The sequence below is a fragment of the Mangrovimonas sp. TPBH4 genome (genome assembly GCF_001280505.1).
Classification (GTDB): Bacteria; Bacteroidota; Bacteroidia; order Flavobacteriales; family Flavobacteriaceae; genus Mangrovimonas_A.
On sequence record NZ_LBIO01000050.1, the window covers coordinates 57,672 to 115,342 of the forward strand.

Below are 57,671 nucleotides of genomic sequence, written 5' to 3' on the forward strand. Positions count from 1 at the left end.
TTGTCCTCCAAATCTGGTGCTAGTGGAATTAAGAAAATACCGGCTTCATTGCCTTTTGGGGCTGCTGAAGCATCTGTGATACTAGGGAAACTGGCATAAAATAATGGATTGTCTGGCCATTCCTTTGTATTATAAATGGTTTTGGCGTGGATTTCAAAATCGCTGTCAAAACAAAGTGTATGGTGTGATACGTTCTTCAGTTTTTTGTCGAAACCAACATAAAATAAAAGCGCTGAAGGGGCGAATGTTTTTTTGTTCCAATAGGCTTCAGAATACTGTCTGTATTGTTTTGGAAGCAAAGTTTCAGTGTGGTGGTAATCGGCACCACTTAATAGAATGTCGCAAGCATATTCATTGGAGTCTGTTTTTACAGAGGTCACAGCATTCTTTTCAATGTTTATACTTTCTACGGGGCTATTGGTTTGTATGGTTACCCCTAAACTTTGTGCTAGATCTTTTAGAGCAGTCACCACCATATACATGCCGCCTTTAGGGTGCCAGGTCCCCAATTTAAAATCGGCATAATTCATAAAGTTGTAGAAAGAAGGCGTGTTGCTTGGTTTGGCTCCTAAAAAAAGGACAGGGAATTCCAATATTTGCTGTAGCTTTTCATGTTTTACATAATGGGAAATCTCCTTTTTAATGCTTGTGGTGAACCTATTAAGTTTTGTAATGGTTTTTAGGGTGACAATCTCTGTGACAGATTCACCTGGTTGGTATACTAAATCTTTAATGGCGAGATTGTAATTGTCTTCGGATTTGTTGATGAACTTTTGTAGGGCATCACTACTGTTGGGTTCGATATTTTCAAAAGTACTTTTAATAGTTTCGAAATCCCCTGATATGGTGATCGACTCATTTTTTCCAAAGTATATCTGGTAGGCTGGATCCAATTGTTTTAAACTGTAGTATTTCGAAGGTTCAGTATTGAAATCTTTAAAAAAACGTTCAAAAACATCTGGCATCCAGTAGAAGGTTGGTCCAATATCAAAAGTAAAACCATCACGTTGTAGTTGTCGTGCGCGTCCACCAACCGTGTTGTTTTTCTCTAGTATGGTAACATCAAATCCTGCTTGAGCCAAGTAACAGCTAGCGGAGAGGGATGAAAACCCAGAGCCTATAATGATTATTTTTTTCTTGCCCATCTTACTAAAGTTACAGTTTTTTTGTTACATAGAAAACCGGTAACCTTTTATGGATTACCGGTTTACAACCAACTAACCAATCAACCTAAAAACGTACATCATGAGTACGCCCAATATTAATTAGGCAATAGTACTTTGTCAACAATGTGTATCACACCATTGCTAGCCGTAATATCTGCCGTTGTTACGGAGGCCGAAGCTCCGGTTTCATCTATAATAAATACACCTCCATCCAAATCTACAGTTAACATACCGCCTTGGGCAGTTTCAACCATTTGGCCATCTGCCAAATCTGTAGAATAGACTGCTGCACCAGCAACCACATGATAGGTGAGGACACTGGTTAAAAGTGCTTTTTCTTCTTCCGTATCGAAATCCTCCAGGCTATTGTAATCTGGACCTAATGCATCCAATAAATCAGCAAAGGCATCATTGGTAGGAGCGAAGACCGTAAATGGTCCATCGGTTTGTAAGAGGTCTACCAGTCCTGCGTCCGCTTGAACTAAGGCCGCTACCAACAAGCTTAGATTTTCTTCTCCAGAGGCAATCTCTACAATATTTGGAGTATTCAAACTATTTACAAAATCTATAGCAGCTTGAGGAAGCAAAACTTTATCGATGGTATGGGCAACACCATTGGAAGCGGTTATGTCTACTGCTGTAATGTTGGCATTAACATCAGAAGCGTCCCCTATAACATAGGTGCCCCCTGAAGGAATAATATCTAGTGAGTTGCCTGCAAATGCGGTTTCAACCGTGGTTTCAGATAAATCTGTGGAAAGCACATTGGCTGCTAAAACATGGTATAGTACAATGTTTCTTAAAAGATCAATTTCTTCATCGGTGTCAAAATCGTCCAGGCTATTATAATCGTCTCCAAGCGCCTCCAAAAGGGCCACGAAAGCATCATTGGTAGGAGCGAAAACGGTAAAAGGACCATCACCATTTAGGGTTTCAACCAAATCTACTTTGACGACTACATCCTCCAAGATGGATAGGCTTTCGGTGCCTACTACGATGTCCACCAAAGTTTCTTCATTAATAGCATCGATTATTTCCTGAGGAAGTAAAACTTTATCAACGATATGGATCACACCATTGGTAGCTTCCACATTCGCTAAGGTAACGTTTGCGTCTAAGGAAGTGGCATCACTAATAGAGACGCCTCCATCAATATTCACAGTGATATTTTCCCCTTGAAGTGTAGTAATTGTTTGTCCATCCGATAAATCGGAAGACATGGCGGCTGTACCAGCAATCACATGATATTGTAGGATTGTTCCTAGTAGTGCTCGTTCTTCTTCAGTGTCAAAATCAGACAAGGAATTAAAATTGTCCAACTCTGTTAATAGATTTGAGAAGGCAGCATTGGTAGGAGCGAAAACCGTAAAAGGGCCATCGCCACTCAAGGCTCCAATTAAATCAGAGTCAGCATTTTGGTCGGCCACTGTAAGTGCTGAAACCAAACTGCTCAAATCATCATTGGCAGCTGCGGTTTGAACTATATTTAGTGTGGGTCCCATGGGGATGTCGTTGGAGTCATCATCATCGCTACAGGAGGTATTGAAGACCACTAAGAAAATAAGTGTTGCAAATTGAAATAACTTTTTCATGTCTAACATTAAATTGAATTAACTTATACAAATATATAAAAAAATATTTTAATTGTCCAACTTTAAATATTCATAAGTTTGACAATTTATAAATGTGATTTTTAGGATGTTTCGCTATTTTTCCGTAATTTTTGATTAAGTTTGTTACATAAATTACTTGAAATGGGGAGTTATACTATGGCACAAGTTGTGTCAATTACAGGGATTAAATCGCATACTTTACGAAAATGGGAGAGCAGATATAATTTTTTGACTCCCTTGCGTACCGAGACAAATATTCGCTATTATACCGAAGAACAACTCAAGGCACTTTTGAATATTGGAATTTTAAATCGAAACGGATATAGAATTTCGCAAATAGATAAAATGTCTCAGGAAGCCATCTACGATGCGGTCTCTCAAATTATGGCTTCAGGAGCCAAAGAAGATGAGATCAATGCTTTAATTGTAGCCATGATCAATTTTGATGAATTGGAATTTGATAAAATTTTCAAATCAGAAATTATCAAATCTGGGTTGCTCTCAACCATAACCCAATTAATCTATCCTTTTCTGAGACAGGTTGGGGTTCTTTGGGGAAGCAATAAAGTGATGCCGGCCCAGGAACATTTCATATCAAATTTAATTCGTAGGAAAATCTTCCATTCCATAGAGTTGTTGGCTCCAAGTACCGAAAATGCCCCAAAGGCCGTATTGTTCCTGTCGGAAGGTGAATTTCATGAAATAGCCTTGCTTTTGGCGTATTATATTGCCAAGAGTTCTGGGTGGAATGTGTGCTATTTGGGTCAAAGTGTACCCTATGAAAACCTGAGAAAGGTTATTAAGGCTGTAGAGCCTGAATTGTTGTTGACCATCTATACGTCTAACGATCTTGAGCGAACAGAAAATAGCATTAAAACCATTTTGGATATTAGCGATTTGCCCTTGGTGGTTTCCGGAGGACCGGCCATTACCGAGGTGCAGATTAAAGGTTTAAATGAAAATATCGAATATATGGAAGGGCCTCAGGATTTAATTCCTTTTTTGGAGTCTTTCAAAGTTGAGGCGTAGCTTTTTTTGTATTTCTCAATACATGTACAGAATCCCTTCTCCAGAATTTACAATGTTAAGTCGCACTTGGTCTCCTTGCACTTGAAGCTCCGAGATGTCAAAAGATAGTGTTTTTGAAATGACCGCATCGCATACCTCTAGGTTTTGTAGTGAAAGTCTAAGATTTCGTTGAGGGGGATTGGATTCTAGGATGGCACCGGAATCAACAAGCTTTAGTTCCCATGTATTGCCATCACAGCCGCTTGCACTAAAACTAATGAGCAGACAATCATCGTCAATTTCCATACTATGAATGAACAATGGATCGGCGGGTGCACTTACATACTCTTCAGAGCTGATGACCGCTTCTTGGTCGCAATTTGAAGGTGTTGCAGAATTGTCATCATCATTATTGTCACAGGAAATCATTCCAAATACAAAAACAAAAGAAAATAGGATTATAGAAATGTTGTGTTTCATGATGCTTTTATAATGAGATGTAGAAAGGTTAAAAAGGTTACGCATTTATGGGGCATTTCTGTTTTATCAATTTTATTGAAACCTCCTATCTAAGCCTTATATAGTGATTCTGAGAGAGGCTATTGGTGAATTTTTTAGAGCTTAGGCATTCAAATTGTAATGGCTTGTCAAGATTCGAAAATAAAGGGATGCCTTCTCCCAATAAAATGGGGATGGTGGTAATGATAAGTTCATCGATTAAATCCTCTTTTAAAAAACTTTGGATGAGTTTGCCCCCATCAATGTAAAGACTGTTTATACCCTTTCCATGAAGTTGCTTTAATGCCTCCTTTACTTTGCCTCTTAGCAATTGAACGTGTTCTTGGTAAGGATTGGGAATTGAGTTTAAGGTATTGCTTAATACAAATACAGGTATTTTATAGGGCCAAGGAATGTCAAAACTGCAAACGGTTTCAAAGGTGTTGCGTCCCATAATTATGGCATCTGTCTCGGTCATAAAGGCTTCATAGCCCATATCGTCATTCTCAGGGTTTGGAACATTTTCCAGCCATTCTATTCCTCCGTTCTTATCTGCAATATAGCCATCTAAACTGGTCGCGATATATACACGATTCCTTTTATTCGTATTCATTAAGTTGAATTTTTTCAGTTCCTGAAAGATATAGTTTTTGTTTGAACATAGAGACAAATGTAAAGGGCAATTGTTAACAATTTCCGTTGTAAATGAAAGATTTGTGAGTTTGTGAAACATTTAAAATCAATAACTTTAGGGTTCTTTGTTTGATGGCGTGCGTTATGGGGTTAAAGGGGTTGATTAAAATAGCATTTGTTTTTTTGTGGTTTGGAGAGGTGTTTGGGCAAACAGGTTGCACGGATCCCTTAGCTAATAATTACAATCCTGAAGCCACACAAAATGATGGCAGTTGTACCTATGATACCACTATTGTGAACCCCGCAAGTAGTGTTTCGTTAGATGAGTCCATGAGGGAAACCTCAGGGTTGATATATTGGATGAATTCCTTATGGACCCATAATGACAGCTCAGATTCCAATTTGTATCAAATAAACCCCGCAAACGGCCATCTCTTATCAAGTGTCGCGTTAAATTATGTTGAGAATGTCGATTGGGAAGATATCGCGCAGGATGAAAGTTATGTGTATTTGGGGGATTTTGGTAACAATCTCCATGGAAATCGCACGGACCTTAGAATTATTAGGATAGAAAAAGCTACTATGTTACGAGAGGTTCCTCAATTGGATTTTATTAATTTCTCCTATGTAGACCAAACTGATTTTACCTCGCAAGAAGTTAATAACACCGACTACGATTGCGAGGCCTTAATTGTGTATGGTGATTATCTTTTTTTGTTTACCAAGGAATGGGTGAGTAATAGAACCAAGCTTTATAAATTGCCCAAAACTCCGGGGACCTATGTGGCCCAGTTGGAGGATAGCTACGATGTGGAAGGTATGATAACCGGGGCAGAAATCTATGAGGACATAATTGTGCTTTCAGGTTATACCAATTTGGTCATGCCTTTTCTGTTTTTGTTGTATGATTTTGATGAGGATGACTTTTTTGGAGGGAATAAGCGTAAGTTGGAATTGAGTTTATTTTTACATCAGGTGGAGGGCATCGCAACTTCAAATGGCTTGAATTATTATATCACCAACGAGCAGGTGGCCATTTTGGGAATTGATCCACAGTTACATTCACTGGATCTTACTCCTTACTTAGAAAATTCAACTTTGGGTTTGGAAAGCCCTAATGTGAAAAACAATTTGGAGATTGTGCCTAATCCGGGAACGTCTAAAGTAGAAGTCATGGGGTTGGAAAATAATTACCCCATCACATTTCAAATTGTAGATATGATGGGGCAAGTACTTCAAAAAGGGGAGTTGGAATTACAACAACCTTTTATTGATATTTCCGAATTGAGTGTGGGTGTCTATGTGCTAATGTTTCCTAAATCAAATAAGCAGTCTCAACTTTTGGTCAAGAAATAGTTAATTATATTCTCGAACCAAGTTCCTTCATGGTGTTGACAAATCTAGATGAAATGGCTTCTAAATTGTTATGAATACCTTGTTTTGCAACCCATTTTCCATTGATGATCGTTCCCAAAATATTCGATGCATCAGTCGTGTACACAAAGGTATTGCACAGGTGTTTTGTAGAAGCCGTGGCAACTAATGGTGATTTTACATCCATAACTACCGCATCAAAAGATTGTCCTACTTTAAAAAAGTTGTCTAGATGTTCTCCCATGGCTCTTTTACCAGCTTTCCAAGCCATTTCAATAGCATTAAATCCGCTGTCTCCGGCGTTTGGTTGGAAATAGGTATTGCGTTTATGGGTGGTTAAACGTTGTCCATAGTCTAAAATACGAAGTTCCTCAAAGGGATTCAATCCTACGTGGCTGTCGGTACCAATACTCCATTGACCATTCAAATTTTTAAAATCGTTGAATCGGAAAAGACCATCTCCTAAATTACCTTCTGTGGAAGGGCAAAGCACTACATTGGCTTTTGTTTGGGCAATGCCGGCAACTTCATGATCGTTTAAATGTGTGGCATGTACCAAATGGAAATTTTCGGTCATTGAGCAGTTGTCTAAAAGCCATTCCACAGGACGTTTTCCGTGAAATGCCATGCAATCCTCAATTTCTTTCAACTGTTCAGACACATGGATGTGAAAAGGCAAATCGTTGTTGTAATTCTTGCCAACACTGATAATATCATTTGGGTCTACAGCTCTTAAGGAGTGAATTCCTATTCCTAAGGACGCGTTTTTGTATGTTTTGGTAGCTTGGTTGGAGCTTTCCAAAAGTTTATAATAGTCTTCAATAGTTGGAGAAATAAAGCGTTTTTGTTTGTCTTCAGCAGGGGTTCCAAAGCCACCTTTTTGATAAAACATTGGCACTAAAGTAATGTTGATGCCTGCTCTTTCGGCCGCAGCAATAAGTCGCTCACCATGTTCTGCCAAATTGGAATAGGGCATACCATTGATGTCGTGGTGTAAATAGTGAAATTCTGCAACGGCGGTATACCCATGACGAACCATTTCGGCATACAACATCGCAGCAATATCTTCTAAATGTTGAGGAGACATGCTTAGGGCCAAATTATACATAGCCGTTCTCCAACTCCAAAAATCGTCAGGGACTCCGGTGCCTTCATGGAGCTCGGCCAAACCCGCCATGGCATATTGAAAGGCGTGGGAGTGGGCGTTTTGAAATCCAGGTAGGGCATAACCGTTCACGTTTTCTCCTTCTGCAGTAGCTTCGGAAGAAATGGATTCAATAATTCCTTGGTCATCAACCGTGACAGCTGCATTTTCAAGCCAACCATCATTGGTCAATAATCCTTTAAAAATATATGTGGGCATTAGAGTGTGTTTATAAGATTTTCAAATAATAGTTTTAAGGTTGCTCTTGTGGCATTGGCACGTTCTTCATGATACTTGGTCTCGCTGTTGTCCATGTAGTTGGTCTTGGCCATTTCCAATTGAAGGGCGTGAATGTTATTGGCAGGATCTCCAAAGGAGCGGGTAATATGTCCACCTTTAAATGGGTGGTTGTGCTCCAAATCTTTATTGGCCGTTTTCAAGGCGTTCATGGCAGTTTCTATGATGGTTTTGGAAGCTGAAGTTTCATCATTGTCTCCTAAAATTAAATCTGGAAAAGCCTCTTTTCTAATGCCTGGAACTACTTTCCTTATGGAATGGGCGTCAAAAAACAGGGCTTTACCGAATTTTTGCTTCGTGTCTTCTAATAAATTAGCTATTTTTTGATGATAAGGACGATAGTAATTTTCAATTCTATAGGCGATGTCTTCCTGAGTAGGTAATTCACCTTGATACAAAGGATCTCCATTGAAATTGGTGGTGGTTACCAAACCTGTAATTACACGACCATCATTATAAAGCGGTTTGCTTTCAGGGGTTCTGTTAAGGTCAATGACCCAACGGCTATAGTTTGCCGTAATCATAGTGATACCCATGGAAGGAGCAAAGTCGTATAATTTGTCAATAAACCAATCGGTGTCATCTGGATTATTGGCTTTTTCTGGATATAATTTTGAGGCAATATCTTCTGGGAAAAATGTTCCAGAGTGTGGTGAGCTAATGATGATAGGAACCTGCTCCGCCGTAGGTTCGATAATATTATAAAGTGTCATAAAAATGAGATCGTTGTCATTTGGAGATACAAAAATACAAGTAATGGTGGAATTTGGCGAAATAAACAGTGGAAGGTCGTAACTTTGCCAAATAATTATTACATTGATAAGATGCATAAAGCAGGTTTTGTAAATATCATAGGAAATCCAAATGTGGGGAAGTCTACCCTCATGAATGCCTTTATAGGAGAGAAATTGTCAATTATCACTTCCAAGGCGCAAACTACAAGACACCGTATTTTAGGGATTGTAAATGGGGATGATTTTCAGGTGGTGTTGTCGGACACGCCGGGAATCATTAAACCTGCCTATGAGTTGCAGGAATCCATGATGGATTTTGTGAAGTCCGCTTTCGAAGATGCCGATGTGCTTTTGTATATGGTGGAAATTGGCGAGCGTGAATTGAAAGATGAAGCCTTTTTCAAAAAAATACAATCCTCAAGCATTCCTGTATTGTTATTACTGAACAAAATTGATAAGTCCGATCAAGGGCAATTGGAAGAACAGGTGCAATTGTGGGCCGAAAAGGTGTCAAATGCGGAAATCTATCCTATTTCGGCATTGGAAGGTTTTCAGGTGAAGGAGGTCTTCGATCGTATCATTGAATTGTTACCAGAATCACCACCGTTTTATCCAAAAGATCAGTTGACTGATAAACCGGAACGTTTCTTTGTGAATGAAACCATTCGTGAGAAAATTTTACTTCACTATAAAAAAGAAGTGCCTTATGCGGTTGAAATTGATACGGAAGAATTCTTCGAAGATGAGGATATCATCAGGATGCGTTCTGTAATCATGGTAGAGCGCGATACCCAAAAAGGAATTATCATCGGGCACAAAGGATCGGCACTTAAGCGAGTGGGTATAGAGGCTAGAAAGGATTTGGAGAAGTTTTTCGGGAAACAGGTACATCTGGAACTATATGTGAAAGTGAATAAAAACTGGAGGACTAACCAAAAGCAGCTCAAGCGTTTTGGATATAATCAGAAATAAATAAACAGCACTTTAGGGTGCTTTTTTTTATAGTTTTAAAAACCTACAAAATATCATAGCAAAAACTGTTAATTTAATAGTATCTTTGCAAACTTAAATTTTTACAAATGAGTAATATAGTAGCCATAGTAGGACGTCCAAATGTTGGAAAATCAACGTTTTTTAATCGTCTGATTCAGCGTAGAGAAGCTATTGTTGATGCCGTAAGTGGTGTGACAAGAGATAGGCATTATGGAAAAACGGATTGGAACGGTAGAGAGTTTTCGCTAATCGACACTGGTGGTTACGTTGTAGGGAGTGATGATATTTTTGAGGCTGAAATTGACAGACAGGTAGAATTGGCCATTGATGAGGCTGATGCCATCATTTTCATGGTTGATGTAGAATCTGGAATTACGGGGATGGATGAAGACGTGGCCAATTTGTTGCGTCGTGTGGACAAGCCTGTGTTTTTAGCCGTAAATAAAGTTGATAATAACAAGCGCGCCGAAGATGCTGTTGAGTTTTATGCTCTAGGTTTAGGTGACTATTATACTATTGCCAGTATCAACGGTAGCGGAACTGGTGATTTGTTGGATGCTGTTGTAGCAGCACTTCCTGAAAAAGAAGAAGTGTTAGAGGAAGATGAGTTGCCGCGTTTTGCTGTGGTTGGAAGACCAAATGCGGGAAAGTCGTCGTTTATCAATGCTTTGATAGGCGAGGATCGTTACATCGTAACCGATATTGCAGGAACTACTAGGGATGCCATTGATACCAAATACAACCGTTTTGGTTTTGAATTTAACTTGGTGGATACCGCTGGTATTAGAAGAAAATCCAAGGTTAAGGAAGATTTGGAGTTTTATTCAGTGATGCGAAGTATTCGTGCTATTGAGCATTGCGATGTGTGTTTGTTGGTATTGGATGCTACCAGAGGATTTGACGGTCAGGTGCAAAATATCTTTTGGTTGGCAGAACGCAACCGTAAAGGAATCGTGATCTTGGTTAACAAGTGGGATTTGGTTGAAAAGGACACTAAAACAGTCAAAGAATTTGAGCGTGTTATCAGAAAGGAAATAGAACCTTTTACAGATGTGCCAATTGTGTTCATTTCTGTTTTGAACAAACAACGTATTTTTAAAGCCATTGAAACGGCGGTTGAGGTTTATAACAACCGTTCCAAAAAAATTAAAACAAGTAAGCTGAATGAAGTGTTGTTGCCAATTATAGAGCACACACCACCTCCTGCTTACAAAGGAAAATATGTTAAGATTAAATACATCATGCAGTTGCCAACGCCGCAACCGCAATTTGCATTTTTCTGTAACTTACCGCAATATGTAAAGCCTCCTTACAAACGCTTTTTGGAAAATCAGCTGCGTGAGCATTTCGATTTTCATGGGGTGCCGGTAACGGTTTACATGCGTAAAAAATAACAAGTTTTTAGCGTTATAGATTAATTTACACCGAATTAAGGTGTAAATTATTTTGGACTTAATGTCAATTATATTTTACTTTTTGATAAAAATAATTTACATTTATGATGTAATTTTAAATAATTAAGTCATGGAAGCAAATTATTTATTGCCTCATCGGTTTAAAACCATAGGCTGGATCCTGTTAATTGTCGGCCTTATTATCGGGGGTGTGTTATTGTGGTTTGGATATGAATCAAATCTATTGACGGTCAAAGTACTTTCTATCTACAACGAGGATTCTATTCTTAATGAGACTAAAGGCTTTTTTAAATTGGTTGATAATAGTATTGTCGATGAATTGGCGGCATTAATGATTATTGTCGGAGGCTTGTTTGTGGGCTTTTCAAGAGAAACGATTGAGGATGAATTCATCTATAAATTGCGAAGTGAATCTTTGGTATGGGCTGTTGTTTTTAATTTCGTCATCTTGATTTTTGCCATATTGTTTGTCTACAATTTTACATTCTTTCACGTGCTGGTGTTCAATATGTTTACACCGCTAATCTTTTTTATTGTTCGCTTTAATTTCCTAAAGCATAAATCGGTGGATTATGAAGAATAACATCAAAGTAGAACGAGCAAGACATAACATGACCCAATCCGATTTGGCTAGAGCCATAGGTGTGAGCAGGCAGTCTATTAATGCCATAGAGCAAAGTAAATATGTGCCTTCTGCGGTATTGGCCCTTAAAATTGCAAAACTGTTTAAAGTACCTTTTGAGGAATTGTTCTTTTTGGAAGAAGGTGAATAGTATTTTGATTTGTTAAAAAAATAAGAAAATACATACGAAATTAAGCGGGTATTCGTTTCTTTAACAAATCAACTAATCATCAATCAAAAACCAATCAATGAAACAATTGCTATGTGTCATGGCACTGCTAAGTGCTGTAATTTGCTATTCCCAAAATTCATTACAAATCTCTGGAACAATCGTTTCCCAGGATGATAAAAGTCCTCTGGAAGCTGCTACAGTGTATTTGGAACGTATTCAGGATTCTACCTTGGTAACCTATACGATTTCGGATAAAAATGGACATTTTGAAATTCAGGAAAAAACATATGAAACTCACCTTAATTTGGTGATTTCATATGTTGGACTTCAAGAGCACAAGACTAAAATTGACCTTTCCAAATCTCCAATTAATTTAGGTGAAATTGCCATGGAATCCGCCAATGCTTTGCAAGAGGTGGTTATTACGTCTCGGGCGCCAATCACCATTAAAAAAGATACATTGGAGTTTAATGTCAAGTCCTTTAAAACCAAAAAAGATGCTACCGTAGAGGATTTGCTGAAAGAACTTCCAGGGGTAGAAGTAGATGAAAATGGAAAGATTAAGGTAAATGGAAAAGAAGTAAACAAAATTTTGGTAAATGGAAAGCCTTTCTTTGGGGACGATCCTACCATTACCACCCGGAACTTAACGAAAGAAATCATTGAGAAAATCCAAATTGTAGATACTAAAACCAAATCGGAAGCTTTTGCGGGAGAGGAAGGAGATACAGAAAACAAAACCATTAATTTAACCATCAAAGAAGAAAATAATAAAGGGGTTTTTGGTCGAGTAGCCGCAGGAGGAGGTACTGATAAACGTTATGAATTTGCCGGCATTGTAAATGTCTTTGATAATGACCAACGCATTAGCGTACTTGCAGGAGGGAACAATATCAATTCACCAGGTTTTAGTTTTGGGGAAATCCAAAAAATGTTTGGCGGTGGTAGCTTTTATGGCACCGGCAATGGGTCTTTTGTATTTAATGGCCGAAATTTTGGAGGGGGAGAAGGTATTACGGTGTCCAATAATGTTGGGGTTAATTTTGCGGACGAATTGGCCAAGGGAATCGATGTGTCTGCCGATTATTTTCTGTCGAGTAGTAATTCAGATAATGAAATTGCTACCAAGCGGGAAAATATTCTTCCAGATAGAAGGTACTTTACAGAGTCCTATGTAAATTCCAATTCCAATATTGATAACCATAGTTCAAATTTAGAGTTTGATATTGAGGTTGATTCTACATTTTTAATCAATATTAGGCCTTCTTTTAAGTTGTTGAAATCCGAGACAACCTATGCCAAAGAAGAATCATCTTTTGATGAGTTTGGAGCCTTAACCAATGCTTCCAATTCGTCCTCTTTTGTGGAAACCTTTGGAAGAAATTTCAGTAACGATTTTAATGTGACCAAACGTTTTGGGACTAAAGGGGCGTTTTTGAAATTTGATTTGAATACAGAATTTAATAGTACCGAAACAGATGATTTCGCCAATTCGCAAACTATGTTTGAGGATGATACTCAAAACATTGATAGGGATCAGTATTCTGACGGGAAACAAAATTTGGAAAGCCTTTTTGCTAGAATCACTTATAGATTACCGCTTATTGCCAAAACATTGTTTTTGGATTTTGAATATGGCACCAGAACCGAAACAAGAGAGAGCATAAGAAGTACCTTTGATTTCGACGATGCCGCTCAAGATTACACAAGTTTTAATGAGGACCTAAGTACCAATTTTAATTATACCAATAAACGAAATACACCGTCATTGGGACTATCGTACAAAAAGGAAAAGTTGTCTTTGGGTATGGAAGTAGGATATGTGTTCAGGACTTTGGAAAACCGTGATGAATTGAGACCTGAAATGAGCTTAAAGCAAAACTTTGAGGCCTTAGAATTGAATAGCCATATTAGTCATAGGTTCAGTCCTAAAACTTCAATGTATTCAGGGTATAATTTAAGTAATCAACCGCCACAAATCAGTCAGATGTCTCCATTTCAAGATGTGTCAGACCCCCTGAATATCGTGACGGGAAATCCAAATTTGGAGCCTGCTAACAGGCATTCTTTTTACGGAGGTTTCAACAGTTTTGACTTTCAAAAGAAAACAGGTTTTTGGGGATATGCAAGTGTGAATATTACCGAAAATCAAGTGGTTTCAAGGTCTGTAATCGATGAAGATTTGGTGCGGTATACTACCTATGAAAATGTAAATGGTAATCATAGTATTTATGTAAACGCTAGTTATACTAAAACTATTAAAATGGATAGTTTAAAAACATTGAGACTTAGAGTAGGTACACATACGAGTATTTCAAGAGCGGTTAACTTTAATAATGATCAGCAATACGCTTCAAAAAATAGAGCAATTGGTCCTTATGGAGGAATTGCATTTACATGGACTGACATTATGGAACTAGAGCCCAATTATAGGGTGTCTTTTAACAAGAGCACTTACAATCTTGAGGTTTTCGATGATCAAGAGTTTATCAGGCATGATTTGGGAATTAGAACCGCGACCTTTTTGCCGAAAAAATTTGAATGGCGTAATGATATAAAATACAGTTATAATCCCAATGTGTCTAGCGGATTTCAAAAAAGTGCTTGGTTTTGGAATTCAACGTTGGCCTATTCTGTATTAAAGGATCAAGGAACAATTACTTTAAAAGCCTATGATTTACTCAATCAGAATACCAATGCCCAACGTACGGCAACTGAGAACTATATTCAGGACAAGCAGAGTAGTGTGCTACAGCAATACTTTATGTTGAGTTTTAGTTGGAAGTTTAATAGTCTAGGAAAAAAAGGGGAGATAGATGATTTTGGAGGGTTTTAAGAGAAACAACTTTTATAACAAATAAGCAGCCTTTTGGCTGCTTATTTAATTTATAGTAAAAATGTTTTTATAATTGGAAAACTACCAGCTACCTCCAGCACCACCTCCAGAGAAGCCTCCTCCTCCAAAGCCGCCGCCAAAGCCACCGCCTCCTCCGAAGCCGCCACCGCCAAAACCACCTCCGGATCCAAAGCCGCCACCGCCACGGTAATTGCCACGGCCCATTTGGCTCAAGATAATGGCATCCCAAATATCAAAGCCGCCACGGTTGCCTGGACCACGTCCAGAGCCTCCGCCTCCGCGTCTGTTTTTTGAGATAGCAATCAAGAAAATGATAAAAATGAGAAGCATAAAAAGGATAAAACCGAACGGAATTTCTTCGCCTGTATCCTGCTGTCGGGTGCCTTTAAATTCTCCATTCAAGGCCATGAAAATGGCGTCGCTACCTTTGTCAAGTCCACCGTAGTAATCTCCTTTTTTGAATTCAGGGATAATGATGTTTCTCGTGATTTCTCCAACGACCCCTGCCGTTAGCATAGGCTCCACACCATAACCCGGAGATATGTGTATCCTACGATCATCGCGGGCCAAAAGAATGAATACGCCATTGTCTTCTTTGGCCTGTCCAATACCCCATTCATGTCCCCATCTAGGAGCAAGCAAACCAATGTTTTCACCTTTGGTGGTTGCAATGATAGCGACGACTATTTGGGTAGATGTGGTGTCGGAATATTTAACGAGCTTACGTTCCAGATTGCTTTTTTGATTGGGAGTTAAAAGGTCGACATAATCATACACGCTGGTTTGGAAATCGGGTGTAGGGGGAATATCGAATTGAGCAAACGTGGTTAAAGCACAAAACACACTCAATAATAGGCTAAGGCTGATATGTTTGATTTTGATAAGCTGCACTATCCTCTGGATATTTCGTTAGGTAATTCATCTATATCTCCGTCTTCAACCGGAAAGTGTACTTTCAGTTCGTGGCCGGCTTTTAGGATGCCATCTATAATTCCTTGCTTAAAATTTCCTTCTTTAAATCTCGATTGTATGGCGTCTCTAGTAGTGTCCCAAAAGTTTTCGGGCACTACGGCATCAATGCCTTTATCACCGCAAATAACGAAGTTGTGGTCGTCTACGGCAACATACAAAAGTACTCCATTGCTTAGTTTAGTATTGTCCATTTTAAGAAGGTGGAAGACTTCCTTGGCGCGTTCAAAGGGTGTTTCGTCCTTTGAGCTGCGTTCTATATGCACACGGATTTCGCCAGAGGTATGGTCTTCGGCAGTTCTAATGGCCTCAATTATTTCCTGTTCCTCTTCAGCACTAAGGAAATCTTCAATATTGGACATGGCGATTTATTTAAAGTCGAATTCTACATCCACTGGCTTTTCTGCACCAGGTTCGGAATCAAAGTATGGCTTGTCTTCAAAGTTAAACCAACCTGCCAAGATGGAATTTGGGAATGTTTTGACATGATTGTTATAAGGTCGAATCTTCTCATTATAACGTGTCCTTGCTGTTTGAATGGTGTTTTCAGTACTGGCCAATTCGTCCTGTAGCTTTAGGAAATTTTGGTTGGCTTTCAATTCTGGATAGCGTTCAACCGCTACCAATAAGCGCGAAAGTGCACTGCTCAAGCCGCCTTGTGCCGCATTGAACTGCTCCAGTTGCTCTGGTGTAATGTTGGTGGGGTCAATGGTTGTTGAGGTGGCCTTGGCACGAGCCTCAATAACATCTGTAAGGGTTCCTCGCTCAAAATCGGCAGCCCCCTGAACTGTTTTTACCAAATTGCCAATAAGGTCGTTTCTTCTCTGATAAGAAGTTTGTACATTTCCCCAGGCTTCACTCACCTCTTCGTTAAGTCGTACGGCAGTATTGTTAAATCCAACTGCCCAATTGTACAGACCAAAACCAATTACGGCTATAATAATTACCGGAATAAGCCACTTTTTCATAATAGTGTGTTTTAAAGTTGATTTTTGATTTTTATTAGTTGGGCTTTGATACCCTCTAATTTACTAATTATTTCAAAGGTACTCAGGGATTTTTGGCGTTCTTCTTTCAAATGGGTTTTGGCGCCTTCCAATGTAAAGCCGCGTTCTTTCACCAAATGGTAGATAAACTTGAGGTTATTGATGTCTTCAGGGGTGAATTTTCGGTTGCCCTTGGCATTCTTTTTAGGCTTAATAACATCGAATTCCTTTTCCCAAAATCTAATTAAAGAGGCGTTTACATTGAAAGCTTTGGCGACTTCACCTATACTGTAGTAGCGCTTTTCAGGAAGATTGATATGCATAATATATTAATCTAAAGATTGGTTTTCCAAAGAGGCTTTCTCCAGAAGTTTGTTGTATTCTTCTGCAGACAAGTTACCATAATAGAAGTTGATAGGGTTGATACGGTCATCATCCTTAAATACTTCGTAATGTAGGTGGGGCGCTTCAGACCTTCCGGTACTTCCTACAAATCCAATCAAATCGCCACGTTTTACCTTTTGGTTTTTGCGAACATTGTATTTGTACAGGTGGGCATAAAGGCTTACATAGCCATAGCCGTGGTCTATTCTAATGTGGTTTCCATAACCCGTGGAACGGTTGTCGGCACGAATCACCTTACCATCTCCCGACGCATAAACCGGGGTTCCCCTTGGAGCGGTAAAGTCCATTCCAAAATGGAACTTACGCACTTTGGTAAAAGGATCAGTACGGTATCCATAGCCAGAGGCCATACGGGTTAAATCGGAATTGCTGATTGGTTGAATGGCGGGAATAGAAGCCAGCAATTTTTCTTTATCGGCGGCCAATTCGGCAATTTCATCCAAGGATTTGGACTGTACCACAATGCGCTTTTGAAGCATGTCCATACGCTGACTAGTTTCCTTAATCAACTTTGAATTGTCAAAACCTTCAAGGCCTTTATAACGGTTTACCCCTCCAAAACCAGCTTTGCGCTGTTCTTCTGGGATGGGGTTGGCTTCAAAATACAAACGGTAAATGGTATTGTCGCGCTCTTCAACGTTGGCCAATACCTCTTGGGCTTCGTTCATTTTTTTGTTCAACAGTTGAAACTGTAACTGCATATTTTGCAGCTCGCGTGTTAGCTGACGTTCCTTCGGCGATTGAAAAAATTGGGAGGCAATAAAGTTTGAGATGAATCCAAATAGCCCCGCAGCCAAAAGAAACACAAGGGCATACTTAAAGGTTGTACGTTTTTTGCGCTCTATCTTACGGTACGAAAGGGTTTCTGAATCGTAATAATATTTTACCTTACTCATGTCGCAATTTATAGTATTTTTGCAGTTGAAAAATGCACTTTGAGGGAGCATTTTTATTAAGGAACGAACAAACCTACAAAAATATTTCCATTGTAAAATTATAAAAACAAATGCGAATATTTTCAGACGGTGAGCCTCAGGCCCTTAATTTAACAATATATTTGCAAGTAGTGTCAGGACTATTTTTGAAGTCTTGAACAAGTTTAAGAATTTAGATTAGCAATTTACATACATGAAATCTCAAGATATCCGTTCGAAGTTTTTAAGTTTTTTCGAAAATAAACAGCATGCCATCGTGCCCTCGGCTCCTATGGTTTTAAAGGATGACCCTACCTTGATGTTTGTCAATGCCGGAATGGTGCCTTTCAAGGAATACTTTCTGGGAAATGCCAAAGTGAAGGAATCGCGTATTGCCGATTCGCAAAAATGCTTGCGTGTATCTGGTAAGCACAACGATTTGGAAGAAGTGGGGTATGATACGTACCACCACACCTTGTTTGAAATGTTGGGAAACTGGAGTTTTGGGAATTATTTCAAAAAGGAAGCCATTGCATGGGCTTGGGAATTGCTTACGGAAGAGTTGGGAATTGATAAGGATATCTTATATGTGACCGTTTTTGAAGGAAGCGAGGACGACAATTTGCCGATGGATCAGGAAGCCTATGATTTCTGGAAAGCCATTGTTCCTGAAGACCGCATTTTAATGGGGAACAAGAAGGATAATTTCTGGGAAATGGGAGATCAGGGGCCTTGTGGACCTTGTAGCGAAATCCATGTGGATATTCGTTCTGCAGAAGAAAAAGCAAAAGTTTCCGGGAAAGATTTGGTGAATATGGACCACCCACAAGTAGTGGAAATATGGAACCTTGTATTTATGCAATACAACCGCAAGGCTAACGGAAGCTTGGAAAACTTACCGAACAAACACATCGATACCGGAATGGGCTTTGAGCGCTTGTGTATGGTCCTGCAAAACGTACAGTCCAATTACGATACGGACGTATTCACTCCATTAATTAGAGAGATTGAAACGGTTACGGATAAAGCTTATGGTAAAGATGAAAAGATTGATGTCGCTATTCGTGTGATTGCCGATCACGTAAGAGCTGTGGCCTTTTCCATTGCAGACGGACAGTTGCCAAGCAATACAGGAGCAGGGTATGTAATTAGAAGAATTTTACGTCGTGCTATTCGTTACGGATTCACCTTTTTGGAGCAGAAAGAACCATTTATATATAAATTGGCCGAAACCTTGAGTCATCAAATGGGAGAGGCTTTCCCAGAAATTAAGGCTCAAAAACAGCTGGTTTACAACGTGATTCGGGAGGAAGAACAATCTTTCTTAAGAACTTTGGAGCAAGGATTATTGCTGTTGGATAAGGTTGTAGAAGAAACAAAAGGAGATGTGGTGTCAGGTGCCAAAGCTTTTGAACTATACGATACCTTTGGATTTCCATTGGATTTAACCCAATTGATTGCCCGTGAAAAGGGGTATAGCATTGATGAGGCTGGTTTTGCAACCGAAATGGAGAAACAGAAAAGTCGTTCCAGAGCCGCTTCTACAGTAGAGGCTTCAGATTGGGTGATTTTGTTGGAAGATGAAGCTGAAGAGTTTATAGGATATGATACTCTAAGCGCTGATGTAAGATTGACACGTTATAGAAAAGTTACCACCAAAAAAGATGGTGAGCAATACCAATTGGTGTTCAACATGACGCCTTTTTATCCAGAAGGAGGAGGGCAAGTTGGTGATCAAGGATATATTGAAACTCCTAACGGGGATGTTATTTATGTAACAGATACCAAAAAGGAAAATAACTTGATTATTCATTACGCAAAGACGTTTCCAAAACATTTGGAGGATACTTTTAAAGCAGTTGTTGATGCTGAATTGAGAGGACTAACGGCTTCCAATCACACTGCAACTCACTTGTTGCACCAAGCGTTGCGCACGGTTTTGGGAACCCACGTTGAACAAAAAGGATCTTTGGTAAGTCCAAAATACTTACGATTTGACTTTTCGCATTTTGCAAAGGTAGATAGAGAGCAGTTGGATGCCATTGAAGAATTTGTAAACGCTCGTATTCTGGAAAATCTTCAATTGGAAGAAAAACGCAACATTCCAATGCAGCAAGCTATCGATGAAGGTGCCATTGCGTTGTTTGGAGAAAAGTATGGTGATGCTGTGCGTGCCATTCGTTTTGGAAAATCCATGGAGCTTTGTGGGGGGACTCACGTAGCACAAACAGGCGATATTTGGTATTTCAAGATTAATTCGGAAAGTGCTGTGGCAGCTGGTGTACGTCGTATTGAGGCCATTACCAATGTAGCGGTGAAAAATTATTTTGTGGATGTGGATAAGGACTTTGATGCCTTAAAGCAAACCCTTAAAAATCCGAAATCAACTGTGAAAGCTGTGGAAGGTTTGCTGGAAGAAAATACAGCCCTTAAAAAACAGATAGAACAATTACTTAAAGATAAGGCCAAGAACCTAAAAGGCGATTTGATTAATGAGCTTAAAGAGGTGAATGGTATTCAGTTCCTAGCTAAGGAAGTAGATTTGGATGCAGCCGGAATTAAGGATGTGTCTTTTGAATTAGGTGGCCAGTTTGATAATTTGTTCCTGTTGTTTGCAACAAAACAAAATGGTAAAGCATTGTTGTCTTGCTATATTTCCAAGGAAATTGTGGCGGACAGAGGTTTAAATGCGGGCCAAATTGTTAGAGAACTTGGGAAGCATATTCAAGGAGGCGGTGGTGGACAGCCGTTTTTTGCCACAGCAGGAGGTAAGAATCCTGAAGGTATTGCAGCAGCACTGGAAGCTGCCGCGGAGTACCTGAACTAGATATATGAAACTACAAACAGAAATACCTTTAAACCCCCAGCAGCACAATCTGATAGATTACAATTCTAGATTGATCCTGTTGGGGTCTTGTTTTGTTGAAAATATAGGGGAGAAGTTAGCTTATTTCAAATTTCAGAATACCTTAAATCCTTTTGGAATTCTGTTCCACCCATTGGCCATAGAAAGTTTACTGCTCAATACCCTTAACGACAAAGCATACTCTGAAGAAGATGTGTTTTTTCATAATGAACAATGGCATTGTTATGCAGCCCATTCTAAATTGAGTGCCTCTTCAAAGGACGATTTGTTACAAAATTTAAACCTAGCTATTCAACAAACAAAACAAGCTCTTGAAGCATCCTCTCATATTGTCATTACACTTGGAACCGCTTGGGTATACCGCTTGGTAGAAAATGATGAAGTGGTGGTTAATTGCCATAAAGTGCCACAAAAAAAGTTTAAAAAAGAATTATTATCTGTTGATACTATTGCTGAATCGTTGCAAGCAATGGTGGCCTTGACTAAAAGTGTGAATCCAAAAGTGTCTGTTATATTTACGGTGTCTCCGGTAAGACATTTAAAGGATGGTTTTGTAGAAAACGCCCAAAGTAAGGCCCATTTGATTTCTGCGGTACACCAAGTCGTAGAGCCAAGAAGTCAAACCTACTATTTTCCTTCCTATGAAATTGTCATGGACGAGTTGCGTGATTACCGATTTTATGCTGAAGATATGGTACATCCCAATCCAACAGCTATTAACTATGTTTGGGAGCGGTTTAAAAAGGTATGGCTCCATGATAGTACAGAACCTATGATGAAGATGGTGGATACGGTTCAAAAAGGAATGATGCACAGGCCTTTCAATCCAAATTCAGAAGCGCATCAAGAGTTTTTAAAATTACTTGAAGAAAAAAAGGAAGTGCTTTTAAGGCAATTCCCTTTTATGAAATTTTAAGGATATTAAATAAAAAAAGCCCGAGTCAATCACACCTCGGGCTTTTCCATCAATCAAAATCATTTATCAAACATGTAATCAATCAAGCTTTCTATTTATACAAGGTCAAGTTTTCTGCTCAAGTTCAACCAGCCACCTCCGTTGACAACTTCAATGCCATGGCTTTTTAAAACACTTGCTGCAGATCCAGAGCGCATACCGCTGGCACAACAAGTGATAACTGGTTTGTTGAGTTTTTTGATATCTTTAACCTTGTTTGCTATTTGTGGTAGCGGGATGTTTTTGGAACCGGGAATGGCCCCTCCGTTGTATTCACCAACGCTTCTAACATCTATAATTACCGCTCCATTTTCGTAAAGTGATTTTAATTCATCAGATTTATTTCCGAATAGCATATCTAGTATTCCCATAATCATTTTTTATTTTGAGCAAAGTAACGCAATGTTTTTCATCAAAAAGGTGACTAAGGTTACATTAGTGTCTTGACAATGAAAATGTTATGAGTAAATCATTGAGTTTTAACAAGCTGTAGTTTAGACTTTTATAGGCCTGTTGCAATTTTAATTTTTATGAGAAACGGACTGATTTTATCGGTGAACGACACAGTTGATTTTGTAGGATTACACTTAATCTTCTTTAATTGCTTCTCGTCGAAAAAACTTAAGGTTGAGAGGATTATGTTATATATTAGTCTTGCTATTAATCAATTTTTTAAAAAGGCGTCAGTTATACTTTTTGCGTGGCAAGAATGATCTGATGCTTTTTTTTGTTCCAAATCCAAAACCAACCAGCTAAATTTTTTTGAGTTATAATTGGTTATTTCAGCTTAACGCTGTCTGGGACCAAAACCGTGTAGTCTCCGTGGTTTCTTATCACATCTCTTACAATTGATGAAGAGATAAAGGAGGTTCTCGCCGATGTAAGTAAAAATACCGTTTCTATTCTCGAAAGTTTTCTATTGGTATGGGCAATGGCCTTTTCAAACTCAAAATCGGCTGGGTTACGTAAACCTCTCAAAATAAACTGCGCATCTATCTCTTTTGAAAAATCAATGGTCAATCCTTCGTAAGTAACAACTTTAACTTTTGGTTCGTCTTTAAAAGCTTCCTCAATAAACTGCTTGCGTTCTTCTAGTGAAAACATATAGGCCTTATCGGAATTGATGCCAATGGCCACGACCACTTCATCAAAAAGTTTTACGCCTCGAAGGATGATGTCGTAATGTCCAAGGGTAATTGGGTCAAAGGAACCCGGGAAAATTGCGCGTCTCATTATAGTTGTTAAGGGTTACAAGCTCCAAAGATACTTAATAATTTAAGAGTGTTTTGTTTTAAGGCTTTCTTCTATGGCGTTTTCAAACAGTTCGCCTAAACTTATGCCTGCCGCGGCCGCTTGTTGTGGAAGAATGCTGGCCTTGGTAAGTCCAGGAACCGTATTGACTTCCAATAGGTGAGGTTCACCGTCTTTAAAAATGTACTCACTTCGGCTGAAGCCTTTCATCTTTAAAACTTCGTAGACCTTTTTCGCTAGGGTTCGTACTTTTTCAGCTTGTACTTCCGATAAGCGGGCAGGGGTAATTTCCTGCGATTGGCCAAGGTACTTGGCTTTATAGTCAAAAAAGTCATTGTTGCTCACAATTTCTGTGATAGGGAGCACAGTAATTTCACCTTTATAGGTAATCACGCCTACAGAGACTTCTGTGCCATCCAAAAATGATTCAATGATGACTTCATCATCTTCCTTAAAAGCAACGTCAAGGGCGTTTTGGAATTCTTCTTTTTTGTATACCTTGGTGATACCAAAACTACTTCCGGCCTTATTGGCCTTTACAAAGCAAGGCAACCCTACTTTGGCTATAATCTCCTCTTCATGTATTGGGTCTCCTTGATTAAGATAATAGGAGTTGGCAGTTTTTATGTCATAAGGTTTTAGTGTACTAAGGCAGTCACGCTTGTTAAAGGTAAGGGCAGCTTGGTACATGCCACAACTGGTGTGCGGAATTTTCAACAATTCCAAATACCCTTGCATATAACCGTCTTCACCAGGCGTGCCATGAATGGCATTGAACACACAATCAAACTGGATTTTATTCCCTTCCACCATCACGCTAAAGTCATTTTTATCTACAGGGGTCTCCTCGTTTTTGGCATCTACATACACCCATTTATCCTTAAAAATATGGATGCGGTAAGCAATGTAAAGTTCGGGGTTCAGGGTTTCGTAAACTACCTGACCGCTCTTCAGGGATATTTCATATTCGCTGGAATATCCGCCCATTATAATGGCAATATGTTTCTTCATGACAGTACCCCGAAGGGAAGGAAATTCTTTATAAATAGTCTTTAAACGCTCACAGAACGTATGTAATATTAGGAAAGCTAAATTAGCATATTAAAGGAAAAGAAAAAACCTTTGAGTTTTATATATTTGCCCTAACTTAAAATCATTACATGAGTCTTGTAAAGTTTCTTACCAGTAAAGTTTTTTTAAAACAATTAGCCCTAGCCTTAGCCGTAATTTTTGTGTTGTGTTTTTTGATGCTGCAATGGTTGAAAAGTACCACGAATCACGGTGAATTTGTGGAAGTACCAGAACTAAAAGGAAAAACCTTGGAGACTGTGGAAATTCAATTAAGCGATCGCACTTTGCGTATGGAAATTCAGGATTCAGCCAATTACAATCCTGATTATCCCAAGTATTCGGTTATTGAGCAATATCCACTGGCAGGTACACAGGTAAAGGAAAACCGCAAGATTTATGTAATATTAAACCCGTCTGGTTACCGTAAGGTTGCGGTGCCGGATATTGTAAGACGTACGTTCCGTCAGGCCAAGCCTACTTTGGAAGCTTTAGGATTTGAAGTAGGAAAAATTAGATACGTAGACGATTTGGGTAAAGATGAGGTAATTGATGTAGAATTTGAGGGCCAAGTTATAAAGGCTGGAGATATGTTGCCGTTGACCTCAAAAATTGATTTAGTATTGGGTAACGGAAACAGGGCAGAATAATAGACTATGATAGACCAACACACGCCAATAGACGGGAATGATGATGAGTTGTATGAGCACCATGCGTTTACTGTAAAAACTGGTCAGCAACCCCTTCGAATCGATAAATACTTGATGAATTTTATCGAGAATGCCACTCGTAATAAAATTCAATCTGCCGCCAAAAACGGGAATATTTATGTGAATGACGTTCCTGTAAAAGCTAATTATAAGGTAAAACCTTTGGATAGGATTCGTGTGTTGTTTGAGTATCCTCCCTATGAGGAACTTTTAACACCTGAGAACATTCCTTTGGATATTGTTTATGAAGACGATCAGCTGTTGGTTGTCAATAAACCTGCTGGTTTGGTAGTGCATCCTGGACATGGGAATTATTCAGGGACCTTGATCAATGCCCTTATTTATCATTTTGAAAATTTGCCTAACAATTCCAGTAACCGTCCTGGATTGGTTCACCGCATCGATAAGGACACTAGTGGCTTGTTGGTCGTGGCCAAGACAGAAGAGGCTATGGCGCATTTAACCAAACAGTTTTTTGACAAAACCAGTGAGCGAGAATATGTAGCTTTGGTTTGGGGAAATGTGGAAGAGGATGAAGGTACCGTAGAGGGCAATATTGGTAGACATCCTAAAAACCGTTTACAGAATACCGTGTTTGAAGGTGACGATGAAGACAAGGGAAAACCAGCGGTAACACATTATAAAGTATTGGAGCGTTTTGGATATGTTACCTTAATTTCTTGTAAGTTGGAAACAGGCCGTACACACCAAATTCGTGTACATATGAAGCATATTGGACACACTTTGTTCAATGACGAACGCTATGGAGGTGAACGCATTTTAAAAGGCACTACATTCACCAAATACAAACAGTTTGTAGAAAATTGTTTTAAGGTGCTTCCTAGGCAGGCTTTGCATGCTAAAACGTTGGGTTTTAGTCATCCAACGACTGGGGAATTCATGGATTTCAATGCTGATATTCCGGAAGATATGCTGCAATGTATAGAAAAATGGCGGGTTTACGCCAAACACCAAAATTTGGATATTGAATAAGCTTCTTCGGTAAATTAATAGATCTTTTTTAGTAAATTCATAGGGTAATTCAAACCAATTATCCGTATGAAATTGTATAACCTTGTGCCAATGCTGTATACTGAAGATGTGGAAGCCACTATTCAGTTTTATACAAGTCAATTGGGTTTTGTTTGTGATGCCTTTGATGAGGTCACAAAATGGGCCTCCATACACCGGGACGGTGTAGAATTGATTCTTACCAAACCAAATGATATGGTTCCTTTCAATAAAGCTGAATTTACGGGCTCTTTCTACATAAGGACGGTTAACGTAGATACACTTTGGCAAACGGTTAAAGATCATGTAGAGGTGTGCTATCCCATAGATAATTTCCAGTGCAGCATGCGGGAATTCGCTATTTACGACAACAATGGTTATGTGCTGCAGTTTGGGGAGGAATTGACCCTAAATTAATTCTTATAATTACTTTTGCTTATACTGCCATAGAAAATATAGAATCCCAAAATTGAAAAATAGATACGGTAATTGTAATTTTGGGACAACAAAAAACTAAGCATGAAATTAGTATTATCACCTGCAAAATCCTTAGACCTTGAGAGTCAATTGCCAACCCAACAATCTACAGAAGCCTGTTTTCTGAAACAAGCGGAACGGTTGAACAAGTTATTGAAGAAGAAATCGGCCAAAAGTTTATCACAGCTTATGAAGATTTCTGATAATTTAGGTCAGTTGAACTATGAACGCAACCAAGAATGGCAATTGCCTTTTACGACTGAGAATGCAAGGCCGTCGGTATATGCTTTTAGCGGTGATGTATACAGAGGACTGGATGCTTATACTATTCCGCAGGATAAAATAGAAAAACTTCAAGATACGGTGCGTATCCTTTCTGGTTTGTATGGAATTTTGAAGCCTTTGGATTTAATTCAGCCGTACCGTTTGGAAATGGGGACTAAATTTCCAGTGGGTAAAAATAAAAACCTGTATGAGTTCTGGAAGAAGGAAATCACCCAAGCTTTGAATGATGAATTGGAAGAAGATGAACTGTTTGTGAATCTTGCCAGTAACGAATATTTTAAGGCCATTGATACCAAAGCTCTAAAAGTGCCTGTAATTACTTGTACGTTCAAGGATTTCAAAAATGGCGAATACAAAATGATCATGACCTTTGCAAAATTGGCAAGAGGCTATATGACGCGCTACATTATCGATACGGATGCAAAGACCTTGGATGATTTAAAAGGCTTTAATTATGAAGGCTATGGGTATAGTGAAACCATGTCCTCAGAAACCGATTTGGTATTTACTAGATAGGCTAAACTCTAGATTTATTGTTCACATTGATCTTGTCTTCGGTTTTTTGACGTTTCTTGATTTTAGGACGTAACACACCGTGGGTGCCTCGATGAATTTTACCGCGTTTGGTTTTCTTATCACCTTTTCCCATATTTTTGGATTTTTAAGCTTAATTGATTTTCCTTTCATATTACAATAAAAACACCTAAAAAGCAAATTTGTTCCTGCACCGACATCCATACCCACCGTTCATTTTCGAAGATACTACCAAGCTCATTGTGGGTACGTTGCCGCCACCACGTTTTTCAATGGGTGAGTTGTTGGAAAAGGATGTCGATTTTTGTTACGGCAGTTATTACAACTCTTTGTGGTTCTACATTGATGCTATTCATAATTTGAATTTACGATATGACAATTCAGTTGAAGCAGTGGAAGAACGCAAGCAATTTTTGCGTCAACATAAAATAGGGGTTTGCGATATTGTGGAAAGTGCCCAACGAGAAAAAATAGACGCTTCCGATTTGGGTATGACCAATATCAAATTTAGGGATGTAATTGGTTATCTTCAGAAATACCCCAATATCAACACATTATTGTTTACGGGAGGCAATAGCAAAAACGGGCCGGAATATTTCTTTAGAAAGCATAGCAAGGACTATGGTATTAAACTACAGCCAGTGGAAACCGAAGTGCCACGCATCCATTCATTTCAATTAAAAGATGAGAAGAATGAAGTTCGGTTGATTAAGACTGTCTCGTTGACTTCAGCTTCTGGTTCAGCCAACAGAGCCATTGGTAGTATGCCTCTTTATCAACAACTCAAAGCTAAAAATCCAGACTTTACCACTTTCGATTTTAGGGTGCTGCAGTATCGGGAGTTTTTTTAGAAGTTGTATACTGTATCAAGTTCTTATAGAAGGATGGCATAACAAAAATTACCGTACCTTTGCCGCTTGATAAAAAGAATGACGCTACACTATAGATTGTCATTTACAAACAATTTATATGTCATTTAAAGCACTAGGGCTAACAGAAGCCATCTTAAAAGCGGTAGATAAAAAAGGATATACCGAACCGTCTCCAATCCAACAAAAAGCAATTCCATCCATTTTAGAAGGGAAAGATGTCTTGGCATCGGCACAAACCGGAACCGGAAAAACCGCAGGGTTTACTTTGCCAATGTTACACTTATTGTCTCAAGAGACTCCTTTAAGGAATCGCCCAATTCGTGCCTTGGTGTTAACACCTACGCGGGAATTGGCGGCTCAGGTACATGACAACGTTAAGGAGTATAGCACGTTTCTGGATATAAAATCGGCAGTTATTTTTGGAGGGGTGAACCAAAACCCACAAGTAGCAACCTTAAGAAGAGGCGTTGATGTATTGATTGCTACTCCAGGCAGATTGATGGACTTACACAATCAAAAGCTGTTGTCTTTGGCCAAAGTGGAATTCTTCGTATTGGACGAAGCCGATCGAATGTTGGACATGGGTTTTTTACGCGATATTGAAAAAATCATGAAAATGATTCCTGACAAACGTCAAAATTTATTGTTTTCGGCTACCTTTTCCAAGGACATCAAAAAATTGGCCCATAGTATTTTGAACCATCCGGTTCAAGTGGAAGCGACTCCGGAAAATTCAACAGCCGAAGCGATTAATCAAAAAGTCTATCGCGTTGCCAAAGGCAAAAAAACAGGCTTGATCATAAAGTTGATTAGTGAAGGCAACTGGACACAGGTCTTGGTCTTTACTCGTACCAAGCATGGCGCCAACAAACTTACCAAAAAGATGATCTCTAGTGGCATTCCGGCAGCGGCAATCCACGGTAATAAAAGTCAAGGTGCCCGTACCAAAGCTTTGGCAGGCTTTAAGGATGGAAGCATCAATGTGTTGGTGGCAACGGATATTGCGGCCCGCGGGTTGGATATTCCTTTATTGCCTCATGTAGTGAACTTTGAATTGCCCAATATTTCTGAAGATTACGTACATCGTATTGGACGAACTGGTAGAGCTGGTGCTAGTGGTGAAGCCATTTCTTTGGTAAGCGCTGATGAAACCACCTATTTGAAGGACATAGGAAAGTTGGTGGGAGAGAAGATTCCTGTGGAAATATTGGAAGGCTTCGAGCCTGATCCCAATGCGTCTACTGAACCTATTAAACCTGGGCAAGGGAACAGAAATCAGAAATCACGCCGACCAAAAACTAGCCAAGCGAATTCTAAAAGTGAAGGAGCAAAGACTGCCACGTCCAAAAATAAAAAGCCAAAACGTTATAGAGGAAGACGATCTAACGAGCCTCGTAACTAATTTTTGAAATCATGGAGCAGCCCAATAACCCATTACACGGTATCACTTTAAAACAAATGGTGACTGAACTTCAGGAACATTACGGTTGGGGGTACATGGGGTATATGGTCAATATTCGCTGCTTTACACATAATCCTTCCATTAAATCAAGTTTGACATTTCTTAGACGAACACCTTGGGCTAGGGCCAAAGTAGAGGAATTGTATTTGGAAATGTTGCAGAATAGGAGATAGGTTTTTCAGAATTGTAAAAAAAATCTCATCCAAAAAGTGCATAATTTGGTTTAATAGGTTGTTGTAAAGAAGGAATTTTGAATATTGTTAAACTTCCTGTCTTTAAAGTTTTATGGTGTCCAAATATTTTCTATTTTGTAGGAAAATTAACCAACCATGAAGCAAGTCTACCTTTGTTTTGTTTGTTGCCTTTTTTTGGCAACAGCCAATGCTCAATTTGTATTTATTCCCGATCAAAATTTTAAAAACATATTGATGAACACTAATTGTGTGGATAGTAACGGAGACGGGACCTATAATACAGATGTTGACACCAATAACAATGGATTTATAGAAGTGTCCGAGGCTCAGGCTGTCACTAAATTAACTTTAAGAACCTTAGGAGATACGGAAGAAGAAATTGAAACTTTGAGTATTACAGATTTAACGGGGTTATCTGCATTCAATAATTTAGTGTTCTTATCAATTTATGACCAACCTAATTTAAGCGATTTTACGTACGACGCTGGGAGCCTTTCAACACTGTTTATAAAAAATGTGGGTTTAACAAGTATTGATATTTCAGAAGCACTCAATCTTTTTCAATTGGGCATCGAAGAGACTAATTTAGTAGACTTGTATTTTGGGGATGCTATTATGGTTGAGTGGCTTGGTATTAAAAATAATTTACTTCTGGAATCTATTGATTTAGGGAATGACTTTGCGGCCAATCACTTTGATTGTTGGAACAACCCAATGCTTTACGAATTGGATATGGGAGGATATAATATCTTTCCGAATTTTGAATATTTATCTGTGAATTTAAGTTCAAACGAAAGCTTAACGTATCTGAATTTTAAGAATGGGACCAATGAAGGTTTTTCTTGGTTTGATGACCCATTTTTGGAGGATAATTGTGATTTTTTGATTTGGGATTCACCAAATTTCCAAATGGTGTGTGTTGATGAGATAAATTCGAACTTTACTTCTGGGTTTTTGGACGAATTGGGATATTCGGTGAATTTTACTGAATACTGCAATTTTATACCTGGTGGAGCAATTTATACAGTTAGTGGCTCAGTAAGAGTGGATTATGACGAGAATGGTTGTGGCGAAGCAGATACTCCCTATTATAATTTACCAATGTACATTTCAAATAATGCAGTAGAAGAAGTCTCTTTCAATTACGGTAATAGTTTCAATGCAAACTATAGCATTCCATTACAAGAAGGCAGTTATGTTATCACACCTCAGTTGGAAAATGAGGCCTATTTTATGGTGGAACCAGAAAGTTTAGAGGTAGATTTTAGTGAAAACCCAACTGATGTGGTTCAGGATTTTTGTATCACGCCCAATGGTGATTTTAATGATTTGGAGGTTTCTATAATTCCTTTGAACCAAGCAAGACCGGGTTTTGAAGCAGATTATAAAGTGATCTGCAAGAACAAGGGAACAACCACTTTATCTGGAGAGCTCACTTTTAACTTTGATGCCAATGTCATGTCCGTAGTGGAAACTACGCCAGTATCAACCAATGAAAATGAAGGCGAACTGTTATGGGATTTTATGAATCTTGCCCCTTTCCAAACCGAACAGTTTTATATCACCATGCTTCTCAATACGCCAACCGATATTAATTTCCCTTTATTGGGAGGAGAGGTGTTGGAGTTTACGGCTGCATTGGAATTTGAGGGAATGGATGAAACTCCTGATGACAATACAGCCAGTTTGTTTCAGACCGTTGTCAATTCTTTCGATCCTAATGACAAGACCTGCCTTGAGGGAGCAACCATTACCGAATCTCAAGTTGGGGATTATGTTACCTACGTGGTACGTTTTGAAAATACAGGAACCGCCAGCGCCATCAATGTGGTGGTGAAGGATTATATAGATACCGATAAATATGATGTGTCATCGTTAATGCCTTTGGACGCGAGTCATGAGTTTTACTCGCGTATCACAGAAGGCAATAAGGTGGAGTTTATTTTTGAGGATATCAACCTGCCTTTTGAAGATGCCACCAACGATGGTTTTGTGGCTTTCAAACTAAAGACCTTGTCCACTTTGCAGCCTGGGGATGAGTTTAGCAATGAAGCTGAAATTTATTTTGATTATAATGCCGCCATCCATACCAACAATGCTATCACGGTTGTGGAAGATGCCCTGTCAATTGGGGAGATTTCAAAAGAAGGAATTGTGTCGGTGTATCCCAATCCAGTGTCAAATGTGCTGAATTTTAGAACTAATGAATCCATTTTATCAATAGCCATCTATGACCTTCAGGGAAGGTTGGTAAAACGACAAGACATAACCCTAGGAGTAGAGAATTTTAAATGTGATGTATCCAACCTGTCAAAAGGGATGTATACCGTGCAAGTAAAGACTGCTAGAGGAGAGGAGTTTTTGAAAGTCATTAAAGATTAGTTTGGGTGAACTAAAGGTATAGACTTAAATAAAAGTAGATTAACTTAGTCTTGCCAAATAATCAAAGTGGTCTCCTTCTTTGACGAGTTCACATTTTAGTCCAACGGAAGTACAGGCGGTGTAGAGCGTATTAAAGTCAAGGTACAGCCATTTCATGGGAAGTTCCTTTTCACCTTTGTAGCTTAAAAAGTAATCCAGTTCGCCGTAATAATTGGCATTGGTGTCAATCCACAAACCACCATCTTCGTCTTCATACATGTATTTGATATCTGAAGAGTCGATTAAAATTTGTCCTTGGGGATTCAATAAGGATTTTAAATGGTTTAGGTAGGTAGCTACTTGAGAAAGTTCTTGGAAAATTCCCGTACCGTTCATCAACAGCAAAATAGTGTCAAAGGTTTCGTTTTCTTCCAGAACGGGAAGAACTTCAGCATCAATAACACCTCTGTTTTTGGCAACAGCAATGGCTCCTTTAGAAATATCGATGGCTTTAACTTTTAGTCCCTTTTCCTGTAAATACAAACTGTGACCACCTGCACCGCAACCAACATCCAAAACCTTTCCTTTGGCAAGCTGAAGGGCGTTTTGTTCCAATTTGGGCATGTCTTTATAACTTCTGAAGAGATAGGGAAGCGGCAGTTCATCTTCCTCCGAAATGTTGGTAGAGGTTGTCAAATCTTCCGTGTAATTACCTTGGTGGTAATCCAAAAGGGCTTGTCCAAATAAATCTTTCATAGCAGTACTGTTAATAGTTGGGTGCTTGGTGATGGTATCTTAGGAGTTTCTTATTTTTGCAGCATGGAAGACATCATCAAAAATCTACCAAAACAGGCCAAAGATAAACATAAGGAAAACAAAACCTTCTTTGCCAAGCTTAAAAAAAAGCCACCTAAGCAATTGGACTATATCATGCAGGACTTGCATGAGGAAGAGTTTGAACGTACCAATTGTTTGGAATGTGCTAATTGCTGCAAAACCACGGGACCTTTGTTTACGGACAAAGATGTGGACAGGATTGCGAAGCATTTCCGTATGAAGCCTTCCAAATTTATCGATGAATTTTTAAGGGTAGACGAAGATAATGACTACGTACTGCAAAGTGTGCCTTGTACGTTTTTGGGAGCAGACAATTATTGTTCCATTTATGAAGTAAGGCCCAAAGCTTGCAGGGAGTATCCCCATACCGATAGAAAAAAGTTTCAGCAAATCTCCAATCTCACTTTGAAGAATGTAGCCATTTGCCCTGCCGCTTTCAATATTGTGGAGGAAATGAAAAAGCGTATTAAGCTTTAGGGGATTCTCGATAAAAGGAAGTTTAGGAGAAAGCATTTTTAGTATCTTTATTCAAAACTTTTCTCCTTGGAATCTATTATTGATTACTTCGAAACCATCCCATCGCTCCACCGAAGTATTATTTTGGTAGGAGGGATTGCCTTCTTTTGGATGTTGGAAGGCGCAGCGCCTTTATTTCAATTCAAGTACCACAAATGGCGGCATGCCATCCCCAATTTTTTTTTTACGGCAACTACGGCACTTGTTAATTTGCTTTTGGCTTTTTTGTTGTTCAAAACAGCCAATTGGGTTCAAGCTCATAACTTCGGAATTTTGAATTGGCTGCCAGAAATGCCGCTTTGGTTGTATGCCCTTTTGGGCGTGTTGTTGCTGGATTTCTTTGGCGCCTATTTGGCACATTATGTAGAACACAAAGTAAAGCCCTTGTGGATGGTGCATCTAGTGCACCACACCGATCATAATGTAGATACCACTACGGCCAATCGTCACCATCCCATAGAAAGCGTCATTCGGTTTGTGTTTACCTTGTTTGGGGTAGTGGTCATTGGTACGCCCATTGCTTTGGTGTTTATTTACCAATCGCTTTCGGTGGTGTTTACCCAGTGGACACATGCCAATATTAAAATGCCCAAACGTTTGGATACATTCTTAAGTTATTTTTTTGTGTCTCCAGATATGCATAAGGTGCATCACCATTATATGTTGCCTTATACGGATTCCAATTATGGGAACATTTTTTCTATTTGGGACCGTTTGTTAGGGACCTATATGGAGTTGGACCGAGACAAATTGGTGTATGGCGTGGATGTATTTCCAAATGAAGAAGAGAATGGCAATTTGGGGAATTTGTTGACACAGCCTTTTCAGAAATACAAAAAGCCCACAATTTTACCAATCAATGAAGATTTATAAAGTAGCCTGTCATTTCTTACTTTTCGCAATTATGATCAATTGTAGTGCTAAACAATCCATCGGGGTACAGGGCCACAGAGGCTGCCGGGGAGTGCTCCCAGAAAATTCACTTCCGGCATTTAAAAGAGCCGTTGAGCTTGGTGTACAAACTTTGGAAATGGATGTGGTGGTGTCCAAAGACCGAAAGGTCGTGGTGTCGCACGAGCCTTTTATCAGTCGGTTTTATTGTTTGGATCCCTTCAGTAATGAAATTCCATTGGTTGATGATATGGCTTATAACCTGTATGAGATGACCTATGATTCCATAAGGCAATTCGATTGTGGGAGTAAACAGCATCCAAGATTTCCGGAACAACAAAATATGCGAACTTTTAAGCCACTAATGACTGAAGTGTTTGATTTGGCTGATAGTTTAAATAGGCATATTGCCTATAATATTGAGTTGAAGGCAAGACCTGATTATGATGTGCTATACACACCCTATCCAGCAGATTTTGTACAATTGGTATTGAAGGATATTCAAGAAAAACAGGTGTTTGAGCGTTGCAACTTACAGTCCTTTGATGTGAGAATTCTTGAAGAAGTAAAAAAACAAGCACCCGAAATGTCCGTCGCGCTTTTGGTAGATGAAACAGAATCCATTGAAGAGAAACTCAAGGAACTCAGCTTTCAACCAGAAATTATCAGCCCATATTTTGAACTTCTTTCAAAAGAAGTGGTAGCCAAATATCAAGCTTCGGGTTATAGAATCATTCCGTGGACAGTTAATGAAACTGCCCACATCCAAAGAATGATTGATTATAAGGTCAACAGTATTATCACCGATTATCCGTTACGTGCTCTTCAGCTTTTAAATAAGGAATAGTCCTTATTTATAAATTAGATAAGGTTGACGCATTTGGTCGTAGGCTTTTAGACCGCGAACCCAAGTTTTTTTAATTTCATCTGCAGTGTGACGTTCTTCAATTTGCTTTTGCAAGGTTTTGGTCCCCGCCAATTTGGTAAAAAAGTCATTGAAAAAAATCGGTTTGTCAATGGTGTTTTGATAGGCGTTGATGAGGTAATTCAAATCCAAACGAGCTAAGTTTGGAGAGTCACTTAGGTTTTCGCCGTAACATAACATCCCTTTATGTTTAGGGTGCTTGGAGCCAGCATTGGGTTGTGGTAAAAACTTAAATGTGTACATGCTTTTATCCAAGTAGGGGCTTCCGTAAATTTCAAAAGGTTTAGGGGTGCCACGGCCAGCACTTACATTGGTGCCTTCAAAAAAGCAAAGGCTAGGGTATAGGTTAATGGCTTTATCGGTAGGTAGGTTGGGAGATGGAGCAATTGGGAGACTATAGCTTCTTTGATGGGTATAATTCTGAACCGGAATTACCGCCAAATCACACGTAACTTCATTGTCCAGCCAATGTTCGCCATTGATCATTTTGGCATATTCCCCAATGGTCATACCGTGTACTACCGGTACAGGGTGCATGCCTACAAAACTTTTGTATTCTTTTTCTAAAATTGGGCCGTCTATATAATGTCCATTTGGATTAGGGCGATCCAAAATCAGCACAGGGATATTTTGTTCGGCACAAGCTTCCATGACATAATGTAAGGTAGAGATGTAGGTGTAAAAGCGAGCACCCACATCTTGGATGTCAAATACCACTAAATCTAAACCTTCCAATTGAGTTACTGATGGCTTTTTGTTGCTTCCATAAAGAGAAATGATTGGTAATTTGGTTTTGGAATCGATGCCATCTTTTACATGTTCTCCGGCATCGGCAGTGCCTCTAAAACCATGCTCGGGTGCAAATACTTTTACAACATTTGTTTTTAAGGCGACTAAAGAATCCACCAAATGGGTGTAACCTTTTTTATGGAAGATCACAGAGGTTTGATTGGCCACAATCCCAATTTTTTTTCCTTGTAATAAGGGTAAGTAGACTTCGGTTTGGTTGGCGCCAACTGCAATGGGAGCATTAAGGTCTACTTCTTTGGAGGTATAACTAAAGTCTGAAAAATTGGAAGCGTTGCCGCCAGCTTCGGAAGTGGCAATGTTTCCACAGGAAAACGCTATTAAAACAAATAATAAAACTGTATTTTTGAAAACGGTTAATCGCATAAAAGTATTTTGAATTACGAATTTTTCTTAGCTAAACGCATTATTGGTAGTAAAGCGTATAAAAGTAGTGTTTCGGCCCCAATTATAAAAATTGGCATTACCGCCATAGCCATAGGAATTATCGTTATGCTCATTGCTGTGGCCACTGGTTTGGGCCTTCAAAAAAAGATACGCGATAAAGTTGTGGCCTTTAATGGGCACGTCACCATTTCCAACTACGATACCAATGTGTCTGATGAGTCAGAAATACCGGTATCTTTAAATCAAGATTTTTATCCCGAATTTAAAGGAATAAAGGGCATTTCGCATGTGCAAGGCGTGGCCAAGAAGTTTGGTGTCATCCGTACCGAAACCGATTTTGAAGGGGTGGTGTTGAAAGGTGTGGGGCAGGACTACAATTGGAAATATATCCAGGATTTTTTGGTTGAAGGACGTTTGCCAGAATTTGGTGAGCAGATGGGGAATGAGGTGTTGATATCTCAATACATTGCCAATAGGTTAAAGTTTGAGGTAGGAGATTCTTTTCAGATGGTGTTTGGAAAGGAGGATGCCAATCAAATCCCAAATATTAGAAAATTTACGGTGGTAGGAATTTATAATTCCGGGTTTCAGGATTTTGACAAGACCTTTATTATTGGTGACTTGAAGCAAGTGCAGCGCCTCAATAAATGGCAAGCGGATCAGGTTGGGAATTTTGAGGTGTTTATTGATGATTTTGATCAAATTGAAGAAAAGGGACTAGAGATTTATGAGGCAACACCATCCAATCTTAATGCGGAAACGATTACCGAGAAATACATTTCAATTTTTGAATGGATCAATATTTTCGATAATAATACCTATGGGGTTATTGGAATCATGATTATCGTGGCGGGTATCAATATGATTACGGCGCTTTTGGTATTGATTTTGGAACGTACCCAAATGATTGGGATTTTAAAAGCCTTAGGAAGTTCCAATTGGAGCATTCGAAAAGTGTTTCTATACAATGCCACTTATTTGGTAGGTTTAGGGTTGTTTTGGGGAAATTTAATTGGGCTATCACTTTTGGCTATCCAATATTATTTTGGTGTTTTGCAATTCCCAAACCCTGAACAATACTATATGACGACTATTCCAGTTTACGTGAGTCTTAAAAATATATTGTTGCTTAATATAGGCTGTTTTTTAGCCTGTATGCTCATGTTGTTGGTGCCTTCATATATTGTTACTAGAATTTCTCCAGTCAAAGCCATCAGGTTTGAATAATGCTTAGAAATAGAAATCTTTAACTTTTGCCATTTGTTTATTTATGGTAATTTTAAAGCATGGACTACGCAGAAAATATCTTAGGAACCATTGGGAACACCCCTTTGGTGAAACTCAATAAACTTACCGCAGAATTGCCTTGTTTGGTATTGGCAAAATACGAAACATTTAACCCCGGAAATTCCGTAAAGGACCGTATGGCCTTAACCATGATAGAAGATGCCGAAGCAGATGGTAGACTGCAGCCTGGAGGAACTATTATTGAAGGGACTTCGGGAAATACAGGGATGGGATTGGCACTTGCGGCTATAGTAAAAGGTTACAAATGCATTTTTGTAATCAACGACAAGCAGTCCAAGGAAAAAATGGATGTGCTTAGGGCGATGGGAGCAGAAGTAGTAGTGTGCCCAACAGCTGTGGCTCCTGACGATCCCCAAAGTTATTATTCCGTAGCGAAGCGGTTGGCAAAAGAGATTCCAAATTCTTGGTATGTTAATCAATATGATAATCCTAGTAATACCAAAGCGCATTACGAAAGTACAGGACCTGAAATCTGGAAACAGACTGATGGCAAAGTAACCCATTTTGTAGTGGGTGTGGGCACTGGAGGAACGATTTCAGGGGTGGGAAGATACTTGAAAGAGCGGAATCCAAATATTAAGGTTTGGGGAATTGATACCTATGGGAGTGTCTTCAAAAAATATCATGAAACGGGCATTTTTGATGAGAAGGAAATCTATCCCTACGTCACCGAGGGGATAGGGGAAGATATTCTGCCTAAAAATGTAGACTTCAGTATAATTGATGGATTTACGAAAGTGACCGATAAGAATGCCGCCATTTACACCCAATTATTGGCAAAGGAAGAAGGGATGTTTCTTGGGAATTCTGCTGGAGCAGCCGTAAAAGGACTGCTACAGTTGAAGGAACATTTTACCAAGGACGATGTGGTGGTGGTATTGTTTCACGACCATGGAAGCCGCTATGTGGGGAAAATGTTCAATAATGACTGGATGAGGAAAATGGGATATCTAGATTAAAGAATGTAAGATTATTTTCTTGTATTTGTTTTTCAGAGGATTGCGTTGTAAATATTTCTTATTTTTAAGAGATGCAAGAAGATTTTCTACACTATCTCTGGAAATATAAAATCCGTAAGGCACAGAACCTGAAAACCACTTCCGGGGAAACTGTGGCCCTATTGCATGTAGGGCAGCATAATACAGATTCCGGTCCCGATTTTTTCAACGCACAGATTAAAATTGGGGAGCAGCTATGGGCTGGTAATGTGGAAGTACATATAAAGTCTTCCGATTGGTATGTGCATGGACACGAGCAGGACAAGGCTTATGACAATGTGATTTTGCATGTGGTCTGGGAACACGACACCGAAATTTTCAGAAAGAATAATTCCGAAATTCCCACTTTGCAATTAAAGGACACGGTAGACACAGGGTTGTTGAATACCTTTTCCAAGTTGTATTCCAAAGGAAATAAATGGATCTACTGCGAAGACGATTTGTCAAAAACCGATGGGTTTGTCTTGAACAATTGGTTGGAGCGCTTGTACATCGAGCGATTGGAACAGAAATACCAGACTATTTACAAGCTACTTTTAAATTCCAAAAATGATTGGGAAGCAGTATTGTTCAAAATGTTGGCCAAAAACTTTGGCTTGAAAGTCAATGGTGAGGCCTTTTTCAGTTTGGCACAGTCTGTTGATTATGCAGTGGTAAGAAAATTGCAGAGCAACCAATTTGGATTGGAAGCGCTTTTCTTTGGGCAGTGCGGTTGGTTGGATAGTGAATTGGAGGATGTTCACTATTTGAAACTTCAAAAAGAGTATGCATTTTTAAAGCAAAAATTCCAGCTTTCCAATACTTCTGTAGTGCAGCCCCAATTTTTTAGGCTACGGCCCCCAAATTTTCCGACTATCAGATTATCGCAGTTGGCAAGTCTATATTCAAATGAAAAGCAATTGTTTTCAAAACTTATGGAACTCAACTCCCTTGAAGATTACTATAAGGTTTTTGATTGTGAAACTTCACTGTATTGGGAAACCCATTATTCTTTTGGCAAAAGCTCCAAGCCGTCTAAAAAACGATTGACCAAAACCTTCGTCGACTTACTTCTTATCAATACCATTATACCAATAAAATTTGCCCATTGCAAAGCCAATGGAAAGGAGATTGACAATGTGGTGCAATTGGCGCAACAGATTCATGCAGAAAGAAATAGTTTGCTTTCTGCCTTTGCCAATTTGGGAATAAAATGTCAAAACGCACTACAATCCCAAGCCTTGATTCAGTTAAAGAGGAACTATTGTGAAAGGCAAAAGTGTCTTGACTGTTCGATTGGCGCCAATATTCTACAGTTGGTCTAATAGCTTAATGTTTTAAGAATTTATTTTCTTGGTTTTCGGCTTAAAAATTTAAATTGTTAAATAAATTAACATTTGAATGAGTAAAAATTAAAAAAAGATGGAGCTAAAATCAATTATTAAGTATTCTTTAATGGGGACATTTGGTTTGACACTTTGGAATTGTCAGCCAGACTCAACAGATCAACTATATGAAGAAGTTGAAACGATATCATTCTTGGAGTCAAAAGTGATTTCGGGAAGTTATATTGTGGTATATAACAATGCAAATGAAAGAATGGCGCCTTTGCCAAAGGTAAAAAGCCTTGGGGAATATACCTCACAGAAGGAGGTACTTAAACGTAGAGTTTTGAATGATTTTGAAAAGATAGGATTGGATGATTCCAGCATAACGGAAACCTTTGGACATGCGGTAAAAGGATTTACGGCTAATTTATCCGAAACTCAATTACAAAATTTACAGAGCGACCCAAGGGTTTTGAGAATAGAACAAAACTATACAATAAGCATATCTCCATACAAAGGAAAACCTGATAAAGGTGGAGGTTCCGGTTCTACCAATTCTCAGCAAATCCCATATGGAACAACACGTGTTGGAGGAGGTAGTTCCGCCTCAAGTCATACGGCGTGGATTATCGACTCTGGGATTGATTTGGACCACCCCGATTTGAATGTAGACGCGGCTAGAAGTGTATCATTTCTTTCGGGAGGTGGAGGAGCCAGTAGCCCTAATGATCAAAATGGTCACGGAACACATGTGGCGGGTACAATAGCAGCTATAGACAATTCTATTGGTTCTGTAGGTGTTGCTCCCGGGACTACAGTTGTTGCAGTAAGGGTGTTGGATCGTCGTGGAAGTGGCTCGCTGTCTGGGGTTATTGCTGGAGTGGATTATGTGGCTGCAGAAGGAGTTGAAGGAGATGTGGCCAATATGAGTTTGGGCGGTGGTATATCATTGACTTTGGACAATGCAGTAATCAATGCAGCCCAATCCGGTGTTAAGTTTGTATTGGCGGCAGGAAACGAATCCAATAGTGCCAATAGTCATTCTCCCGCCCGTGCCAACGGAGCCAATATTTATACAATTTCAGCTATGGATTCTAATGATTATTGGGCTTATTTTTCAAATTATGGAAACCCACCAGTAGATTACTGTGCTCCGGGAGTTGGGGTATATTCCACTTGGAAAAATGGAGACTACAATACCATTAGTGGGACTTCTATGGCCGCACCACATGCGGCAGGAGTTTTGTTGTTGGGAACTCCTTCTGGGGATGGAACTGTGGATGGTGACCCAGATGGTAATGCAGATGCTATAATTCACTTGTAAATACAAGAGAACACTTTAAAAAGCCACTTTTTTGAAAGTGGCTTTTTTTTATGGTTTAAAATCATCAAATTTGTTTTAATGAATATATTTTATAAGATATTACTGTATTTTCAGAAGCACGGTTACTATGTATGCCAGCGTATTGCAGATCGTTTGGGGATAAGGGCCAAGGTGGTGAGGACGTCCTTTATATATCTCACTTTTGTAACCTTGGGCTTTGGTTTTGCCCTTTATCTTATTTTATCCTTTTTGATGCGTGTTAAGGACTTGCTTTATACCAAGCGTTCTTCGGTTTTTGATTTATAATATATGAACAGTACTCTACTTCGTCTTTCCAAATCCAAAATAACTATTGCCATAGTACTGTTGGCCTTTTTGGTGTTTGCGGGAATGGTTGGCTTCCGGATCATTTCTGGTTATAATTGGATTGATGCCCTTTATATGACGGTTATTACCATTACCACTGTGGGGTTTGGAGAGGTGCGCCCTTTGGATGACCAATCAAAGATTTTTACGGTGTTTTTAATTTTGGCAAGCATTGTAATTGTGGGGTATGTGATTAGTGTATTGACAGAGTATTTATTGAGCCAAAATAGTTTTGAAGAATTAAAACAAAAGAATATGCAAAAGCGAATTGACCAACTTCAGGACCACATTATTATATGTGGATATGGCCGAAACGGGACCCAGGCAGCTAAAAAGTTAATCGCCTACAAAAAGCCATTTGTGGTCATAGAGCAAGACAAAGAGTTGATTGACAAGTTTGAAAGTGAAATGGTCAACTTTATCCATGGAAATGCCAATGAAGATGAGGTTTTGATAAGGGCAGGAATCCATAGGGCTAGTACTTTGATATCGGCCTTGCCAAATGATGCCGACAATTTGTTTGTAGTGCTTTCCGCGAGGCAAATCAATAAAGACCTGCGTATCATTAGTAGAGCATCACAGGATACTACTTATAATAAATTGAAATTGGCCGGGGCAGACAATGTTATTCTTCCAGACAAAATCGGTGGCGACCATATGGCGTCATTGGTAGTAGTACCAGATTTGATTGAATTTATCGACAACCTTTCCATAGTGGGAAAATCCAATGTGAATATTGAAGAAATTGAAGTGGCAATGCTATGCAGTGATGCCGATGAAAAGACGATACGGGATTTGGATTTGAGAAATAAAACAGGCTGCAACATTATTGGCTTTAAAAATGGAGAAGGGGAATATATCGTGAATCCGGAGGCAGAAATGAAGCTTGGAGTCAATTCTAAGATCATTGTTTTAGGGCGTCCGGAGCAAATTCAAAAGTTGAATTCTGTGTACAATATCAGGTAGTTAATTTTCATTTTAACAACCGAAGCTTTATTAGTTCAAATATTTTTAGCATATTGGCGACCCTAACAATAATTGATTAAGAAATAACTAAATTTAAAATTCCATATGAAGAAATATCTTCTATCGTTACTTTCAGTTTTATTACCAATTTTAACTTTTGCCCAAGAGTCAACTTCCGAAAAAATCGATGCCTTTTTTAAGGATTATACCGGATGGTTTGTAGAGTGGATTTTCAAGGAAATTCCCTTTTCAGACACTTACAGCATTCCATGGGTGCTTATTGTCTTGATAGGAGGGGCTATATATTTCACCATATATTTCAAATTCATAAATATTACAGGTTTCCGAACAGCGATTAGAGTGGTGCAGGGAAAATATGAAGATATAGAAAAGCATGGAGCTGATACTTTATATGGTGATTCCACACCAAATGAACACGAAAACATCATTGAAACTTTAAGAGACGATAGTGCAGATGGAGAGGTGTCCCACTTCCAAGCGCTTACGGCAGCACTTTCTGCAACCGTAGGATTGGGGAATATTGCCGGAGTTGCTGTGGCTCTATCCATTGGAGGGCCTGGAGCTACATTTTGGATGATTATGGCAGGGCTTTTAGGGATGGCTTCCAAATTTGCAGAATGTACCCTGGGAGTTAAATACAGGGATGTTGGAAAGGATGGAACCGTTTACGGTGGACCAATGTATTATTTGACTAAAGGTCTTAAAGAAAAGGGCATGGCCGGATTTGGTAAAATACTTGCCATTTTATTCGCGGTGTTTGTAATTGGAGGTTCCTTTGGAGGAGGTAACATGTTTCAAGCCAATCAAGCGGCAGCACAGTTTACAAAACTGTTTAACATACAAAATGAAAATGCCGGTATGTATTTTGGCTTTATCATGGCAGCGCTTGTTGCTGTGGTTATAATTGGAGGAATTAAAAGGATTGCTTCCGTAACCGAAAAAATTGTTCCATTCATGGCTGGAATTTATGTGCTGGCAGCCTTGATTATTTTAGGAGCCAACTTTACACTTATCGATGATGCTTTCGGATTGATTTATGAAGGAGCCTTTTCCGGATTGGGAATTGCAGGAGGTCTAGTAGGGGTCATGATCCAGGGGATTCGTCGTGGAGCATTTTCCAATGAAGCAGGTGTGGGGTCTGCGGCAATTGCGCACTCCGCGGTTAGAACAAAATATCCTGCTTCCGAAGGAATTGTAGCACTTTTGGAGCCGTTTGTAGATACGGTTGTAATTTGTACCATGACGGCTTTGGTAATTGTGATTACTAATTTTAATGGGCAGTTTATGGAATATGGAGTGCCAATTAAAGAGGGGGTAGAGTTAACAGCGACGGCATTTGATTCGGTGATTCCTCATTTCTCTATAGTACTGACATTGGCCGTAATTTTATTTGCCTTTTCTACAATGATCTCTTGGTCATATTACGGAATGCAAGGATGGGTGTTCTTGTTTGGAAAGGGGAAAACTTCAGATTTAGTCTATAAAATTTTATTCTTGGTCTTTGTTGTTGTGGGATCGTCCATAAGTCTTGGGGCCGTAATAGATTTTTCGGATGCGATGATTTTTGCTATGGTAGTGCCTAATATTATAGGGGTTGTTATCTTGGCGCCAATCATTCGTCGGGAGCTAGGGAAATACCAAGATGCCATAGAGGTGAAACATGAGGCCTTGGAAGAAGGTGCTGAGGACTTGACCGAGCATATGTAATAACATTCACTATGAAAAATATAAAATCCCATTTCGTGTTTACCAAACAACAACGGAATGGGATTTTGTCTTTATTGAGCCTTATTGTTGTACTTCAATTGGTGTATTTCTTTGTGGATTTCCCTAGGAAAGAAATTGATTTCGATAATGAAAACCTTGAGAAATTTCAAAAGGAAATAGATTCGCTCAAAGCTGTTGAAATTGAAAATAGCAAGCCCAAGGTATATCCATTTAACCCAAATTTTATTTCAGATCATAAAGGCTACATGTTGGGTATGAGCAATGAGGAAATTGATCGGCTGCTTTATTTCCGTGAACAGGGCAAATGGGTAAATTCCAAAGAGGAATTTCAACAGGTAACGATGGTTTCAGATTCCTTGTTGAATACCATGGCTCCCTATTTTAAATTTCCGGATTGGGTGACGAATACTTTTGAGCCAAAATCGAAATTCAAAAAAGTAAATTCTCCAATAGCAAAAATGGATTTGAACAAGGCAAGTCGGGAGGATTTAAAAAAGGTGAACGGTATAGGAGAGGTGCTTTCCAAAAGGATTGTCGAGTATAGAAAGACATTGCCTGAGGGTTTTATATCGATGGTGCAATTGCAGGAGGTGTATGGTCTGTCACCTGAGGTCATAGAGCGCATGTCCGAACGGTTTTTTGTCAATGAACCTGAGAATTTAAGTAAGGTGAAATTGAACACGGCTTCCCGTGACGAACTGGTAACCATCAAATATATCGACTACGAAATTGCCCATAGAATTATTGAAGAAAGAACCCTTCGGGAAGGGTTTAAATCCTTGGAGGAATTAACAAAAGTAAAAGACTTTCCTGTTCATAGATTTGAGATAATTAAGCTATATTTGACGCTTAATTAACTCTAGAATACTATATTTATGAATAGCATGTACTTCACTGAAGAACATCAGCTTTTTCGCGAAAGCCTTAAGGAATTTTTAAAAAAAGAAGTTGTACCACATATAGATAAATGGGAAAAAACCGGGACTATAGAACGGTTTATTTGGGAGAAGTTTGGAGAGATGGGATACCTAGGATTACCTTATCCTGAGGCTTACGGAGGACTTGATTTAGATTTGTTTTACACGGTTATTCTTTTGGAAGAATTACAGAAAGTGAATTCAGGAGGATTTGCTGCTGCCATCTGGGCGCACACCTATTTGGCCATGACACACCTTAATAAAGAAGGAAACCACGATATTAAAAAGAGATATTTGGAACCTAGCATTGCAGGAACCAAAATTGGAGCACTTTGTGTAAGTGAGCCTTTTGGAGGAAGTGATGTGGCAGGAATGCGAACCACGGCTGTAAAAGAGGGAGATTCGTATGTGATCAACGGGTCAAAAACGTTTATCACCAATGGTTACTATTGTGACTATATGGTAGTGGCGGCCAAAACCAATCCGGAGTTGGGTAATAAAGGCATCAGTATGTTTGTGATAGATAAAGATACGCCGGGGGTCTCAGCTACCAAATTGGATAAGTTAGGTTGGAGAGCTTCAGATACTGCTGAAATAGCCTTTGACAATGTGGTGGTACCTGCTTCTAACCTAATGGGAGAAGAAGGCAAAGGGTTCCCTTATATCATGCAGCACTTTGCTTTGGAAAGACTGATTATGGGAGTGAATGCCCATGCTAGAGCCGAGTATGCTTTGGAGTATGCCCTTCAATATATGTCTGAAAGAAAAACTTTTGGAAAATCGATCGATCAATACCAAGCCTTGAGACATAAATATGCAGATATGTACAGTTTTATGGAATTGTGCCGTGAGTACAATTATTCCGTTGCTAATAGATTGAACAAGGGGGAATATGTGGTTAAGGAAGCTACTATTTCCAAATTGCAATCCACCAAAATGGCCGATGAGGTAATTTATGGTTGTTTACAGTTCTTGGGTGGTTATGGTTATATGGAAGACTACCCTATGGCGCGCCTGTTAAGAGATAGTAGGTTAGGGCCAATTGGAGGTGGAACATCTGAGATTCTTCGTGAGATTATTTCCAAAATGGTAATCGATAAAAAAGACTATAAACCAGCAACCTAATAATTTATGAGAAGTCCCCTTTTTAAGGTTCTTTTTGCCATGGCTATCGGTTTTTGTGCGATGCCTTCCTTTGCGCAAAATGAACTTAAAAATAAAATTGTGGATTTTGCAACATTGATGCCTGTTGAAAGTGCTAGTATCTATGTTCAAAATACAACAATTGGTACGGTAAGTAATGCCGATGGAAAGTTTGTCCTTTTAGTGCCCAATGAGTTTGCAAAGGACACCTTGGTAATATCTTCCATTGGGTATAAGAGTTATAAAGTACCGGTTGGTGAATTTGACAATAGCATGGAGATTTATCTAGAGGAGGATATTGCTTCCTTGGATGAAATTCTTTTGGTAGCAGAAACGAGACCGGAAACGGGAAACGAAATTGTTGAACGCGCCCTTGAAAAGCTGGGAGACAATTTTCCAGAGGAACCTTATATTCAGAAGGGGTTTTTAAGGCACAAGGAACGTAACAAGAAAGAGTTTAAATGGCTTATTGAAAGTGCCATTACCCTGTACGATTCCAGTTTTACTTCAGAACCTGGCGCAAATTTGAAGATAAATGTAGATGAAATGCGCAAGAGTTATGATTTGCGTGATGTGGATAGTTTATTGGCGTACACAGCTTATTTGAAGCAAGAAAAGAAACTAAGGAACTTAAGGGCCAGAAATTTGAAAAGGGACACCATTGCAACGGCATCTTTGGTAAAAGCTATTAAGTGGAACGATAGAAGGACCAACGGGTTGGAGAGTCTGTTTCAAGGGAAATTGAACTTACTGCGAAACCGTGATTCCAATAATGCACTTTTTGGGGAAGACATGTTAGAGAATCATCAATTTGAATTGGACACTATTTTGGTAGATAATGATAGAAAGATTTACAAAATAAAGATTGATGAGAGTACTGATTTTGTGAATTTGGAAACACCAGGGATTTATAATGATGGATATGTAGCCAATGGGTGGATCTATATTTATTGGGACAATTATGCGGTAAAAAAAATAGAGTACGAGTTGGTGGCATCATCTCCTCAGCAAAAGAGTAGAAGCAAAACATTGTTTGGGACCCAGGTTAACCATAAGTTGATAATGAGCTTTATGGAGTATAATGAAAAAATGTACCCAAGCTATATTTATTACGAAACACCAAAATTGGTCAATGTAGGGGTTAAGGCTTCCTCTGCAAAACCAGAAAATGACGAGGTTGAATACGATCCTAACGAACGTTATTACTATTCTGTGCAGGAACTTTTGTTTACCGAGATTATTGTAGACCCAGAAGAAGTGGCTTTAGAGGCGCAAAAGGAATGGAATCCGGATATATTTTCAGTGAAACCGTATAATAAGGAGTTTTGGAAAAACTATAATACTTTGTTGGAAAGCGAAGAGGATGAACAGCTTATTCAAGATCTAACGAAGAGGTCGTCATTATATAAGGAGTAAATATTTTTTTATTTTAGTTGCAATTAATAGATTAGTTATTATATTTGCGCTCCGAAAAATTCTAAAAGAGAGGAGGTTAAGACACTATGTTAATTATACCAATTAAAGAAGGAGAAAATATAGATAGAGCGTTAAAGCGTTACAAGCGTAAATTTGATAAAACTGGTACGAAGCGTGCATTGCAAACTAGAAAGCAGTTTACTAAGCCATCAGTAGAGCGTAGAGCTCAAATTCAAAAAGCTCAATATGTTCAGACTCTAAGAGATCTAGAGAACATCTAAGAAGATTTAAAATCTTAATTAAAATCCTGCAAGAGCAGGATTTTTTTTTGCCTATACCCAAGTAAATAAAACTTTGTACATTTAATATTAATCATCTTTAACAAAAATGTCCGTAACAGCTTTTACCAATTACCTACTTTATGAAAAGAAATATGCCATGCTTACCATAAAGGCCTATTCAAAAGATTTGGATGATTTTCAGGAGTTTATTGCTTTGGAACATGAAGGGCAAACGCTCCAAAATTTGGAATATCGACAAATTAGGACTTGGATTGTCTCGTTGGTGGAGCAGGGGATGAGTAACCGGAGCATCAATAGGAAGGTTTCCTCTCTTAATTCCTATTATAAGTTTATGGTTAAAATAGGAGATATGGAAAGCAACCCTTTGGCTAAGCATAAAGCGCTAAAGGCAACCAAGAAAGTACAGGTCCCTTTTTCCGAAGAAGAAATGGAGAACGTTATTAAGGATTTAAAATCCGAAACAGATTTTGAAGGGATTCGAGACCGTTTGGTTATTGAGTTGTTCTACGCCACTGGAGTTAGGCGCATAGAATTGGTGCAGTTGAAACTGGTCGATTTGGATTTAGCCAATAAAACGTTAAAAGTATTAGGGAAGAGAAATAAAGAACGAATCATACCGTTAATAGATACAGTGGTGCAAACGGCCAAAGAATATCTCGAGCTAAGAAGTTCTTTAGAAATTATTAAGGACAATGAGTTTTTGTTTTTGACAAAAAAAGGTGTGAAAATTTACGAAACTCTTGTTTACAGAATTATAAATGATTATTTTAGTAGGGCATCTACAAAAGTAAAAAGAAGCCCTCACATTTTGCGGCACTCGTTTGCCACACATTTACTAAGTCAAGGTGCAAATATGAATGCAGTAAAAGAGCTTCTTGGGCATTCCAGTCTTGCAGCAACACAGGTTTATACCCACAATAGTATAAACGAGTTGAAAAAGGTGTATTCAAACGCACATCCAAGAAGCAAAAAACGCGAATAGATCGTTCAATGTCTAACCATTATGGATGAAAGATTGCATGAATACCTGTAGCAGAATTTAATTTTTTAAGTGCTAATTTGAAAAATTAAATTTTTTTTATGGGCAGTGGTCTTACATTCTTTTTTAAAATTTAAAACAGATGAAAGTAAACACACAGTCAGTCAACTTTACCGCAGACAAAAAGTTGATAGCGTTTATCCAAAAACGAATGGATAAATTAGATTTATTTTATGACAGGGTTATCCAGTCTGACGTATTTTTGAAAGTAGAAAATACGAGTGCTAAGGAGAATAAAATTTTCGAGGCCAGAGTGAGTGTTCCGGGAGATAGTCTTGTCGTTAAAAAACAGTGCAGGACATTTGAAGAAGGAGCCGATAGTGCCGTTTCATCGTTAGAACGCCAGCTGAAAAAGAGAAAAGAAAAATTAAGAGCACATATATGACAAAATTTTTCAAAAAATGTTTTGAATAAAGAAATAAATATATACATTTGCAGTCCGTTAGAAATAGCGGACTTTTTTGTTGTACAAAAAGGCATCAAAAGCCGATATAGCTCAGCTGGCTAGAGCAGCTGATTTGTAATCAGCAGGTCGTGGGTTCGAGTCCCTCTATCGGCTCAAGTTCTTTAAGAGAAATGATCTAAAATATTGTAAAAACCATTGGGGAGATACTCAAGCGGCCAACGAGGGCAGACTGTAAATCTGCTGACTATGTCTTCGCAGGTTCGAATCCTGCTCTCCCCACTTTTTTTACTCTATTTAAATTTTTAAAAAGCGGGAGTAGCTCAGTTGGTAGAGCGTCAGCCTTCCAAGCTGAATGTCGCCGGTTCGAACCCGGTCTCCCGCTCATTTAAAAAGCCGGTGTAGCTCAGGGGTAGAGCGTTTCCTTGGTAAGGAAGAGGTCACGGGTTCAAATCCCGTCATTGGCTCATATTACAGTGAATTAAATTTGAACACTAATATAAATTAAGATTAAATAAATTAAACATGGCAAAGGGAACTTTTGATCGTTCGAAACCACACTTAAACATTGGTACTATCGGACACGTAGATCACGGTAAAACAACTTTAACTGCCGCTATTACAAAAGTATTAGCTGATGCGGGTTTATCTGAAGTAAGATCATTTGATCAAATTGATAACGCTCCAGAGGAGAAGGAAAGAGGTATTACAATTAATACATCTCACGTAGAGTATCAGACTGCAAATCGTCACTACGCACACGTAGATTGTCCTGGTCACGCCGATTACGTTAAGAACATGGTAACTGGTGCTGCGCAAATGGATGGTGCTATCTTGGTGGTTGCTGCAACAGATGGTCCTATGCCTCAAACTCGTGAGCACATCCTTTTAGGTCGTCAGGTAGGTATTCCTCGTATCGTTGTTTTTATGAATAAAGTTGATATGGTTGACGATGAGGAGCTTTTAGAGTTGGTGGAAATGGAAATCAGAGACTTGTTGTCTTTCTATGAGTATGATGGAGATAACGGTCCTGTAATTGCTGGTTCTGCTCTTGGTGCACTTAACGGTGAGCAAAAGTGGGTTGATACAGTAATGGAATTGATGGATGCTGTTGACAACTGGATTGAAGAGCCAGTACGTGATATGGATAAGCCTTTCTTGATGCCTATCGAAGATGTATTCTCTATTACTGGTCGTGGTACTGTTGCAACTGGTCGTATCGAAACTGGTGTTGCTAACACTGGAGATCCTGTAGAGATTATCGGTATGGGAGCTGAGAAATTGACTTCTACTATTACTGGTATCGAGATGTTCCGTCAAATCTTAGATAGAGGTGAAGCTGGAGATAACGCAGGTATCTTGTTGAGAGGTATCGATAAAAACCAAATCTCAAGAGGTATGGTAATCGTTAAGCCAGGTTCTGTAACTCCTCACCAAAAATTCAAAGCTGAGGTTTATATCCTTAAGAAAGAAGAAGGTGGACGTCACACTCCATTCCACAACAACTACCGTCCACAGTTCTACGTACGTACAACTGACGTAACTGGAAACATCTCGCTTCCTGATGGAGTTGAAATGGTAATGCCTGGAGATAACCTTACTATTACTGTTGAATTGATCCAACCAATCGCGATGAACGTAGGTTTACGTTTCGCTATCCGTGAAGGTGGTCGTACAGTAGGTGCTGGTCAGGTAACTGAAATCTTAGACTAATAATAATTATAGTTTATAAATTAAGGTGTCTTGTACATTTTAGCAAGACGCCTTGATTTATATTTACGGGTTTAGCTCAGTTGGTAGAGCACTGGTCTCCAAAACCAGGTGTCGTGAGTTCGAGTCTCGCAACCCGTGCAAATTTTTAGATTACAAATTTTTAACGTAAGTTGCCAGTTTGTAATCAGATAAAAACTTTTAAGTCAAATGGCAGGAATTGTTAATTATATAAAAGAATCCTTCGAGGAGTTGAAAAATAATGTATCATGGCCAACATGGGCAGAAGCTCAAAGCTTAACTGTTCTCGTGGCTGTTTTTTCTATTGTTTTTGCATTGGCTATTTGGGGAGTGGATACTGTTTTTAGTAAAGTTATTGAACAATATTTTGATTTAATAGGCTAAAACACTTTTGAATGTCTGAGACAAACACAAATAAGAAATGGTACGTTGTTAGAGCCGTAAGTGGTCAGGAAAACAAAATCAAAACCTATATCGAGAATGAAATTACGAGATTGGGTCTTGAGGACTTTGTAGACCAGGTATTGGTTCCAACCGAAAAAGTGATTCAAATACGTAACGGGAAAAAGATACACAAAGAACGTGTGTATTTTCCTGGTTATATAATGATTCAAGCCAATTTAAGTGGAGAAATTCCACACATCATCAAATCCATTACTAATGTAATTGGATTTTTAGGTGAAACAAAGGGAGGTGATCCTGTGCCGTTAAGACAGTCTGAAGTGAACAGAATGTTAGGTAAGGTGGATGAACTTACGGTAGATGCCGATGCTAATGTAGCAATCCCTTACACTATTGGTGAAACTGTGAAAGTAATTGACGGTCCATTTAATGGATTTGATGGTACTATCGAAAAGATCAATGAAGAAAAGCGTAAACTTGAGGTAATGGTGCGAATTTTTGGAAGAAAAACACCATTGGAATTGAGTTATATGCAAGTGGAAAAAGTTTAATAATTGTTACCAGATATATCGCATGTCTTTTTGCTTCCAAATTAAGAGATATGCAAAACTAAATTTATTAAAATGGCAAAAGAATTAAGTAAAGTAGTTAAATTACAAGTTCGGGGAGGTGCTGCGAATCCGTCGCCACCAGTTGGACCCGCTTTAGGTGCTGCTGGAGTTAATATCATGGAGTTCTGTAAGCAATTTAATGCGAGAACCCAAGATAAAGCTGGTAAAGTTTTACCAGTGGTTATCTCTGTTTACAAAGACAAATCTTTTGATTTTGTAATCAAGACTCCTCCAGCTGCTGTACAATTAATGGAAGCGGCCAAAGTAAAAAAAGGATCTGGAGAACCGAACAGAAAGAAAGTAGCTAAAGTAACTTGGGATCAAGTGAAAGCTATTGCAGAGGACAAAATGCAAGACTTAAATGCATTTACAATTGAGTCTGCTATGAAAATGGTTGCAGGTACTGCAAGATCAATGGGAATCACTGTTAAAGGCGGGGAAGCTCCTAACTAAAAAATTTTGAAATGGCAAGATTAACAAGAAAGCAAAAAGAAGCAAGAGCTAAAGTAGATAAAAACAAACTTTATTCTCTTGAGGAAGCTTCAAACTTATTAAAGGAAATTACTTATACTAAATTTGATGCTTCTGTAGATATCGCTGTTCGTTTAGGAGTAGACCCTCGTAAAGCTAACCAAATGGTTAGAGGGGTGGTTTCGCTTCCTCACGGAACAGGTAAAGATATGAAAGTATTGGCCTTGGTAACTCCTGACAAAGAAGCTGAAGCGAAAGAAGCTGGAGCTGATTATGTAGGTTTAGACGAGTACCTACAAAAAATCAAGGACGGTTGGACAGACGTAGATGTTATCGTTACAATGCCTAGCATTATGGGTAAATTGGGACCATTAGGTAGAATTTTGGGACCAAGAGGTTTAATGCCTAACCCAAAAACTGGAACGGTAACTATGGATGTTGCCAAAGCCGTTAGTGAAGTAAAAGCAGGTAAAATCGATTTCAAAGTAGATAAAACTGGTATCGTACACGCTCCAATTGGAAAAGCGTCTTTCAGCGCCGATAAATTGGTTGGGAATGCACAAGAGTTATTGTCTACATTGATCAAGATGAAGCCTACTGCGGCCAAAGGTACTTACGTGAAAAGTATTTTCATCTCTAGTACTATGAGTCCAAGTATAGCAATAGATACAAAAATAAACTAGTAGTTAAACTTTTATATTATGACAAGAGAAGAAAAATCACAAGTTATTGAAGAGTTAACTGCTCAGTTGGCAGAAAATGCAAATATCTATTTAGCAGATATTTCTGGATTAAATGCAGGAAACACTTCAGAGTTACGTCGTGCTTGTTTTAAAGCAAACGTACAATTAGCTGTAGTAAAGAATACATTATTGGCTAAAGCCATGGAAGCTTCTGAGAAAGATTTTGGAGAGCTGCCAGGTGTACTTAAAGGAAATACGTCAATATTGTTTTCTGAAACAGGAAACGCTCCAGCAAAAGTAATTAAAACCTTCCGTAAAAAATCTGAAAAGCCATTGCTTAAAGGAGCTTTTATTGAAGAGGCAATTTACGTTGGAGACGATCAATTAGATGCATTGGTTGACATCAAATCTAGAGAAGAGCTTATCGGGGATATCGTGGCGTTGCTACAATCACCAGCTAAGAACGTTGTTTCTGCTCTTAAATCTGGAGGCGGTACATTGGCCGGTATCATCAAGACATTATCCGAGAAAGAAGGATAATCCAAATAAGTACGCACTTAAACAAATTATATTTTAAAAATTATTAAAACGATAGAAAATGGCAGATTTAAAAGATTTCGCAGAACAATTAGTTAATTTAACAGTAAAAGAAGTAAACGAATTAGCTACAATATTAAAAGACGAGTACGGTATTGAGCCAGCTGCTGCTGCTGTTGCAGTTGCTGCAGGTGGAGCTGCTGCAGGTGGAGACGCTGCAGAAGAGCAAACTGAATTCGACGTAATCCTTAAAGCAGCTGGAGCTTCTAAGTTGGCAGTTGTGAAATTGGTTAAAGAATTAACTGGTTTAGGATTGAAAGAAGCTAAAGAATTAGTAGACGGTGCACCAAGCGCAATTAAAGAAGGTGTATCTAAAGATGAAGCAGAAGCTTTAAAAGCTTCATTAGAAGAAGCTGGAGCTGAGGTTGAGCTTAAATAAGCTTGACTAACCTACAAATTATGGTTTAGGTCTAGAGGTTACCTCTAAGACCTAAACCCTTTTGTGTATATAACTGTTATATACATCCTATATATTATTTTTAATCAAAATCTCGTTCATCGATGTTAGCAAAAACAGCTGAAAGATTAAATTTCTCTTCTATTGTAAATAGAACGGAATATCCCGATTTCTTGGATATTCAAATAAAGTCCTTTCAGGATTTTTTCCAGTTAGAAACAAAATCGGAAGAAAGAGGGAATGAAGGGTTATACAACACCTTCATGGAAAATTTCCCAATCACAGACACGCGAAACCAATTTGTCTTGGAATTTTTGGATTACTTTATCGATCCGCCAAGATATACCATTGAGGAATGTATTGAAAGAGGTTTAACATACAGTGTACCTTTAAAGGCGAGGCTTAAGTTGTACTGTACAGACCCTGAACATGAGGATTTCGAGACCATTGTTCAGGATGTGTATTTAGGAACTATTCCTTACATGACGCCTAGTGGTACCTTTTGTATAAACGGTGCTGAACGTGTTGTAGTTTCCCAATTGCATCGTTCTCCAGGTGTATTCTTCAGCCAATCTTTCCATGCAAATGGAACCAAATTATATTCAGCAAGAGTTATTCCATTTAAAGGATCATGGATTGAATTTGCTACAGATATCAATCAAGTAATGTATGCTTACATTGATAGAAAGAAAAAATTACCTGTAACAACATTGTTTAGAGCTATTGGTTTTGAACGAGACAAAGATATTCTTGAGATTTTTGACCTTGCTGAAGAGGTTAAGGTTTCCAAGTCAGGTTTAAAAAAGGTTATTGGCCGTAAGTTGGCTGCCCGTGTATTGAACACTTGGCATGAAGATTTCGTAGATGAGGATACGGGAGAGGTAGTATCTATCGAGCGTAACGAAATTGTTTTGGACCGTGATACTATTATCGATAAAGATAATATTGAGGAAATCCTTGAAGCAGGCGTTAAAACAGTATTATTACACAAAGAAAATGCACAACAGGGAGATTATGCCATTATCCATAATACCCTTCAAAAAGACCCTACAAACTCTGAAAAAGAAGCTGTAGAACATATCTATCGTCAATTACGTAATGCTGAACCGCCAGATGAGGAAACGGCGAGAGGTATTATCGAGAAATTGTTCTTTAGTGACCAACGTTACTCTTTAGGAGAAGTTGGACGTTATAGAATGAATAAAAAATTAGGTTTGGATATCGGAATGGATAAGCAAGTACTTACCAAAGAAGATATCATTACCATTATTAAATATTTGATTGAGCTTATCAACTCCAAAGCAGAGATTGATGATATCGATCACTTGTCTAACCGTCGTGTGCGTACGGTAGGAGAGCAGTTGTCAGCCCAGTTTGGTGTTGGTTTGGCACGTATGGCTCGTACCATCCGTGAGCGTATGAACGTTAGAGACAATGAGGTATTTACTCCTATTGATTTGATTAATGCAAAGACACTGTCTTCTGTAATCAATTCATTCTTCGGAACCAACCAGTTGTCTCAATTTATGGACCAGACTAACCCATTGGCCGAGATTACGCATAAACGTCGTCTTTCTGCATTGGGGCCAGGTGGTCTTTCTAGAGAGCGTGCCGGATTTGAGGTTCGTGACGTTCACTATACACACTACGGACGTCTTTGTCCTATTGAAACTCCTGAAGGACCAAACATCGGTTTGATTTCATCTTTATCTGTTTATGCAAAGGTGAACTCTATGGGATTCATTGAAACTCCATACCGTGAAGTGCAAGAAGGTGTTGTAGATATCAAAGGAACTCCAATTTATTTAAGTGCAGAGGAGGAAGAGGAAAAACTAATCGCGCAAGCTACCGTTAAGGTAGATGATGAAGGTAGTATATTGCATGATAAGGTTATTGCCAGAATGGAAGGTGATTTCCCTGTAATTGAGCCTACAAACGTTCATTATACGGACGTAGCGCCTAACCAAATTGCTTCTATCTCGGCATCCTTAATTCCTTTCTTGGAGCATGATGATGCGAACCGTGCATTGATGGGATCTAACATGATGCGTCAAGCGGTACCATTATTACGTCCTCAAGCTCCTATTGTTGGAACTGGATTGGAACGTCAAGTAGCTTCAGACTCGAGAGTATTGATCAATGCAGAAGGAGCTGGTGAAGTTGAGTATGTAGATGCCAATGAAATCGTAATCAGATACGAGCGCACTGATGAAGAAGCGATGGTAAGTTTTGATAGCGATACTAAAACTTATCCATTAATTAAATTTAGAAAAACTAACCAAGGTACATCTATCAACCTTAAGCCAATTGTAACTAAAGGCGACAAGGTGAAGAAAGGACAGGTACTTTGTGAAGGATATGCAACAGAAAATGGAGAGCTTGCATTAGGTAGAAATATGAAAGTGGCCTTTATGCCATGGAAGGGGTACAACTTCGAGGATGCGATTGTGATTTCCGAGAAAGTAGTACGCGATGATATTTTTACATCTATCCACATCGACGAGTATTCGTTGGAAGTTAGAGATACCAAATTGGGTAACGAAGAGTTGACCAATGATATCCCTAACGTATCGGAAGAGGCTACTAAAGACCTTGACGAAAACGGTATGATTCGTATTGGTGCAGAGATCAAGCCAGGAGATATTCTTATTGGTAAGATTACGCCAAAAGGAGAAAGCGATCCTACTCCAGAAGAAAAATTATTGAGAGCCATCTTTGGTGACAAAGCAGGGGATGTTAAAGATGCATCTTTGAAGGCGTCGCCATCGTTACACGGTGTTGTTATCGACAAGAAGTTGTTCTCTAGAGCTATAAAAGACAAACGTAAAAGAGCTAAGGACAAAGAGGATATCGATGCACTAGAAAGCGTTTACTACAGAAAGTTCGATGAACTTAAAGATGTATTGGTTGAAAAATTATTCAACATTGTAAACGGAAAAACTGCACAAGGTATCTTTAATGATCTTGGTGAAGAAATTATTCCTAAAGGGAAAAAGTATACCCTTAAGATGTTAAACGCAGTAGACGACTATACGCACTTAACATCAGGAACATGGACTACAGATGATCACTTAAATGAACTTGTAGCCGATTTGATCCACAATTACAAAATCAAAGAAAATGATTTACAAGGATCTTTACGTCGCGAGAAATTTACAATCTCTGTTGGAGATGAGTTACCATCTGGTATCATAAAACTAGCTAAGGTTTATGTTGCTAAAAAACGTAAACTTAAAGTAGGTGATAAAATGGCGGGACGTCACGGTAACAAAGGTATTGTTGCACGTATCGTTCGTCAGGAAGATATGCCATTCTTGGAAGACGGAACTCCA

The 57,671-nt window shown here is 38.8% G+C and carries 58 protein-coding genes and 5 tRNA genes (2 of these 63 cut by a window edge); 46 read left to right on the forward strand and 17 right to left on the reverse strand.

What is annotated here, in order from left to right; all coding sequences use genetic code 11:
- Positions 1-1,145: the 5' portion of an NAD(P)/FAD-dependent oxidoreductase gene (locus ZA05_RS10860; RefSeq protein WP_053991721.1), read on the reverse strand. It extends 325 nt beyond the left edge of the window; only the first 1,145 of its 1,470 coding nucleotides appear in the window; the start codon lies at positions 1,143-1,145; the stop codon falls past the left edge of the window.
- 116 nt (positions 1,146-1,261) lie between these two features.
- A complete protein-coding gene (locus ZA05_RS10865; RefSeq protein WP_082333759.1) occupies positions 1,262-2,758 on the reverse strand; it encodes a fasciclin domain-containing protein in 1,497 nt (498 codons plus the stop codon).
- Positions 2,759-2,920: 162 nt separating this feature from the next.
- Here ZA05_RS10865 and ZA05_RS10870 point away from each other — a divergent pair, with 162 nt between their 5' ends.
- On the forward strand, positions 2,921-3,808 hold the full coding sequence (locus ZA05_RS10870) for a MerR family transcriptional regulator (protein WP_053991723.1): 888 nt from the start codon (positions 2,921-2,923) through the stop codon (positions 3,806-3,808).
- 15 nt (positions 3,809-3,823) lie between these two features.
- Here the strand turns inward: ZA05_RS10870 and ZA05_RS10875 are convergent, their stop codons facing one another.
- Both ZA05_RS10875 and ZA05_RS10880 read right to left on the reverse strand, forming a co-directional pair.
- A complete protein-coding gene (locus ZA05_RS10875; RefSeq protein ID WP_053991724.1) occupies positions 3,824-4,267 on the reverse strand; it encodes a hypothetical protein in 444 nt (147 codons plus the stop codon).
- Positions 4,268-4,352: 85 nt separating this feature from the next.
- Positions 4,353-4,898, reverse strand: coding sequence for a dihydrofolate reductase family protein (locus tag ZA05_RS10880; protein ID WP_053991871.1), 546 nt, complete (start codon positions 4,896-4,898; stop codon positions 4,353-4,355).
- Between the two features lie 164 nt (positions 4,899-5,062).
- On the opposite strand from ZA05_RS10880, the gene ZA05_RS10885 reads away from it, so the two are divergent.
- Positions 5,063-6,274 (forward strand): T9SS type A sorting domain-containing protein, encoded by a 1,212-nt coding sequence (locus ZA05_RS10885; protein ID WP_157514691.1) that lies wholly within the window; start codon positions 5,063-5,065, stop codon positions 6,272-6,274.
- 4 nt (positions 6,275-6,278) lie between these two features.
- On the opposite strand, the gene hutF is transcribed toward ZA05_RS10885, so the two are convergent.
- Together hutF and ZA05_RS10895 are read right to left on the reverse strand one after the other, a co-directional pair.
- Positions 6,279-7,655 (reverse strand): formimidoylglutamate deiminase, encoded by a 1,377-nt coding sequence (gene hutF / locus ZA05_RS10890; RefSeq protein WP_053991725.1) that lies wholly within the window; start codon positions 7,653-7,655, stop codon positions 6,279-6,281.
- Complete coding sequence (locus ZA05_RS10895) at positions 7,655-8,563, reverse strand: N-formylglutamate amidohydrolase (protein WP_231632482.1); 909 nt, start codon at positions 8,561-8,563, stop codon at positions 7,655-7,657. The genes hutF and ZA05_RS10895 overlap by 1 nt, the downstream gene beginning before the upstream one ends.
- Here ZA05_RS10895 and era point away from each other — a divergent pair.
- From era to ZA05_RS10920, 5 genes are all read left to right on the forward strand, one after another.
- Positions 8,558-9,439 (forward strand): GTPase Era, encoded by an 882-nt coding sequence (era, locus tag ZA05_RS10900; protein ID WP_053991726.1) that lies wholly within the window; start codon positions 8,558-8,560, stop codon positions 9,437-9,439. The genes ZA05_RS10895 and era overlap by 6 nt on opposite strands.
- Positions 9,440-9,546: 107 nt before the next feature.
- A complete protein-coding gene (gene der, locus ZA05_RS10905) occupies positions 9,547-10,854 on the forward strand; it encodes a ribosome biogenesis GTPase Der (RefSeq protein ID WP_053991727.1) in 1,308 nt (435 codons plus the stop codon).
- A 130-nt stretch (positions 10,855-10,984) separates the two neighbouring features.
- Positions 10,985-11,458: a hypothetical protein gene (locus ZA05_RS10910; protein ID WP_053991728.1), complete on the forward strand. Its 474-nt coding sequence runs from the start codon at positions 10,985-10,987 to the stop codon at positions 11,456-11,458.
- Positions 11,448-11,648, forward strand: a complete 201-nt coding sequence (locus tag ZA05_RS10915) for a helix-turn-helix transcriptional regulator (protein ID WP_053977371.1) — start codon at positions 11,448-11,450, stop codon at positions 11,646-11,648. The genes ZA05_RS10910 and ZA05_RS10915 overlap by 11 nt, the downstream gene beginning before the upstream one ends.
- A 97-nt stretch (positions 11,649-11,745) precedes the next feature.
- Positions 11,746-14,505, forward strand: a complete 2,760-nt coding sequence (locus tag ZA05_RS10920; protein ID WP_053991729.1) for an outer membrane beta-barrel protein — start codon at positions 11,746-11,748, stop codon at positions 14,503-14,505.
- Positions 14,506-14,586: 81 nt separating this feature from the next.
- Here ZA05_RS10920 and ZA05_RS10925 read toward each other — a convergent pair whose 3' ends face one another.
- Genes ZA05_RS10925 through ZA05_RS10945 form a run of 5 tightly spaced genes read right to left on the reverse strand, consistent with a single transcriptional unit; the run spans position 14,587 to position 17,782 of the window.
- Positions 14,587-15,417, reverse strand: a complete 831-nt coding sequence (locus ZA05_RS10925; RefSeq protein ID WP_369793858.1) for a YgcG family protein — start codon at positions 15,415-15,417, stop codon at positions 14,587-14,589.
- Positions 15,417-15,857, reverse strand: a complete 441-nt coding sequence (locus ZA05_RS10930; protein ID WP_053991730.1) for a TPM domain-containing protein — start codon at positions 15,855-15,857, stop codon at positions 15,417-15,419. Before ZA05_RS10930 ends, ZA05_RS10925 begins: the two co-directional genes overlap by 1 nt.
- 6 nt (positions 15,858-15,863) lie before the next feature.
- Complete coding sequence (locus ZA05_RS10935) at positions 15,864-16,463, reverse strand: LemA family protein (protein WP_053991731.1); 600 nt, start codon at positions 16,461-16,463, stop codon at positions 15,864-15,866.
- Between the two features lie 11 nt (positions 16,464-16,474).
- Entirely contained in the window at positions 16,475-16,804 is a 330-nt protein-coding gene (locus ZA05_RS10940; protein WP_053977374.1) for a MerR family transcriptional regulator, read from the reverse strand.
- A gap of 6 nt (positions 16,805-16,810) precedes the next feature.
- Positions 16,811-17,782 (reverse strand): M23 family metallopeptidase, encoded by a 972-nt coding sequence (locus ZA05_RS10945; RefSeq protein ID WP_053991732.1) that lies wholly within the window; start codon positions 17,780-17,782, stop codon positions 16,811-16,813.
- Between the two features lie 232 nt (positions 17,783-18,014).
- Here ZA05_RS10945 and alaS point away from each other — a divergent pair, with 232 nt between their 5' ends.
- Entirely contained in the window at positions 18,015-20,627 is a 2,613-nt protein-coding gene (gene alaS, locus ZA05_RS10950) for an alanine--tRNA ligase (RefSeq protein ID WP_053991733.1), read from the forward strand.
- A 4-nt stretch (positions 20,628-20,631) separates the two neighbouring features.
- Entirely contained in the window at positions 20,632-21,582 is a 951-nt protein-coding gene (locus tag ZA05_RS10955; protein ID WP_053991734.1) for a GSCFA domain-containing protein, read from the forward strand.
- 95 nt (positions 21,583-21,677) lie between these two features.
- Here the strand turns inward: ZA05_RS10955 and ZA05_RS10960 are convergent, their stop codons facing one another.
- The 3 genes from ZA05_RS10960 to ZA05_RS10975 form a co-directional block, all read right to left on the reverse strand.
- A complete protein-coding gene (locus ZA05_RS10960; RefSeq protein WP_053991874.1) occupies positions 21,678-21,992 on the reverse strand; it encodes a rhodanese-like domain-containing protein in 315 nt (104 codons plus the stop codon).
- Between the two features lie 406 nt (positions 21,993-22,398).
- On the reverse strand, positions 22,399-22,854 hold the full coding sequence (coaD, locus tag ZA05_RS10970) for a pantetheine-phosphate adenylyltransferase (RefSeq protein WP_053991736.1): 456 nt from the start codon (positions 22,852-22,854) through the stop codon (positions 22,399-22,401).
- A gap of 42 nt (positions 22,855-22,896) precedes the next feature.
- On the reverse strand, positions 22,897-23,883 hold the full coding sequence (locus ZA05_RS10975; RefSeq protein ID WP_053991737.1) for a D-alanine--D-alanine ligase: 987 nt from the start codon (positions 23,881-23,883) through the stop codon (positions 22,897-22,899).
- A gap of 149 nt (positions 23,884-24,032) precedes the next feature.
- Between ZA05_RS10975 and ZA05_RS10980 the strand changes: the two genes are divergently transcribed.
- The 4 genes from ZA05_RS10980 (at position 24,033) to yaaA (ending at position 26,939) form a co-directional block, all read left to right on the forward strand.
- The gene (locus ZA05_RS10980) at positions 24,033-24,590 is read left to right on the forward strand and encodes a PASTA domain-containing protein (protein ID WP_053991738.1); all 558 of its coding nucleotides are present in this window, start codon (positions 24,033-24,035) and stop codon (positions 24,588-24,590) included.
- Between the two features lie 6 nt (positions 24,591-24,596).
- Positions 24,597-25,643 carry an RluA family pseudouridine synthase gene (locus ZA05_RS10985; RefSeq protein ID WP_053991739.1) on the forward strand — a complete coding sequence of 349 codons (1,047 nt, stop codon included), beginning with the start codon at positions 24,597-24,599 and terminating at the stop codon, positions 25,641-25,643.
- Between the two features lie 66 nt (positions 25,644-25,709).
- Complete coding sequence (locus ZA05_RS10990) at positions 25,710-26,078, forward strand: VOC family protein (RefSeq protein ID WP_157514693.1); 369 nt, start codon at positions 25,710-25,712, stop codon at positions 26,076-26,078.
- Positions 26,079-26,180: 102 nt separating this feature from the next.
- Entirely contained in the window at positions 26,181-26,939 is a 759-nt protein-coding gene (yaaA, locus tag ZA05_RS10995) for a peroxide stress protein YaaA (RefSeq protein WP_053991740.1), read from the forward strand.
- Between the two features lies 1 nt (position 26,940).
- Here yaaA and ZA05_RS18065 read toward each other — a convergent pair whose 3' ends face one another.
- A complete protein-coding gene (locus tag ZA05_RS18065) occupies positions 26,941-27,072 on the reverse strand; it encodes a 30S ribosomal protein THX (RefSeq protein ID WP_076663387.1) in 132 nt (43 codons plus the stop codon).
- 67 nt (positions 27,073-27,139) lie between these two features.
- Between ZA05_RS18065 and ZA05_RS11000 the strand changes: the two genes are divergently transcribed.
- The 4 genes from ZA05_RS11000 to ZA05_RS11015 all read left to right on the forward strand — a co-directional run bounded on the left by ZA05_RS11000 (position 27,140) and on the right by ZA05_RS11015 (position 31,867).
- Positions 27,140-27,808: a uracil-DNA glycosylase family protein gene (locus ZA05_RS11000; protein WP_053991741.1), complete on the forward strand. Its 669-nt coding sequence runs from the start codon at positions 27,140-27,142 to the stop codon at positions 27,806-27,808.
- Positions 27,809-27,926: 118 nt separating this feature from the next.
- A complete protein-coding gene (locus ZA05_RS11005) occupies positions 27,927-29,231 on the forward strand; it encodes a DEAD/DEAH box helicase (RefSeq protein WP_053991742.1) in 1,305 nt (434 codons plus the stop codon).
- An 11-nt stretch (positions 29,232-29,242) separates the two neighbouring features.
- Positions 29,243-29,464 (forward strand): VF530 family DNA-binding protein, encoded by a 222-nt coding sequence (locus tag ZA05_RS11010; protein WP_053991743.1) that lies wholly within the window; start codon positions 29,243-29,245, stop codon positions 29,462-29,464.
- A 255-nt stretch (positions 29,465-29,719) separates the two neighbouring features.
- On the forward strand, positions 29,720-31,867 hold the full coding sequence (locus ZA05_RS11015) for a T9SS type A sorting domain-containing protein (protein ID WP_197276086.1): 2,148 nt from the start codon (positions 29,720-29,722) through the stop codon (positions 31,865-31,867).
- A 39-nt stretch (positions 31,868-31,906) separates the two neighbouring features.
- Here ZA05_RS11015 and ZA05_RS11020 read toward each other — a convergent pair whose 3' ends face one another.
- Positions 31,907-32,602 carry a bifunctional 2-polyprenyl-6-hydroxyphenol methylase/3-demethylubiquinol 3-O-methyltransferase UbiG gene (locus ZA05_RS11020; protein WP_053991745.1) on the reverse strand — a complete coding sequence of 232 codons (696 nt, stop codon included), beginning with the start codon at positions 32,600-32,602 and terminating at the stop codon, positions 31,907-31,909.
- Positions 32,603-32,665: 63 nt separating this feature from the next.
- Between ZA05_RS11020 and ZA05_RS11025 the strand changes: the two genes are divergently transcribed.
- The 3 genes from ZA05_RS11025 to ZA05_RS11035 all read left to right on the forward strand — a co-directional run bounded on the left by ZA05_RS11025 (position 32,666) and on the right by ZA05_RS11035 (position 34,937).
- Positions 32,666-33,160, forward strand: coding sequence for a YkgJ family cysteine cluster protein (locus ZA05_RS11025; protein WP_053991746.1), 495 nt, complete (start codon positions 32,666-32,668; stop codon positions 33,158-33,160).
- A 66-nt stretch (positions 33,161-33,226) separates the two neighbouring features.
- The gene (locus tag ZA05_RS11030) at positions 33,227-34,072 is read left to right on the forward strand and encodes a sterol desaturase family protein (RefSeq protein ID WP_053991747.1); all 846 of its coding nucleotides are present in this window, start codon (positions 33,227-33,229) and stop codon (positions 34,070-34,072) included.
- Positions 34,059-34,937 (forward strand): glycerophosphodiester phosphodiesterase family protein, encoded by an 879-nt coding sequence (locus tag ZA05_RS11035; protein WP_053991748.1) that lies wholly within the window; start codon positions 34,059-34,061, stop codon positions 34,935-34,937. Before ZA05_RS11030 ends, ZA05_RS11035 begins: the two co-directional genes overlap by 14 nt.
- A 3-nt stretch (positions 34,938-34,940) precedes the next feature.
- On the opposite strand, the gene ZA05_RS11040 is transcribed toward ZA05_RS11035, so the two are convergent.
- The gene (locus ZA05_RS11040) at positions 34,941-36,188 is read right to left on the reverse strand and encodes an exo-beta-N-acetylmuramidase NamZ domain-containing protein (RefSeq protein WP_053991749.1); all 1,248 of its coding nucleotides are present in this window, start codon (positions 36,186-36,188) and stop codon (positions 34,941-34,943) included.
- A 9-nt stretch (positions 36,189-36,197) separates the two neighbouring features.
- Here ZA05_RS11040 and ZA05_RS11045 point away from each other — a divergent pair, with 9 nt between their 5' ends.
- The 26 genes from ZA05_RS11045 to rpoB all read left to right on the forward strand — a co-directional run.
- Positions 36,198-37,436, forward strand: coding sequence for an ABC transporter permease (locus ZA05_RS11045; protein ID WP_053991750.1), 1,239 nt, complete (start codon positions 36,198-36,200; stop codon positions 37,434-37,436).
- A 59-nt stretch (positions 37,437-37,495) separates the two neighbouring features.
- Positions 37,496-38,476, forward strand: coding sequence for a PLP-dependent cysteine synthase family protein (locus ZA05_RS11050; protein ID WP_053991751.1), 981 nt, complete (start codon positions 37,496-37,498; stop codon positions 38,474-38,476).
- Positions 38,477-38,547: 71 nt separating this feature from the next.
- Complete coding sequence (locus ZA05_RS11055) at positions 38,548-39,819, forward strand: DUF2851 family protein (protein WP_053991752.1); 1,272 nt, start codon at positions 38,548-38,550, stop codon at positions 39,817-39,819.
- Between the two features lie 97 nt (positions 39,820-39,916).
- Complete coding sequence (locus ZA05_RS11060; protein WP_053991753.1) at positions 39,917-41,146, forward strand: S8 family serine peptidase; 1,230 nt, start codon at positions 39,917-39,919, stop codon at positions 41,144-41,146.
- Positions 41,147-41,224: 78 nt separating this feature from the next.
- Complete coding sequence (locus ZA05_RS11065) at positions 41,225-41,452, forward strand: PspC domain-containing protein (protein ID WP_053991754.1); 228 nt, start codon at positions 41,225-41,227, stop codon at positions 41,450-41,452.
- A gap of 3 nt (positions 41,453-41,455) precedes the next feature.
- On the forward strand, positions 41,456-42,478 hold the full coding sequence (locus ZA05_RS11070; RefSeq protein ID WP_053991755.1) for a TrkA family potassium uptake protein: 1,023 nt from the start codon (positions 41,456-41,458) through the stop codon (positions 42,476-42,478).
- 105 nt (positions 42,479-42,583) lie between these two features.
- Complete coding sequence (locus ZA05_RS11075; protein ID WP_053991756.1) at positions 42,584-44,206, forward strand: sodium:alanine symporter family protein; 1,623 nt, start codon at positions 42,584-42,586, stop codon at positions 44,204-44,206.
- A gap of 11 nt (positions 44,207-44,217) precedes the next feature.
- Entirely contained in the window at positions 44,218-45,084 is an 867-nt protein-coding gene (locus ZA05_RS11080; protein ID WP_053991757.1) for a helix-hairpin-helix domain-containing protein, read from the forward strand.
- An 18-nt stretch (positions 45,085-45,102) separates the two neighbouring features.
- Positions 45,103-46,269 carry an acyl-CoA dehydrogenase family protein gene (locus ZA05_RS11085; protein ID WP_053991758.1) on the forward strand — a complete coding sequence of 389 codons (1,167 nt, stop codon included), beginning with the start codon at positions 45,103-45,105 and terminating at the stop codon, positions 46,267-46,269.
- 6 nt (positions 46,270-46,275) lie between these two features.
- Complete coding sequence (locus ZA05_RS11090) at positions 46,276-47,703, forward strand: carboxypeptidase-like regulatory domain-containing protein (protein ID WP_053991759.1); 1,428 nt, start codon at positions 46,276-46,278, stop codon at positions 47,701-47,703.
- 86 nt (positions 47,704-47,789) lie between these two features.
- Entirely contained in the window at positions 47,790-47,984 is a 195-nt protein-coding gene (gene rpsU, locus ZA05_RS11095) for a 30S ribosomal protein S21 (RefSeq protein WP_053991760.1), read from the forward strand.
- A gap of 106 nt (positions 47,985-48,090) precedes the next feature.
- On the forward strand, positions 48,091-48,987 hold the full coding sequence (locus ZA05_RS11100) for a tyrosine-type recombinase/integrase (protein WP_053991761.1): 897 nt from the start codon (positions 48,091-48,093) through the stop codon (positions 48,985-48,987).
- Positions 48,988-49,126: 139 nt separating this feature from the next.
- Positions 49,127-49,429: a ribosome hibernation-promoting factor, HPF/YfiA family gene (gene hpf, locus ZA05_RS11105; RefSeq protein WP_053991762.1), complete on the forward strand. Its 303-nt coding sequence runs from the start codon at positions 49,127-49,129 to the stop codon at positions 49,427-49,429.
- Between the two features lie 100 nt (positions 49,430-49,529).
- Positions 49,530-49,603: transfer RNA gene (locus ZA05_RS11110), tRNA-Thr, on the forward strand.
- A gap of 44 nt (positions 49,604-49,647) precedes the next feature.
- Positions 49,648-49,729: transfer RNA gene (locus ZA05_RS11115), tRNA-Tyr, on the forward strand.
- A 30-nt stretch (positions 49,730-49,759) separates the two neighbouring features.
- Positions 49,760-49,832, forward strand: a tRNA-Gly gene (locus tag ZA05_RS11120).
- A gap of 10 nt (positions 49,833-49,842) precedes the next feature.
- Positions 49,843-49,914: transfer RNA gene (locus ZA05_RS11125), tRNA-Thr, on the forward strand.
- A gap of 58 nt (positions 49,915-49,972) precedes the next feature.
- The gene (gene tuf / locus ZA05_RS11130) at positions 49,973-51,160 is read left to right on the forward strand and encodes an elongation factor Tu (RefSeq protein ID WP_053991763.1); all 1,188 of its coding nucleotides are present in this window, start codon (positions 49,973-49,975) and stop codon (positions 51,158-51,160) included.
- 65 nt (positions 51,161-51,225) lie between these two features.
- A tRNA-Trp gene (locus ZA05_RS11135) sits at positions 51,226-51,298 on the forward strand.
- A gap of 69 nt (positions 51,299-51,367) precedes the next feature.
- The gene (gene secE, locus ZA05_RS11140) at positions 51,368-51,562 is read left to right on the forward strand and encodes a preprotein translocase subunit SecE (RefSeq protein WP_053991764.1); all 195 of its coding nucleotides are present in this window, start codon (positions 51,368-51,370) and stop codon (positions 51,560-51,562) included.
- Between the two features lie 11 nt (positions 51,563-51,573).
- Entirely contained in the window at positions 51,574-52,131 is a 558-nt protein-coding gene (nusG, locus tag ZA05_RS11145; protein WP_053977405.1) for a transcription termination/antitermination protein NusG, read from the forward strand.
- Between the two features lie 72 nt (positions 52,132-52,203).
- The gene (gene rplK / locus ZA05_RS11150; RefSeq protein ID WP_053991765.1) at positions 52,204-52,644 is read left to right on the forward strand and encodes a 50S ribosomal protein L11; all 441 of its coding nucleotides are present in this window, start codon (positions 52,204-52,206) and stop codon (positions 52,642-52,644) included.
- An 11-nt stretch (positions 52,645-52,655) separates the two neighbouring features.
- Positions 52,656-53,345: a 50S ribosomal protein L1 gene (rplA, locus tag ZA05_RS11155; RefSeq protein WP_053991766.1), complete on the forward strand. Its 690-nt coding sequence runs from the start codon at positions 52,656-52,658 to the stop codon at positions 53,343-53,345.
- A gap of 18 nt (positions 53,346-53,363) precedes the next feature.
- Positions 53,364-53,885: a 50S ribosomal protein L10 gene (rplJ, locus tag ZA05_RS11160; protein WP_053991767.1), complete on the forward strand. Its 522-nt coding sequence runs from the start codon at positions 53,364-53,366 to the stop codon at positions 53,883-53,885.
- A 58-nt stretch (positions 53,886-53,943) separates the two neighbouring features.
- Entirely contained in the window at positions 53,944-54,321 is a 378-nt protein-coding gene (gene rplL, locus ZA05_RS11165) for a 50S ribosomal protein L7/L12 (RefSeq protein ID WP_053991768.1), read from the forward strand.
- Between the two features lie 122 nt (positions 54,322-54,443).
- On the forward strand, positions 54,444-57,671 hold the 5' portion of the coding sequence (gene rpoB / locus ZA05_RS11170) for a DNA-directed RNA polymerase subunit beta (RefSeq protein WP_053991769.1). It continues 585 nt past the right edge of the window; only the first 3,228 of its 3,813 coding nucleotides appear in the window; it begins with the start codon at positions 54,444-54,446; its stop codon lies off the right edge, out of view.

Bases quoted from the DNA above. Each gene is read 5' to 3' on its own strand.
- secE (WP_053991764.1), top strand. From the start codon at position 51,368: ATGGCAGGAATTGTTAATTATATAAAAGAATCCTTCGAGGAGTTGAAA.
- ZA05_RS10935 (WP_053991731.1), bottom strand. From the start codon at position 16,463: ATGAAAAAGTGGCTTATTCCGGTAATTATTATAGCCGTAATTGGTTTT.
- ZA05_RS11100 (WP_053991761.1), top strand. From the start codon at position 48,091: ATGTCCGTAACAGCTTTTACCAATTACCTACTTTATGAAAAGAAATAT.
- nusG (WP_053977405.1), top strand. From the start codon at position 51,574: ATGTCTGAGACAAACACAAATAAGAAATGGTACGTTGTTAGAGCCGTA.
- rplL (WP_053991768.1), top strand. From the start codon at position 53,944: ATGGCAGATTTAAAAGATTTCGCAGAACAATTAGTTAATTTAACAGTA.
- rpsU (WP_053991760.1), top strand. From the start codon at position 47,790: ATGTTAATTATACCAATTAAAGAAGGAGAAAATATAGATAGAGCGTTA.
- ZA05_RS10985 (WP_053991739.1), top strand. From the start codon at position 24,597: ATGATAGACCAACACACGCCAATAGACGGGAATGATGATGAGTTGTAT.
- alaS (WP_053991733.1), top strand. From the start codon at position 18,015: ATGAAATCTCAAGATATCCGTTCGAAGTTTTTAAGTTTTTTCGAAAAT.
- der (WP_053991727.1), top strand. From the start codon at position 9,547: ATGAGTAATATAGTAGCCATAGTAGGACGTCCAAATGTTGGAAAATCA.
- ZA05_RS10980 (WP_053991738.1), top strand. From the start codon at position 24,033: ATGAGTCTTGTAAAGTTTCTTACCAGTAAAGTTTTTTTAAAACAATTA.
- ZA05_RS11070 (WP_053991755.1), top strand. From the start codon at position 41,456: ATGAACAGTACTCTACTTCGTCTTTCCAAATCCAAAATAACTATTGCC.
- ZA05_RS10990 (WP_157514693.1), top strand. From the start codon at position 25,710: ATGAAATTGTATAACCTTGTGCCAATGCTGTATACTGAAGATGTGGAA.
- ZA05_RS11055 (WP_053991752.1), top strand. From the start codon at position 38,548: ATGCAAGAAGATTTTCTACACTATCTCTGGAAATATAAAATCCGTAAG.
- ZA05_RS18065 (WP_076663387.1), bottom strand. From the start codon at position 27,072: ATGGGAAAAGGTGATAAGAAAACCAAACGCGGTAAAATTCATCGAGGC.
- hutF (WP_053991725.1), bottom strand. From the start codon at position 7,655: ATGCCCACATATATTTTTAAAGGATTATTGACCAATGATGGTTGGCTT.
- coaD (WP_053991736.1), bottom strand. From the start codon at position 22,854: ATGAGACGCGCAATTTTCCCGGGTTCCTTTGACCCAATTACCCTTGGA.
- ZA05_RS11010 (WP_053991743.1), top strand. From the start codon at position 29,243: ATGGAGCAGCCCAATAACCCATTACACGGTATCACTTTAAAACAAATG.
- ZA05_RS10955 (WP_053991734.1), top strand. From the start codon at position 20,632: ATGAAACTACAAACAGAAATACCTTTAAACCCCCAGCAGCACAATCTG.
- ZA05_RS10945 (WP_053991732.1), bottom strand. From the start codon at position 17,782: ATGAGTAAGGTAAAATATTATTACGATTCAGAAACCCTTTCGTACCGT.
- ZA05_RS10920 (WP_053991729.1), top strand. From the start codon at position 11,746: ATGAAACAATTGCTATGTGTCATGGCACTGCTAAGTGCTGTAATTTGC.
- ZA05_RS10960 (WP_053991874.1), bottom strand. From the start codon at position 21,992: ATGGGAATACTAGATATGCTATTCGGAAATAAATCTGATGAATTAAAA.
- ZA05_RS11060 (WP_053991753.1), top strand. From the start codon at position 39,917: ATGGAGCTAAAATCAATTATTAAGTATTCTTTAATGGGGACATTTGGT.
- ZA05_RS11025 (WP_053991746.1), top strand. From the start codon at position 32,666: ATGGAAGACATCATCAAAAATCTACCAAAACAGGCCAAAGATAAACAT.
- ZA05_RS11090 (WP_053991759.1), top strand. From the start codon at position 46,276: ATGAGAAGTCCCCTTTTTAAGGTTCTTTTTGCCATGGCTATCGGTTTT.
- rplA (WP_053991766.1), top strand. From the start codon at position 52,656: ATGGCAAGATTAACAAGAAAGCAAAAAGAAGCAAGAGCTAAAGTAGAT.
- ZA05_RS10885 (WP_157514691.1), top strand. From the start codon at position 5,063: ATGGGGTTAAAGGGGTTGATTAAAATAGCATTTGTTTTTTTGTGGTTT.
- ZA05_RS10930 (WP_053991730.1), bottom strand. From the start codon at position 15,857: ATGTCCAATATTGAAGATTTCCTTAGTGCTGAAGAGGAACAGGAAATA.
- ZA05_RS11035 (WP_053991748.1), top strand. From the start codon at position 34,059: ATGAAGATTTATAAAGTAGCCTGTCATTTCTTACTTTTCGCAATTATG.
- ZA05_RS11080 (WP_053991757.1), top strand. From the start codon at position 44,218: ATGAAAAATATAAAATCCCATTTCGTGTTTACCAAACAACAACGGAAT.
- ZA05_RS10875 (WP_053991724.1), bottom strand. From the start codon at position 4,267: ATGAAACACAACATTTCTATAATCCTATTTTCTTTTGTTTTTGTATTT.
- ZA05_RS10915 (WP_053977371.1), top strand. From the start codon at position 11,448: ATGAAGAATAACATCAAAGTAGAACGAGCAAGACATAACATGACCCAA.
- tuf (WP_053991763.1), top strand. From the start codon at position 49,973: ATGGCAAAGGGAACTTTTGATCGTTCGAAACCACACTTAAACATTGGT.
- ZA05_RS11065 (WP_053991754.1), top strand. From the start codon at position 41,225: ATGAATATATTTTATAAGATATTACTGTATTTTCAGAAGCACGGTTAC.
- ZA05_RS10940 (WP_053977374.1), bottom strand. From the start codon at position 16,804: ATGCATATCAATCTTCCTGAAAAGCGCTACTACAGTATAGGTGAAGTC.
- ZA05_RS11075 (WP_053991756.1), top strand. From the start codon at position 42,584: ATGAAGAAATATCTTCTATCGTTACTTTCAGTTTTATTACCAATTTTA.
- hpf (WP_053991762.1), top strand. From the start codon at position 49,127: ATGAAAGTAAACACACAGTCAGTCAACTTTACCGCAGACAAAAAGTTG.
- ZA05_RS10895 (WP_231632482.1), bottom strand. From the start codon at position 8,563: ATGCATCTTATCAATGTAATAATTATTTGGCAAAGTTACGACCTTCCA.
- era (WP_053991726.1), top strand. From the start codon at position 8,558: ATGCATAAAGCAGGTTTTGTAAATATCATAGGAAATCCAAATGTGGGG.
- ZA05_RS10880 (WP_053991871.1), bottom strand. From the start codon at position 4,898: ATGAATACGAATAAAAGGAATCGTGTATATATCGCGACCAGTTTAGAT.
- ZA05_RS10870 (WP_053991723.1), top strand. From the start codon at position 2,921: ATGGGGAGTTATACTATGGCACAAGTTGTGTCAATTACAGGGATTAAA.
- rplJ (WP_053991767.1), top strand. From the start codon at position 53,364: ATGACAAGAGAAGAAAAATCACAAGTTATTGAAGAGTTAACTGCTCAG.
- ZA05_RS10975 (WP_053991737.1), bottom strand. From the start codon at position 23,883: ATGAAGAAACATATTGCCATTATAATGGGCGGATATTCCAGCGAATAT.
- ZA05_RS11040 (WP_053991749.1), bottom strand. From the start codon at position 36,188: ATGCGATTAACCGTTTTCAAAAATACAGTTTTATTATTTGTTTTAATA.
- rplK (WP_053991765.1), top strand. From the start codon at position 52,204: ATGGCAAAAGAATTAAGTAAAGTAGTTAAATTACAAGTTCGGGGAGGT.
- ZA05_RS11005 (WP_053991742.1), top strand. From the start codon at position 27,927: ATGTCATTTAAAGCACTAGGGCTAACAGAAGCCATCTTAAAAGCGGTA.
- yaaA (WP_053991740.1), top strand. From the start codon at position 26,181: ATGAAATTAGTATTATCACCTGCAAAATCCTTAGACCTTGAGAGTCAA.
- ZA05_RS10910 (WP_053991728.1), top strand. From the start codon at position 10,985: ATGGAAGCAAATTATTTATTGCCTCATCGGTTTAAAACCATAGGCTGG.
- ZA05_RS10865 (WP_082333759.1), bottom strand. From the start codon at position 2,758: ATGAAAAAGTTATTTCAATTTGCAACACTTATTTTCTTAGTGGTCTTC.
- ZA05_RS11085 (WP_053991758.1), top strand. From the start codon at position 45,103: ATGAATAGCATGTACTTCACTGAAGAACATCAGCTTTTTCGCGAAAGC.
- ZA05_RS11020 (WP_053991745.1), bottom strand. From the start codon at position 32,602: ATGAAAGATTTATTTGGACAAGCCCTTTTGGATTACCACCAAGGTAAT.
- ZA05_RS11050 (WP_053991751.1), top strand. From the start codon at position 37,496: ATGGACTACGCAGAAAATATCTTAGGAACCATTGGGAACACCCCTTTG.
- ZA05_RS11015 (WP_197276086.1), top strand. From the start codon at position 29,720: ATGAACACTAATTGTGTGGATAGTAACGGAGACGGGACCTATAATACA.